Source organism: Pseudomonas sp. NPDC087804, assembly GCF_044742965.1.
In the GTDB taxonomy this organism is placed as follows: domain Bacteria; phylum Pseudomonadota; class Gammaproteobacteria; order Pseudomonadales; family Pseudomonadaceae; genus Aquipseudomonas; species Aquipseudomonas rustica.
The window spans coordinates 3712-47474 of record NZ_JBIUVN010000024.1 but is presented as its reverse complement, the minus strand read 5'-3'; the positions used below and the strand labels follow the sequence as shown (position 1 = coordinate 47474).

At 57.9% G+C, this 43763-nt stretch carries 33 protein-coding genes, 1 tRNA gene and 1 pseudogene; 16 read left to right on the top strand and 19 right to left on the bottom strand.

The annotated features are described in order from the left end of the window. Nucleotides 1-47 precede the first annotated feature (47 nt). Nucleotides 48-1016 (top strand): ABC transporter ATP-binding protein, encoded by a 969-nt coding sequence (locus ACIOMO_RS22345; protein ID WP_129389065.1) that lies wholly within the window; start codon nucleotides 48-50, stop codon nucleotides 1014-1016. Next, nucleotides 1016-1996, top strand: coding sequence for a peptide ABC transporter ATP-binding protein (locus tag ACIOMO_RS22340; protein ID WP_053117064.1), 981 nt, complete (start codon nucleotides 1016-1018; stop codon nucleotides 1994-1996). The genes ACIOMO_RS22345 and ACIOMO_RS22340 overlap by 1 nt, the downstream gene beginning before the upstream one ends. Before the next feature lie 92 nt (nucleotides 1997-2088). Here ACIOMO_RS22340 and ACIOMO_RS22335 read toward each other — a convergent pair whose 3' ends face one another. Continuing rightward, on the bottom strand, nucleotides 2089-2535 hold the full coding sequence (locus ACIOMO_RS22335; RefSeq protein WP_401243626.1) for a hypothetical protein: 447 nt from the start codon (nucleotides 2533-2535) through the stop codon (nucleotides 2089-2091). A gap of 169 nt (nucleotides 2536-2704) precedes the next feature. On the opposite strand from ACIOMO_RS22335, the pseudogene ACIOMO_RS22330 reads away from it, so the two are divergent. Next, nucleotides 2705-2821: pseudogene (locus tag ACIOMO_RS22330) on the top strand (dipeptide ABC transporter ATP-binding protein); the annotation flags it as partial. A gap of 137 nt (nucleotides 2822-2958) precedes the next feature. Here ACIOMO_RS22330 and ACIOMO_RS22325 read toward each other — a convergent pair. From ACIOMO_RS22325 to ACIOMO_RS22315, 3 genes are all read right to left on the bottom strand, one after another. Beyond that, on the bottom strand, nucleotides 2959-3423 hold the full coding sequence (locus ACIOMO_RS22325; RefSeq protein WP_401243624.1) for a hypothetical protein: 465 nt from the start codon (nucleotides 3421-3423) through the stop codon (nucleotides 2959-2961). 298 nt (nucleotides 3424-3721) lie between these two features. After that, nucleotides 3722-3982, bottom strand: coding sequence for a hypothetical protein (locus ACIOMO_RS22320; RefSeq protein WP_159815350.1), 261 nt, complete (start codon nucleotides 3980-3982; stop codon nucleotides 3722-3724). 908 nt (nucleotides 3983-4890) lie between these two features. Further along, on the bottom strand, nucleotides 4891-6474 hold the full coding sequence (locus tag ACIOMO_RS22315) for a peptide chain release factor 3 (protein ID WP_053117061.1): 1584 nt from the start codon (nucleotides 6472-6474) through the stop codon (nucleotides 4891-4893). A gap of 420 nt (nucleotides 6475-6894) precedes the next feature. On the opposite strand from ACIOMO_RS22315, the gene ACIOMO_RS22310 reads away from it, so the two are divergent. The 7 genes from ACIOMO_RS22310 to ACIOMO_RS22280 all read left to right on the top strand — a co-directional run bounded on the left by ACIOMO_RS22310 (nucleotide 6895) and on the right by ACIOMO_RS22280 (nucleotide 14427). Then, the gene (locus tag ACIOMO_RS22310) at nucleotides 6895-7611 is read left to right on the top strand and encodes an ABC transporter permease (RefSeq protein ID WP_053117060.1); all 717 of its coding nucleotides are present in this window, start codon (nucleotides 6895-6897) and stop codon (nucleotides 7609-7611) included. 21 nt (nucleotides 7612-7632) lie between these two features. Then, nucleotides 7633-8538, top strand: a complete 906-nt coding sequence (locus ACIOMO_RS22305; protein WP_053117059.1) for a glycine betaine ABC transporter substrate-binding protein — start codon at nucleotides 7633-7635, stop codon at nucleotides 8536-8538. A gap of 13 nt (nucleotides 8539-8551) precedes the next feature. Next, nucleotides 8552-9205 (top strand): ABC transporter permease, encoded by a 654-nt coding sequence (locus tag ACIOMO_RS22300; RefSeq protein ID WP_053117058.1) that lies wholly within the window; start codon nucleotides 8552-8554, stop codon nucleotides 9203-9205. After that, the gene (locus tag ACIOMO_RS22295) at nucleotides 9202-10359 is read left to right on the top strand and encodes a betaine/proline/choline family ABC transporter ATP-binding protein (RefSeq protein ID WP_053117057.1); all 1158 of its coding nucleotides are present in this window, start codon (nucleotides 9202-9204) and stop codon (nucleotides 10357-10359) included. The genes ACIOMO_RS22300 and ACIOMO_RS22295 overlap by 4 nt, the downstream gene beginning before the upstream one ends. A gap of 647 nt (nucleotides 10360-11006) precedes the next feature. Beyond that, complete coding sequence (locus ACIOMO_RS22290) at nucleotides 11007-12170, top strand: type III PLP-dependent enzyme (protein ID WP_053117055.1); 1164 nt, start codon at nucleotides 11007-11009, stop codon at nucleotides 12168-12170. A 170-nt stretch (nucleotides 12171-12340) separates the two neighbouring features. Then, nucleotides 12341-13396 carry an alpha-xenorhabdolysin family binary toxin subunit A gene (locus tag ACIOMO_RS22285; protein ID WP_053117054.1) on the top strand — a complete coding sequence of 352 codons (1056 nt, stop codon included), beginning with the start codon at nucleotides 12341-12343 and terminating at the stop codon, nucleotides 13394-13396. 32 nt (nucleotides 13397-13428) lie between these two features. Further along, nucleotides 13429-14427: an alpha-xenorhabdolysin family binary toxin subunit B gene (locus tag ACIOMO_RS22280; protein ID WP_401243620.1), complete on the top strand. Its 999-nt coding sequence runs from the start codon at nucleotides 13429-13431 to the stop codon at nucleotides 14425-14427. A gap of 9 nt (nucleotides 14428-14436) precedes the next feature. Here the strand turns inward: ACIOMO_RS22280 and ACIOMO_RS22275 are convergent, their stop codons facing one another. Beyond that, the gene (locus ACIOMO_RS22275; RefSeq protein ID WP_401243618.1) at nucleotides 14437-15207 is read right to left on the bottom strand and encodes a tetratricopeptide repeat protein; all 771 of its coding nucleotides are present in this window, start codon (nucleotides 15205-15207) and stop codon (nucleotides 14437-14439) included. Then, complete coding sequence (locus ACIOMO_RS22270; RefSeq protein WP_212549732.1) at nucleotides 15204-15884, bottom strand: Fe2+-dependent dioxygenase; 681 nt, start codon at nucleotides 15882-15884, stop codon at nucleotides 15204-15206. The genes ACIOMO_RS22275 and ACIOMO_RS22270 overlap by 4 nt, the downstream gene beginning before the upstream one ends. 207 nt (nucleotides 15885-16091) lie before the next feature. On the opposite strand from ACIOMO_RS22270, the gene ACIOMO_RS22265 reads away from it, so the two are divergent. Next, a complete protein-coding gene (locus tag ACIOMO_RS22265; protein ID WP_212544091.1) occupies nucleotides 16092-18407 on the top strand; it encodes a TonB-dependent siderophore receptor in 2316 nt (771 codons plus the stop codon). A 209-nt stretch (nucleotides 18408-18616) separates the two neighbouring features. Then, the gene (locus tag ACIOMO_RS22260; RefSeq protein ID WP_401243649.1) at nucleotides 18617-21145 is read left to right on the top strand and encodes a PepSY domain-containing protein; all 2529 of its coding nucleotides are present in this window, start codon (nucleotides 18617-18619) and stop codon (nucleotides 21143-21145) included. A gap of 108 nt (nucleotides 21146-21253) precedes the next feature. On the opposite strand, the gene ACIOMO_RS22255 is transcribed toward ACIOMO_RS22260, so the two are convergent. From ACIOMO_RS22255 to ptsP, 4 genes are all read right to left on the bottom strand, one after another. Then, nucleotides 21254-22795 carry an alkaline phosphatase D family protein gene (locus tag ACIOMO_RS22255; RefSeq protein WP_401243616.1) on the bottom strand — a complete coding sequence of 514 codons (1542 nt, stop codon included), beginning with the start codon at nucleotides 22793-22795 and terminating at the stop codon, nucleotides 21254-21256. A gap of 186 nt (nucleotides 22796-22981) precedes the next feature. Further along, nucleotides 22982-24715, bottom strand: coding sequence for a PTS fructose-like transporter subunit IIB (locus ACIOMO_RS22250; RefSeq protein ID WP_401243614.1), 1734 nt, complete (start codon nucleotides 24713-24715; stop codon nucleotides 22982-22984). 11 nt (nucleotides 24716-24726) lie between these two features. Then, nucleotides 24727-25668 carry a 1-phosphofructokinase gene (gene pfkB / locus ACIOMO_RS22245; RefSeq protein ID WP_401243612.1) on the bottom strand — a complete coding sequence of 314 codons (942 nt, stop codon included), beginning with the start codon at nucleotides 25666-25668 and terminating at the stop codon, nucleotides 24727-24729. After that, nucleotides 25668-28529 (bottom strand): phosphoenolpyruvate--protein phosphotransferase, encoded by a 2862-nt coding sequence (gene ptsP, locus ACIOMO_RS22240; protein WP_401243610.1) that lies wholly within the window; start codon nucleotides 28527-28529, stop codon nucleotides 25668-25670. Before ptsP ends, pfkB begins: the two co-directional genes overlap by 1 nt. A gap of 305 nt (nucleotides 28530-28834) precedes the next feature. Between ptsP and cra the strand changes: the two genes are divergently transcribed. Next, entirely contained in the window at nucleotides 28835-29830 is a 996-nt protein-coding gene (gene cra, locus ACIOMO_RS22235; RefSeq protein ID WP_212544096.1) for a catabolite repressor/activator, read from the top strand. Nucleotides 29831-29833: 3 nt separating this feature from the next. Further along, nucleotides 29834-30610: a TatD family hydrolase gene (locus ACIOMO_RS22230; RefSeq protein ID WP_401243608.1), complete on the top strand. Its 777-nt coding sequence runs from the start codon at nucleotides 29834-29836 to the stop codon at nucleotides 30608-30610. Nucleotides 30611-30796: 186 nt separating this feature from the next. Here ACIOMO_RS22230 and ACIOMO_RS22225 read toward each other — a convergent pair whose 3' ends face one another. The 4 genes from ACIOMO_RS22225 to ACIOMO_RS22210 form a co-directional block, all read right to left on the bottom strand. Continuing rightward, entirely contained in the window at nucleotides 30797-31501 is a 705-nt protein-coding gene (locus ACIOMO_RS22225) for a methyl-accepting chemotaxis protein (RefSeq protein ID WP_371262360.1), read from the bottom strand. A 1542-nt stretch (nucleotides 31502-33043) separates the two neighbouring features. Then, the gene (ampE, locus tag ACIOMO_RS22220) at nucleotides 33044-33883 is read right to left on the bottom strand and encodes a regulatory signaling modulator protein AmpE (RefSeq protein ID WP_401243606.1); all 840 of its coding nucleotides are present in this window, start codon (nucleotides 33881-33883) and stop codon (nucleotides 33044-33046) included. Next, complete coding sequence (gene ampD / locus ACIOMO_RS22215) at nucleotides 33880-34440, bottom strand: 1,6-anhydro-N-acetylmuramyl-L-alanine amidase AmpD (RefSeq protein WP_053117041.1); 561 nt, start codon at nucleotides 34438-34440, stop codon at nucleotides 33880-33882. Before ampD ends, ampE begins: the two co-directional genes overlap by 4 nt. Nucleotides 34441-34504: 64 nt before the next feature. After that, on the bottom strand, nucleotides 34505-36676 hold the full coding sequence (locus tag ACIOMO_RS22210) for a DUF1631 domain-containing protein (protein WP_401243603.1): 2172 nt from the start codon (nucleotides 36674-36676) through the stop codon (nucleotides 34505-34507). A gap of 375 nt (nucleotides 36677-37051) precedes the next feature. Here ACIOMO_RS22210 and nadC point away from each other — a divergent pair, with 375 nt between their 5' ends. After that, nucleotides 37052-37900 carry a carboxylating nicotinate-nucleotide diphosphorylase gene (gene nadC / locus ACIOMO_RS22205; RefSeq protein WP_401243601.1) on the top strand — a complete coding sequence of 283 codons (849 nt, stop codon included), beginning with the start codon at nucleotides 37052-37054 and terminating at the stop codon, nucleotides 37898-37900. Nucleotides 37901-37988: 88 nt separating this feature from the next. Here nadC and ACIOMO_RS22200 read toward each other — a convergent pair whose 3' ends face one another. Then, complete coding sequence (locus ACIOMO_RS22200) at nucleotides 37989-38288, bottom strand: DUF6388 family protein (RefSeq protein WP_159812909.1); 300 nt, start codon at nucleotides 38286-38288, stop codon at nucleotides 37989-37991. Between the two features lie 408 nt (nucleotides 38289-38696). Here ACIOMO_RS22200 and ACIOMO_RS22195 point away from each other — a divergent pair, with 408 nt between their 5' ends. Next, nucleotides 38697-40643 (top strand): acyltransferase family protein, encoded by a 1947-nt coding sequence (locus tag ACIOMO_RS22195; RefSeq protein WP_401243599.1) that lies wholly within the window; start codon nucleotides 38697-38699, stop codon nucleotides 40641-40643. Between the two features lie 37 nt (nucleotides 40644-40680). Here ACIOMO_RS22195 and ACIOMO_RS22190 read toward each other — a convergent pair. From ACIOMO_RS22190 to ACIOMO_RS22175, 4 genes are all read right to left on the bottom strand, one after another. Then, nucleotides 40681-40756: transfer RNA gene (locus ACIOMO_RS22190), tRNA-Thr, on the bottom strand. Between the two features lie 157 nt (nucleotides 40757-40913). Further along, on the bottom strand, nucleotides 40914-43019 hold the full coding sequence (pnp, locus tag ACIOMO_RS22185; RefSeq protein ID WP_401243597.1) for a polyribonucleotide nucleotidyltransferase: 2106 nt from the start codon (nucleotides 43017-43019) through the stop codon (nucleotides 40914-40916). 193 nt (nucleotides 43020-43212) lie between these two features. Further along, nucleotides 43213-43482: a 30S ribosomal protein S15 gene (gene rpsO, locus ACIOMO_RS22180; protein WP_401243595.1), complete on the bottom strand. Its 270-nt coding sequence runs from the start codon at nucleotides 43480-43482 to the stop codon at nucleotides 43213-43215. Nucleotides 43483-43624: 142 nt separating this feature from the next. After that, nucleotides 43625-43763: tRNA pseudouridine(55) synthase TruB (locus ACIOMO_RS22175; protein WP_401243647.1), on the bottom strand; the 139-nt coding region annotated here is incomplete at its 5' end.

The following is a 43763-nucleotide window of genomic DNA, read 5'->3' as shown; positions in this document are numbered from 1 at the left end:
CGATGCGCTCGACCCGAAACTCAAGAACGCCGCCTGAGGAGATTCCCATGTCACTGCTAGAAATCAAGAATCTCAACGTTCGCTTCGGCGACAAGACCGCGACCCCGGTGGTCGACGGCCTCGACCTGAAAGTCGACAAAGGCGAAGTACTGGCCATCGTCGGCGAATCGGGTTCGGGTAAATCCGTGACCATGATGGCGCTGATGGGCCTGATCGAGCATCCCGGCATCGTCACCGCCGACTCGCTCAACTTTGACGGCAAAGACATGCTCAAGCTGAGCAACCGTCAGCGTCGGCAGATCGTCGGCAAAGACCTGTCGATGGTCTTCCAGGATCCGATGACCGCGCTGAACCCGAGCTACACCGTCGGTTTCCAGATCGAAGAAGTGCTGCGTCTGCACCTGAAAATGTCCGGCAAGCAAGCGCGCAAACGTGCGATCGAACTGCTGGAAAAAGTCGAAATCCCGGGCGCCGCCAGCCGTATGGATGCCTACCCGCATCAACTGTCCGGCGGTATGAGCCAGCGCGTCGCGATCGCCATGGCGATTGCCGGCGAGCCGAAACTGCTGATCGCCGACGAACCGACCACGGCTCTGGACGTGACGATTCAAGCGCAGATCATGGATCTGCTGCTGGCGTTGCAGAAAGAACAGAACATGGGCCTGGTGCTGATCACTCACGACCTCGCGGTCGTAGCAGAAACCGCCCAGCGCGTCTGCGTGATGTACGCCGGCCAAGCCGTTGAAGTCGGCCAAGTGCCGCAACTGTTCGACATCCCGGCGCACCCGTACAGCGAAGCGCTGCTCAAGGCGATTCCCGAGCACAGCCTCGGCGCCTCACGTCTGTCGACCCTGCCGGGCATCGTTCCGGGCCGTTACGACCGTCCGCAGGGTTGCCTGCTGTCGCCGCGTTGCCCGTACGTGCAGGACAGCTGCCGCGCGCAGCGTCCAGGCCTTGATCCGAAAGCCCACAGCCTCGCCCGCTGCTTCTACCCGCTGAACCAGGAGGTGGCGTAATGGCCGTCGTACTTACCGCCCGCGACCTCACCCGTCACTACGAAGTCTCCCGTGGCCTGTTCAAGGGTCACGCGACCGTGCGCGCCCTGAACGGCGTGTCGTTCGAACTGGAAGCCGGCAAGACCCTCGCTGTTGTAGGCGAGTCGGGTTGCGGCAAATCCACCCTCGCCCGTGCGTTGACGCTGATTGAAGAGCCTTCGTCCGGCTCGTTGAAAATCGCCGGACAGGAAGTCGCCGGCGCCGACAAGGCTCAGCGCAAGCAACTGCGCAAAGACGTGCAGATGGTGTTCCAGAGCCCGTACGCCTCGTTGAATCCACGGCAGAAAGTTGGTGACCAGCTCGGCGAACCGCTGCTGATCAACACAAACCTCTCCGCCGCCGAACGTCGCGAGAAAGTCCAGGCGATGATGAAGCAGGTCGGCTTGCGTCCTGAGCACTATCAGCGTTATCCGCACATGTTCTCCGGCGGCCAGCGTCAGCGTATTGCCCTGGCGCGCGCGATGATGCTGCAACCGAAAGTGCTGGTGGCGGACGAACCGACCTCGGCACTTGACGTATCGATTCAGGCGCAGGTGCTCAACCTGTTCATGGATCTGCAGCAGGAGTTCAACACCGCCTACGTGTTCATCTCGCACAACCTCGCGGTGGTGCAACACGTCGCCGATGACGTGATGGTGATGTACCTCGGCCGCCCGGTGGAAATGGGCCCGAAGAACGACATCTACGAACGCCCGCTGCACCCGTACACCCAGGCGCTGCTGTCGGCGACCCCGACCATTCACCCGGATCCAAACAAGCCGAAGATCAAAATCGTCGGCGAACTGCCTAACCCGCTGAACCCGCCACCAGGCTGCGCTTTCCACAAGCGCTGCCCGTACGCGACCGAGCGTTGCAGCACCGAAGAACCGGCACTGCGTCCGCTGGATAACCGGCAGGTGGCTTGCCACTACGCCGAGCAATTTCTCGACGGCGCTGCTTAAAAAAAAGCACGCCCACTTAAAGGTGGGCGTGCTTTTTCAACTTGTTGCTCAATTGGATTTCTGTAACGTCAGTGAGAGAAGAGTTCTGACAATTACGGCTTACAAAAATCCAAACCTTGCAACATCGAAACTTCGAAACCTTCGAAACTGCCTTTCGCCTCGATCTTCTTTTTCTTATCCGCGTCATTGACAACAGAGACATTAGCCTCAACGACAGCTGTCTGCGAAAGCTGATCGAATTTAGTTACTTTGACTTCGCCTAAAATGCCATTATACGAACTTTCATAGGAAGCATAGTAGACAGCATTCGCTGTCCCCTCACCGCCAAACCGATCTATCTTATAAGATTTTCCCACTTCCACATTTAGGGTGCGGACGACCAAAGCCAGCCATTCGCCATCACCTTTATCAGCATCAAACTGATAACTTCCATCCTCCAGTCGTTGCAACACCCGAACCTTCTCACTATAAAAAACCTCTTCACCAGTAATGGTGGCCTTCAGGTGCCCACTGGTATTTTTTCCTTCTTTATTCGTCATCATCCAAGTCCTTTAGTTATCCAAAAAACATCCAACCTGCCAATTCATTTATATTTCGCGCACGGCAACCTGTCTACTGTCACTTCTGACAGGTAACTGTCATTAACTGGGGGAAGCCGACAAACGGTACGCGCTAAAATATAAATTTTCGTATTCTTCTAGCGCTATCCGAAACTGCCCATACGCGACCGAGCGTTGCAGCACCGAAGAACCGGCACTGCGTCCGCTGGATAACCGGCAGGTGGCTTGCCACTACGCCGAGCAATTCCTCGACGGCGCGGCGTAACAAAAGAACGCCCACGTAACCGTGGGCGTTTTATCCATGCTGTGGATTATTTTTTCTCACCTAAAAAATGAACAAAAAGTTTTATCTAGGGAAACTTCATAAATGCTATCAAAGGAAGCCTGCACCTAATGGGAACATTAGGAAATCTTTCCCTTATCAATTAAAGCCAGACCTTCGGGCGAGTTTTTTTCATATATTTTAAAACCAACAAACTCACCTTCGATTCTGACAGACTTAGTATCTTCCGAGTCATAGCTCCCCATCGATATATCAACGTAGACGTTGGCCTTCTGCAACTCACTATCGAAATCTGTAATTGTAATTATTCCGGAGACTCCGTGATAATTCAGCCCCTTGCCTTGATAATAAACTTTGGCCAAGCCGTCACCTTCTGGGTGATGCACATTGTAAACATCGTCTTTTTTAATCAGTGAATAAATACCCAATCTCATATTTTCGTCATCCCCCCAAGAACCTTCGAAAGAATAATATGGATAGGATGGAATTAGGGCAGCGTGAACATTCCGGGTAGTAATGCCTGACACATCAAGCCCCGATATTTTCATTTCCCCAACTGTATGCTCGCTTTTTTCATTACTCATGCTGTCATTCCTTTTAGTCATAAAAAAATCCAAGACTGCAAGGACATTCTTAAAGACTCAACGACGTACCGTCTACTGTCATATCTGACAGGTATCTCTACATAATCCTGATAATCTGACAAACGGCTCCAGACGAAAAGTCGATCTTGCTCGACCCGCACAACACGTTGTTAAAACTGTAGGAGCTGCGGCACGCTGCGATCTTTAGATTCTGATTGATAAAATCCAGATCAAAAGATCGCAGCGTGCCGCAGCTCCTACAGGGATATCGCAACCAGGGGTTTATTTGATCTTTGATCTACGTCTGGCTATCGCCCTCATCCGGATCATCAGTGTCCGGCTCGTCAGTGGTCGAGTCGTCATCGTCGGCGGCACCGCCCTGCCCCTGATCGCCCGGCTCGGACTCGGATTTGGCGAGCATCAAGCCGCTGTGCCCCACCTGCCCGTTGAAGGCCTGAGAATCATGATCCTCGCACTCGGCCCAAGCCGTCGCCGTGCCGAGGGACAGCATCACCATTACTTTCAATAGCAATAAAACGCGTAGCAATCTGCTCTTCATAGCCGACTCCATCCTTTTCCAGGTGAGACATACGTGCCTGACTGGCGCTGTGTGAAATCTAGTTCCGATCAGCCGTGTTCACCAGATAGGACGCTAAAGGCCGAGTGGAAATGCCCTCGAAGGACAGATTGCTTTTGAATAACACTGATAGCGGAATCACCTAAGTGACGGGTTGTGCGGGGTGGACGAACGAGTGGCTTGGCGGGTCAACGGAATTTAAAACAGCACAAGCACCGTACTGGCCAGCCAAACGTTGTGGCCAAGTACATCGAGAGATTACAAAAAACCGACTTGAGATCAAAAGCCCCTCACCCTAACCCTCTCCCGGAGGGAGAGGGGACTGATCGAGGTGATTGGGAGAGGTAGGCCGACGTGGGATATCGAGTCGAGCCCAGATTCTGAAAGGCTCACAAATCGGCTCCCACTCCCTCTGGAGAGGGCTGGGCGGGCGGCGTTCCGATGAGGGGCAAAAACACCACAAATCCAAAGCCGAAACCGTGCTCCTCACCACTCAATAGGCCGAGTGTCAGCTCGCCTGCTCTTGATCTTGATCTTGATCCACAGGCGACATCGGAAGGCTGAGTGGAGGGATTGATCCGGGCGTGGGAGCGCAGCGACCGTTTGGCGAAGCCAAACACAGCGAGAGGAGGTGCAGCGCAGCAAACCGTAGGCGCTGCGCCCGGATCGATCCCGCAGCGAAGGAACCCCGAGCCCCAGCGAGCGGGCCGCACGTAGGAGCAAGCGTTTTTTTGCTTACTTTTTTTAGGCGTTTGTAAAAAAAGTGAGTCGCCGTAAGGGCGAAACCGTAATCAGAAACTCCCGCAGAAACGGATATACCCCCAAACCCAAGGCAATAAAAAACCCCCAAGGCATACACCTAGGGGGCTTCGGACAAACCAACTCAGAGCTTAGTGATGCTCACGCGTCGCACGGAATTTCACATCCGGCCAGCGCTCTTCCATCAACGCCAGGTTAACCCGTGTCGGCGCGAGGTAGGTCAAATGACCGCCTCCATCAACCGCCAGGTTCTCCACAGCCTTGTTGGAAAATTCTTCAAGCTTCTTCTTGTCGCTGCATTCAATCCAGCGCGCGGAGTACACGGTGATCGGCTCGTAGGAGCACTCAACCTTGTATTCCTCCTTCAAACGGCTGGCGACCACATCAAACTGCAGCACACCCACGGCGCCAAGAATGATGTCGTTGCTGCGCTCCGGGAAGAACACCTGCGTTGCACCCTCTTCGGCCAACTGCTGCAGACCCTGACGCAACTGCTTGGACTTCAGCGGATCACGCAGACGCACACGACGGAACAGCTCCGGCGCAAAGTGCGGAATGCCGGTGAACCCGAGAACTTCACCTTCGCTGAAGGTGTCGCCGATCTGGATGGTGCCGTGGTTGTGCAGGCCGATGATGTCGCCCGCAAAAGCCTCTTCCAGTTGCTCACGCTCGGAGGAGAAGAACGTCAGGGCGTCGCCGATGCGCACGTCCTTGCCGGTGCGCACGTGGCGCATCTTCATGCCTTTTTCGTACTTGCCTGAGCAAATGCGCATGAAGGCGATGCGGTCACGGTGCTTGGGATCCATGTTTGCCTGGATCTTGAAGATGAAGCCCGAGAACTTCTCTTCGACCGGCTCAACGGTACGTTCGTTGGCGACACGGGCCAATGGACGCGGGGCCCAATCGACAACGGCGTCGAGGACGTGGTCAACACCGAAGTTGCCCAAAGCTGTACCGAAGAACACCGGGGTCAGTTGACCGTCGAGGAATTCCTGCTGGTTGAATTCATGGCAGGCGCCCTGAACCAGCTCCAGTTGATCGATGAAACGGTCGTACTCGTCACCCAGGTGTGCGCGGGCTTCGTCGGAGTCGAGTTTCTCGATGATCTTGGTTTCGGTGCGTTCGTGACCATGACCGGCGGTGTAAACGATGATGTAGTCGTCGGCCAGGTGATAAACGCCTTTGAAGTCGCGGTAGCAACCGATCGGCCAGGTGATCGGCGCGGCTTTGATCTTCAGAACGGCTTCGATTTCGTCGAGCAGTTCGATCGGGTCGCGGATGTCACGGTCGAGTTTGTTGATGAAGCTGACGATCGGCGTGTCACGCAGACGGCAGACGTCCATCAGCGCAATGGTACGCGGCTCAACACCTTTACCGCCGTCGAGCACCATCAGCGCCGAGTCGACCGCCGTCAAGGTGCGATAAGTATCTTCAGAGAAGTCTTCGTGGCCCGGGGTGTCGAGCAGGTTGATCATGTGTTCGCGATACGGGAACTGCATGACCGACGTGGTAATGGAAATACCCCGCTGCTTTTCCATCTCCATCCAGTCGGATGTCGCATGGCGATCGGATTTACGGGATTTCACCGTACCGGCCACTGCAATCGCCTTGCCCATCAACAGGAGCTTTTCGGTGATCGTGGTTTTACCGGCATCGGGGTGGGAAATAATGGCGAAAGTGCGGCGTTTCGCGACTTCGGCGGCCTGGTTGGTCATGGGAAATCGCCTGGCGGTGATTCAAAAAAGGGCGGCGAGTATAGCTTAAAAAGTAACCGCCGAACCACCGTCCCTCGGGCCCGCAAAACCCTGTAGGAGCTGCCGCAGGCTGCGATCTTTTGCTCTGTTGCGCTAGAACAAAGTCAAAGGATCGCAGCCTTCGGCAGCTCCTGCAGGTGGCCAGATGGCATCTTATGTGGGAACCTTTCAGCGCTCGGAGACGTCCATCCCCTGTTACGAATTGTCGTCAGGGGCTGAAAAATCAGCAAGTTAGCCTGACGAGGCTGCGCTCATGGCTCGCTTTCAGACCGCTTTTCCGGTGCTGAAGGAGCTGCTTCTCGCGAACGTTTATTCCCGGCAGCCATGTATGGCATGCCACACGGGAGAGCGTTTGCCGACTACAAAAAAAGGAGTCCGCCTGTGGCTATCCGCTATGGCAAAGGGCTGATTGGAGGTGCGGTGGTGATCGCGCTCCTGGCCCTGCTGGTCCACTGGATCGGCATCAACACGATCGAACACTACCGCGACGATTTGTTGTTTTACCTGCAAGCTCATCTGATTCTCGTCCTCGCTTCAATGCTGGCCGCCCTTGTCGTGGGCATCCCCGCCGGCATCTTCCTCAGTCGCCCGACCATGGTCGGACGCGCCGAACGCTTCATGCAAATCTTCAATATCGGTAACACCGTGCCGCCGCTGGCCGTACTTGCGATTGCCCTGGGCGTCCTCGGCATCGGCAGTGGCCCGGCGATCTTCGCTTTATTCCTCGCCTCCTTGTTGCCGATTGTGCGCAACACCTACGAAGGCCTGAAAAACGTTCAGGGATCGCTTAAAGAAGCGGCCGTCGGCATCGGCATGACGCCGCGCCAGGTGCTGTGGAAAGTCGAATTGCCCAACGCCGTGCCGATCATTGTCGGCGGTGTGCGTGTGGCCCTGGCGATCAACGTCGGCACCGCGCCGCTGGCATTCCTGATCGGCGCCAACAGCCTCGGCAGTCTGATCTTCCCCGGCATCGCCCTGAACAATCAGCCGCAACTGGTACTCGGCGCTGCGTGCACCGCACTGCTCGCGTTGCTGCTCGATGGCGTCGTCACACTCGCCAGCCGTCTCTGGCTGGAACGCGGTTTGCGCACGTCTTAAGGCTTTTGCGAAGGAATACCTATGAAACGATTTAGCTTGATTCTAAGCCTGATGCTGAGCAGCGCCCTGCTGTTCGCCGGCATCGCGCAAGCCGCTGACAAACCGGTAATCCGCCTCGGCGCGCGGGTCTTCACCGAGCAAACCCTGCTCGCGGAAATCACCGCGCAATACCTGCGCAGCAAAGGCTACGACGCGCAGATCACTGGCGGTCTGGGCAGCAACCTCGCCCGCAGCGCTCACGAAAGCGGGCAACTGGACTTGCTCTGGGAGTACACCGGCGTGTCGCTGGTGGCTTACAACCATGTCACCGAGAAACTCGACAGCGCTCAGTCCTACGCCCGGGTGAAAGAACTCGACGCCAAAAAAGGCCTGATCTGGCTGACGCCGTCGAAATTCAGCAACACCTACGCCCTCGCGCTGCCGAAAAAAGTGGCTGAGGAATATCCGCAGATCACCAACATCAGTCAGTTGAACGAGGTGCTGCGCGCTGAAGCCAAGACCAATCACCTGGTGGCGCTGGACACCGAGTTCGCCAACCGCTCCGACGGCCTGATCGGCATGGTCGACCTCTACGGCATGAACCTGACCCGCAAGAACATCCGCCAAATGGATGCCGGGCTGGTTTACACGGCGTTGCGCAACGGTCAGGTGTTCGCCGGTCTGGTCTACACCACCGACGGTCGTCTCAGCGCCTTTGGCCTAAAGCTGTTGGAAGACGACAAACACTACTTCCCCGATTACACCGCTGCGCCCGTGGTGCGCCAGGCAACGCTGGACGCCAACCCGAAACTGGCCGAGCAACTCAAGCCGCTGGCCGAACTGTTCGACGACGAAACCATGCGCCAGCTCAATGCGCGGGTCGATGTCGATCATGAAAGCCCATCGTCCGTTGCCGCCGATTTCCTGCGCCAACATCCGCTGAATTAAAGGAGGAAAAGTCATGGAATTCTTCAACGCCTTTTCCCATCTCGACTGGCAACAGGTGATGCACCTGACCTGGCAGCACATCACCCTGGTCGGCATCGCTGTAACGTTGGCGATTGTCGTCGGCGTGCCGCTGGGCATTTTGATGACGCGCTTCCCGAGTCTCGCCGGCCCGCTACAGGCCAGCGCCACCGTGCTGCTGACCGTGCCGTCGATTGCGCTGTTCGGTTTGCTGCTGCCGTTCTACTCGAAGTTCGGTCAGGGCCTCGGCCCGATGCCGGCGATCACCGCCGTGTTCCTCTATTCACTGCTGCCGATCATGCGCAACACCTACCTCGCCCTCACCGGCGTCGAACCCGGCATTCGTGAAGCCGCACGCGGCATCGGCATGACCTTCGGCCAGCGCCTGCGCATGGTCGAACTGCCAATCGCCGTACCGGTCATCCTCGCCGGCGTGCGCACCGCCGTGGTGATGAACATCGGCGTAATGACCATTGCCGCGACCATCGGCGCCGGCGGCCTCGGTGTGTTGATCCTCGCTTCCATCAGCCGCAGTGACATGTCGATGCTGATCGTCGGCGCGCTGCTGGTCAGTCTTCTGGCCATTTTCGCTGACCTGTTTCTCCAATGGCTGCAACGCTCGTTGACTCCAAAAGGACTCCTCAAATGATCGAACTTCAAAACCTCAGCAAAACTTTCCAAAGCAACGGCAAAGACGTCAAAGCCGTGGATTCGGTGAGCCTGACCGTCAATGAAGGCGAGATCTGTGTGTTCCTCGGGCCATCGGGTTGCGGCAAAAGCACCACGCTGAAGATGATCAACCGCCTGATCAAACCGACCTCGGGCAAGATCCTCATCAACGGCGAAGACACCACCGATCTCGACGAAGTGACCCTGCGTCGCAACATCGGCTACGTGATCCAGCAGATCGGTCTGTTCCCGAACATGACCATCGAAGAGAACATCGTTGTCGTGCCGAAACTGCTCGGCTGGGACAAACAGAAATGCCACGACCGCGCCCGCGAGTTGATGAGCATGATCAAGCTTGAGCCCAAGCAGTATCTGCATCGTTATCCGCGTGAATTGTCCGGTGGCCAGCAACAGCGCATCGGCGTGATCCGCGCACTGGCGGCGGATGCGCCGCTGCTGCTGATGGACGAGCCGTTCGGTGCGGTCGACCCGATCAACCGCGAGATGATCCAGAACGAATTCTTCGAGATGCAGCGGGCGCTGAACAAGACCGTGATCATGGTCAGCCACGACATCGACGAAGCCATCAAACTCGGCGACAAAATCGCAATCTTCCGCGCCGGCAAACTGCTGCAGATCGATCACCCGGACACGCTGCTCGCGCACCCGGCGGACGACTTTGTCAGCAACTTCGTCGGCCAGGACAGCACACTCAAGCGTCTGCTGTTGGTCAAAGCGGAAGATGCGGCGGACAACGCGCCATCGGTGAGCCCGGAAACGCCAGTGGCCGATGCGCTGGAATTGATGGACGAACATGACCGTCGCTACGTGGTGGTTACCTGCGCCGACAACAAGGCGCTGGGCTATGTGCGTCGTCGTGATCTGCACCGTCAGACCGGCACTTGCGCGCAGTTCCTGCGTGAATTCAACGCCACCGCCGCGTACGACGAGCATCTGCGCATTCTGTTGTCGCGCATGTACGAGTTCAACCGTTCGTGGTTGCCGGTGATGGACGCCGAGCGGGTGTTCCTCGGTGAGGTGACGCAGGAGTCGATTGCCGAGTATCTGAGCTCCGGCAAATCCCGCGGCGGCAAGACCAGCATCGTCTCGCCAGCTGAGGCCGTAGTCGCCTGATTTTCGGGCAAGAAACACAAATCCATATAGGAGTGAGCCTGCTCGCGATTGGCAATCTCAGTCGATGAAGATGTCGACTGAAAAAAAGTCATCGCGAGCAGGCTCACTCCTACAGGATCGGGGGTGTGACCAAGGCATTCACAAGGCGGAAAAGAATCTCAACACCCGCCACTCTGAATTGTTCTCGAACCTCCTGCTCAAACTAGCCAAATCCCCCCTCACACCCTCCCCTCGCCGCCAACGTCGCCGATGTTGCCGCCATCACACTTATCCACGACTTCGCCGACATAATCCGTGAACGTGCAGGTATTTTTAACACTTCGAAATTCTCGGGGAACATCTGTCCGTCATCTCGGTCGGCTACAAAGAGTGATCAAAGCGACGCACGTCAGAAGCGTGCAAAAACGCGACATTTTTAGTTGATCTCAGGCCCCTCACGCCCTAAAGTTCGCGCCGAACGTCCATGCTGGAAACGATCCATCCGGCTCAAGTACTGACGACGAGACAGCAAGGCCAAGGGCAAATCCGCCCGTGGCCTTTTTGCTTTCGGCGACATGCCTTGGGAAGTAGGCGAACCAAAGTGGGGATACGGAGGGCGTTCATTTGCACCCATTGTTTTTACGAGTTTGCCCATAGGAGCTCCCAGCATGTCGATCAATGTCGAAGACTATTTCGCGCGCGCCACTTTTGACAAAATGAAGGCGTTTGCCGACAAACAGGAAACCCCGTTCGTGGTGATCGACACCGCGATGATCAGCCAGGCCTACGATGACCTGCGCGCCGGTTTCGAATTCGCCAAGGTCTACTACGCGGTCAAGGCCAACCCGGCCGTCGAGATCATCGACCTGCTCAAAGAGAAGGGTTCGAGCTTCGACATCGCCTCGATCTACGAGCTGGATAAGGTGATGGATCGCGGCGTCAGCGCCGACCGTATCAGCTACGGCAACACCATCAAGAAATCCAAGGACATCCGCTACTTCTACGAGAAGGGAGTGCGTCTGTTCTCCACCGACTCCGAAGCTGACCTGCGCAACATCGCCAAGGCTGCACCGGGTTCGAAAGTTTATGTACGCATCCTCACCGAAGGCTCGACCACCGCTGACTGGCCACTGTCGCGCAAATTCGGCTGCCAGACCGACATGGCCATGGATCTACTGATCCTCGCTCGCGACCTCGGCCTGGTGCCTTACGGCATCTCCTTCCACGTTGGTTCGCAGCAGCGCGACATCAGCGTCTGGGACGCAGCGATCGCCAAGGTCAAAGTGATCTTCGAGCGTCTGAAAGAAGAAGACGGCATCCACCTCAAGCTGATCAACATGGGCGGTGGCTTCCCGGCCAACTACATCACCCGCACCAACAGCCTGGAAACCTACGCCGAAGAAATCATCCGCTTCCTCAAGGAAGACTTCGGTGATGACCTGCCGGAAATCATTCTCGAGCCAGGCCGTTCGTTGATCGCCAACGCCGGTATTTTGGTCAGCGAAGTGGTACTGGTCGCACGCAAGTCGCGCACGGCTGTTGAACGCTGGGTGTACACCGATGTGGGCAAGTTCTCCGGCCTGATCGAAACCATGGACGAAGCGATCAAGTTCCCGATCTGGACCGAGAAGAAGGGCGAGATGGAAGAAGTGGTCATCGCCGGCCCGACTTGCGACAGCGCCGACATCATGTATGAAAACTACAAGTACGGTTTGCCGCTGAACCTGGCGATTGGTGACCGGTTGTACTGGTTGTCGACCGGTGCTTACACCACCAGTTACAGCGCGGTTGAGTTCAATGGCTTTCCACCGCTGAAGTCGTATTACGTATAACGTAAAACGCAGCATAAAAAACCCGTGCCCACGCACGGGTTTTTTTATTCAAAAAAACCAAACCATCACAAATAGTAAACAACAACGCGACACACACAACTTATATACCAACCTGTAAAACCGGACTTAAGCTAGCGACTTGAACATGCCCCCCCATAAGGAATTGAAAAGTGCAGACAAGTCCAGTAAAGCTAATCACCAAAAACGACATTAAAAAAATCAGCAACTACATTTCAACGGCCAAGCTTCTGCCGCGCACCCTTGAAGCGGTAGAGCATCAACTACAAACCAAACACACAGGCATTGTTGGTCTTGAACCGTTCGATATTGTTGAGCTGAACCACACGATCATCAACAATGCCAATTCGTGGAACGACATTGAATCCTCGATGAAAAGAGTCGGCGGCAGTTTGGCAACCTTTTCCGAGGATCTCGAAAACTTTGGCGAAGAAATCATCAATGCAATTATATCGATGCCGGGCTATATCGATTATATCGGCACCCTAGAAACCCTGACCGAGGAGGAGATAAACAGTCTGCCACCTCTGCAAATCGGCACAAAAGAAAAAAACCGCTTCGGTTCCATCCAGGAATCGCTGGTGTTTATTGCCAGCTCCATCGATGAGAAAAAACTCAATAGCGACGAGCTGATCTTGCGTTTGAAAAACTTCAAGACCGAGCTCAACAACGATGTGGCGGTGGGCCTCGGCAGCAAACTGAAACTGGCTAACAACAGCGAAATCAATCGACAAATTACCGAGTTGAACGCAGCCATCGACGAAGCCCAGGCAAGGCTTGATGAGAAAATCCGAGAAACCGAGCCGGGATTTTTCACCTACGTCTTTGCGTTCATCAGCCCCTTGCCTGCGACTGTTTTTTTCATGGCGCAGAAGTACCAGGAGGTAAAAATTGCACCATTGCAACGGCAAAAAAACCTGCTGATTGAGCAAACCAAACAGAAAGACATTCTCGCGGGCACTCTTCTACAACTTCACACGGATCTGGAAAGTCTTTTGATCTACGTCGATGGAGCGATTCAAGGTACTTCGCAGATTGAAACGTTATGGGTATCCATCTCTGAATACATCAGCGCCTCCAAAAACAAAGTGATGGGCATGCACGAATACCTGACCCTCAGGAGTTTCGTTTCTAGTTTGCGGGTAGTTTTAAAGAACTGGAAAACCATTCAGACGAATGCCAACGCACTGATTTCGGCGTTCGACTGAATTCTCACAAACTTTAAAAAAAGGATTTTTTCATGACACTTCCTGTTTACCTGTCTCCTGATTTGGCCAATGTCCGGGAAAGCCGCGAGGCCATCCGCTATCAAGCCATTGTCGGCTCCGCCGATCTGTACATAAAAGCGTTAAGCGATGAACTGATTGAACTCAATAGTGCCGTCGGGCGCACTGACCAACAAATCGCCAACAGCATAGCTGGGGCATTAACGGCACTTCAAACGGACGAATTGCGCGAGAATCTGCAAGCGCTAAACGCTTTGAAAGAGCGCGAAACAAGTCCTCAAATCGAGCAGGCAATCAAGTCTTACTCGACAATCGCCGAACAATTGTTAGAACTGTGTGTCGGTCGCATTGCTCAGTTGTACTCAGAAGTAGACGCCAGCATATTCGAGGTGCAGAGCGTAACCATCAGCAACAACCGTTTCCGCCTCTCCGAACTGAAGGATGCCTCGGCCAAGGTGCAAGAGCAATTGGCCGCAGAGCAGGTTCCACTCGATGAATTGAATAAAGATCTGGCTTTACTCAATGACGCCATCAAGGAATTCGAGAAGCTGACTGTCATTGACCGATTCAAACCATTGCTGGAGCAATTGAAATCACTGATCGGCAATAAGCCAAAAACACCTGAAATCGCTGCCATGGAAGCCGGTTTTCTCGTGGCAACCAAGTTTCTGGAAGAAGCTAACGAATTGATCAAATACGATGGTCTGACCAAGGCCCGGGATACCATCAACATCCGCCGGGGCCAACGCGAAGAACGCGTGTCGTCTTTGGCAAAACAGCTGCGCGACAACGCTGACAAAACCCGTCAGTTGAATGACACACAAAAAGTGCTGCCCCACCGGCAGACGTATGTCAGTGAAACCACCAGGCTGACCGATTCGTTGAATGCCTTCCTTGATGCCGTCCCTGCACCCGAAGCGGATCTTCAAATCCGCGGCGAATTCGTTGTGCTGAACAGTCAGGCATTGCGCAGTTACTTGGGCAAACTCCAGGAAGGCTGGCTGCGCGGCTGACCTGCGGATTCAGATGCCAGGCGAATTCTGGGCGTCGAGCTGACTGACGCGGCGGCAATAGGCTTGCGCCATGCTGCGGATGTCCGGATGTCGGGAAACCAGCAGCGACTGACTGCTGACACGAAGAAATGCCAAGTTTCCGTTGGCTAACGCTTCAGCCAGCCATTTGAGCGCCTCATCAATGCGGCCCTCATCCGCCAGGACGGCGGCATAACTGAATTGCCCACGAAAATCGCCACCCTCAGCGGCGCGTCGATACCAGTCACGCGCCGCTACCGGATCCGCCGCACACACCTGCCCTTCCTCCAGATAGCGCCCGAGCAAATTCATCGACTTCGCATGGCCGACTTCCGCAGCACGCCGATACAACGCCAGCGCCTGCAGATGATCCACCGCGACACCGCGCCCGGTCGCCAGCAGATTGGCGAGGTTGTACATCGCCCAGTCCAGCCCGGCCTCCGCGGCGATCCGATAATGCTGCGCTGCAACCGACGCATCCGCTGCAACGCCCCAGCCATGCTCATGACAACGCCCGAGCATGTTGCGCGCCATCAGGTGCCCGCGTCCGGCGGCGATGCCGAACCAGCGCAACGCCAGTGGCTGATCCTTAGCGATGCCCTGGCCGTCCAGAAGAATCTGCCCGAGCAACGCCTGCGCCTCCACTTCGCCCTCACCCGCCGCCAGCAGAATCGCCTGCGCGGCACGGGCCGGGCTTTCTTCGAGCATAGCGCTGAGTTGTTCGCCGCTGAGGATTTCCTCGCGGCGCAGTTGGAAACTCATACCTCGACCCAGCGACGCAGCAGGTTGTGATACGTGCCGGTAAGGCGGATCAGCGAAGGATGATCCGGCATGTCCTGCGTCAGCTGCTGGATCGCGCCGTCCATCTCGAACAGCAGCGCGCGCTGGCTGTCTTCGCGCACCAGGCTTTGCGTCCAGAAGAACGACGCATAGCGCGCGCCGCGAGTGACCGCGTTGACCTTGTGCAGGCTGGTGCCGGGGTACAACACCATGTCGCCGGCGGGCAGTTTCACTTGTTGCGTGCCGAAGGTGTCCTGAATCTCCAGTTCGCCGCCGTCGTAATCCTCAGGCTCGCTGAAGAACAGCGTTGCCGACAAATCGGTGCGCACGCGCTCGATGCTGCCCTTCGGTTGGCGCACGGCGTTGTCGATGTGGAAATCGAAGCTGCCACCGGCCGTGTAACAGTTCACCAACGGCGGGAAGACTTTGTGCGGCAATGCGGCGGACATGAACAGTGGATTTTTCCACAGCCGCTCGAGCATCGCCGCGCCGATTTCCTTGGCCAGCGGATGGCCTTCGGGCAGTTGCAGATTGTGCTTGGCCTTGGCCGACTGGAAGCCAGCGGTGATCTTGCCATCGGCCCAGTCAGCCTGCTGCAAAGCCTCGCGAATGCGCTGCACCTCGTCTTTCGCGAACAGTGCGGGGATGTGCAGCAGCATGGCGATGTCACCTGATGGCAAAGAGGCGGCAATGGTATTGATTCTTATTGTCTGTGTAAAACCCGGGAGACGAATGAACTGGCAGAAACCGTAAGGTTAAATTGTAAAGAATGTAAATTCAGTGCGAATAACAATGTTTCGCAATTGATACGAATACCTGTTTACCCTATATTCCGCCGCCTCAAATCCTTGGGGAGGGGAATAAAAATGGCACGTCAACACGCACAATTACCGGTCAGTTCACCACGTCTGCTCGCCTCTGCTATCGGCGTCGCAATTACCGCCGGCTCCGCTGGCCAGATGGTGTTCGCTGCCGAAAAAACCGACAGCAAAGCGTCCGGCAATGCCATCGCTCTGGACGCCACCGCCATCACCGGCGAAGCGCAGGACTCGACGTCCTACCAGGTCGAAAAAGCCTCCTCGCCCAAGTACACCGCGCCGCTGGTCGACACGCCGCGCTCGGTCACCGTGATCCCGCAACAAGTGCTCAAAGACACCGGCGCCCTGAACATGCAGGACGCGCTGCGCACCGTGCCGGGCATCACTTTCGGCGCCGGTGAAGGCGGCAACCCGCAGGGCGACCGTCCGTTCATTCGTGGTTTCGACGCCCAGGGCGACACCTACCTCGACGGCGTCCGTGACACCGGTTCGCAGAGCCGCGAAATCTTCGCCGTGGAAAACATTGAAGTCAGCAAGGGCCCGAACTCCGCCATCGGTGGTCGTGGCGCAGCGGGCGGCAGCATCAACCTGGTGAGCAAGAAAGCCCACTTGGGCAACTCGTTCGACGGCGGTTTCACTTGGGGTTCCGACCAGACCCAGCGTTACACCCTCGACGGCAACTACCAGTTCAGCGACACCGCCGCTGGCCGTCTGAATCTGATGAGCCACGAGAGCAACGTCGCCGGCCGTGACAAGGTCGATTACGACCGTTGGGGTATCGCCCCGTCCCTGGCGTTTGGTCTGGGCACCGACACCCGCGTCAACCTCGATTACTACCATCTGGAAAGCAACGACACTCCGGACTCCGGCGTGCCGTACACCATTCCGCTCGGCGGCTCGGCGGCACGCAGCAAATCCAATCCGGACAAGCCGTACTCGGGTGGCGACCACAGCAACTTCTACGGTCTGGATCGCGATTTCCGCAAGGGCCGCACCGACACCGCGACCTTCGCCATCGAACACGATTTGAGCGACTCGCTGACGATCAAGAACACCCTACGCCACGGCACCAGCATGCAGGATTACATCCTGACCCAACCGGACGACAGCAAGGGCAACGTCAACAACGGTACGGTCTGGCGTCGTGCGAACACTCGAGTGAGCAACACCGAGACCACCACCAACCAGACTGACCTGTTCGGTAACTTCTACGTTGCTGGCTTCAAGAACAGCTTCTCCACCGGTGTGGAATACACCCGTGAGGAGAGCCAGAAGTCCTCGTACAACGTCAACACTGACACCACGCCGCGCACCACCGCCGCGACCACCAACTGCAACCCGGGGCTGATCGGCGCAGCCAGCGGCTACAACTGCACCTCGCTGTCCAACCCGAACCCGAACGATCCGTGGAACGGCGCGATCTCGCGCAACTACGCCGGCACCGACACCCAGTCCGATACGTACGCGCTGTATGCGTTCGACACGCTGGAGTTGTCCGAGCAGTGGCTGGTGAATATGGGCCTGCGTTACGACCACTTCGAAACCGGCTACAAGACTTACACCAACGCCGGCACCACCACTTCGAAGGGTGCTGACACCAGCGAGTTCGTCACCGGTCAGTTCGGCGTGGTTTATAAGCCAGCGGAAAACGGCAGCATCTATGCGTCTTACGCGACCTCGGCCACGCCACCGGGCAACACCCTGGGCGAAGGTCAGGAAGGCAACCCGTTGGGCGGCAGCACTGACCGTGCCGGTAACCTGCTGAGCAGCGACATGGAGCCGGAAACCACCAAAAACTACGAAATCGGTACCAAGTGGGATCTGCTCAACGATCGTCTGTCGCTGACCGCTGACATCTTCCGCACCGAGAAAGAAAACGCTCGGGTACAAGTCGACACCACTTCGTACGAAAACGCCGGCAAGACCCGCGTGCAAGGTTTCGAACTGTCGGCCAGCGGCAAGATCACCGAGAAATGGCAAGTGTTCGCCGGTTACGCGTTCATGGACAGCGAGCAAGTTGATGGCGGCCCGCTGAACCGCGCCACCGACGGCAACGAACTGCCAAACACGCCGAAAAACAGCGCCAGCCTGTGGACCACTTATCAGGTCACACCGAAGCTGACCCTCGGTGGCGGCGCGTTCTACGTCGACGACGTTTACGGCAGCGTGGCCAACACCACCATGGTCGATTCGTATGTGCGTTACGACGCGATGGCGGCGTACAAGCTGACCAAGAACGTCGACCTGCAACTCAACGTGCAGAACCTGACAAACGAAACCTACTACGACAAAGCCTTCTCGACCCATTTCGCCAACCAGGCGGCGGGCCGTACGGCATTGTTGAGCACCAACTTCCACTTCTGACCCTGTAGGAGCTGCGGCACGCTGCGATCTGTTGATCCTGATCTTTAAAAGTAAAATCAAAAGATCGCAGCGTGCCGCAGCTCCTACAAAAACAGTGGGCCCCGTTCATTCAATTGAACGGGGCTTTTCTGCGTAATAAAGAACGCTTCTCGATAACCCACGGCATAATGCGCGCCGTGATGACAATTTCCGAACGGACGGCGAGTGACGTGTTGAAGAAAACCCTGTTCCAGTTGCACTGGTTTTTTGGCATCACCGCAGGCCTGGTGCTGGCGTTGATGGGCATCACCGGCGCGACTTATTCGTTTCAGGACGAAATCCTGCGGGCGCTGAATCCCTCCGTCCTGCAAGTGGAAAAACAAGTCGCCGGCGTCTTGCCACCGGTCGAACTGGTCGAGCGCATCGAAGCCGCGTCCGGCAAAAAAGTCTCGATGCTCTCGGTCGAGACCGACAGCGGCAACGCGGCGAAAGTGTTTTTCACACCGCCCAAGGGCGAACGTCGCGGCGAGATGCGCTACTTCGATCCGTACACCGGCGAGTTCATGGGCGATGCCGTCGGCCAGGATTTCTTCGGCCTGATGCTGCAGTTGCACCGCTTCCTCGCGATGGGCGATACCGGCCGCAACATCACCGGCGCCTGCACGCTGATCCTGCTGTTTTTCTGCCTCTCCGGTCTGTACCTGCGCTGGCCGCGGCAGTGGAACAGCTGGCGTGTTTGGCTGACGCTGGACTGGAAGAAAAAGGGCCGCGCCTTCAATTGGGATCTGCACTCGGTGGCCGGCACATGGTGCCTGTTGGTCTATCTGCTGCTGGCGCTGACCGGGTTGTCGTGGTCGTACGAGTGGTACAACAAAGGCCTGACCAAACTGCTTTCCGATGCGCCGCAAAACGAACGCGTGCGCGGTGGTCGTGGCCCGGCACCGCAAGGCCCGGCGCCGACTGCCGATTACGCGGCGATGTGGAGCAGCATCTACAGCGCCGCCGGCCCCGGCTTGTCTGCCTACAACATTCGTATGCCGCCCGTGGCTGGCCAACCGGCGACCGTGTTCTATCTGCTGGAAAACTCGCCGCATGAGCGCGCGCTCAACCAGATCACTCTCGACCCGGCCACCGGCATCGTCAAACGCGTCGACCGCTACGCTGACAAGAGCTTCAAGGCGCAACTGCTGACCAGCATCTATGCGCTGCACGTCGGCAGCTATTTCGGTCTGATCGGGCGGATCATCGTCACCCTCGCGGCGGTGTGCATGCCGCTGTTTTTCATCACTGGGTGGCTGCTGTACCTCGATCGCCGACGCAAGAAAAAGCAGATCAAGGACGCACGTAAAGGCCTCGAACAACCGGCGGGCGATGCACCGGCGTGGCTGATCGGTTTCGCCAGCCAGAGCGGTTTCGCCGAGCAACTGGCGTGGCAAACCGCCGGGCAATTGCAAGCCGCCGGATTGCCGGTGAAGGTGCAGCCGCTGGCGAATGTCAGCGAGCAGGATTTGCGTGAATCGAACAACGCGCTGTTCGTCGTCAGCACCTTCGGCGACGGCGAAGCACCGGACAGCGCCCGTGGTTTCGAGCGCAAAGTGCTGGGCAAAGCTTCGACACTGGACAGCTTGAACTACGCGGTGCTTGGACTCGGCGATCGTCAGTACCAGCACTTCTGCGGCTTTGCCAAACGTCTGCATCAGTGGCTCGGCGAGCACGGTGGCAAGACACTGTTTGCGCCGGTGGAAGTCGACAGCGGCGATCCCTATGCGCTGCGTCACTGGCAGACGCAACTTGGTCTGCTCACCGGACAAGCGCCGGTCGATACCTGGCAAGCACCGAGCTACGACAACTGGACGCTGACCCGCCGCGAATTGATGAACCCGGACAGCAGCGGTTCGCCGGTTTATCTGCTGGGCCTGAGCGCACCGAACACCAGCAGTTGGCTGGCTGGTGATCTGGTCGAAGTGCTACCGCGCAACTGCCCGTGGGTCATCGAACATTTCCTCGACGGCCTCGGCATTCGTGGCGAGACCATGGTGAAAATCAACGGCCTCGACGAGCCGCTGGAAGTGGCACTGGCTTCGCGTCAATTGCCGGAGCATCGCGCGCATCTGGTCGGTTTGCATGCGCAGTCGCTGGTCGATGCGATGGTGCCGCTGGCCATGCGCGAATACTCGATCGCCTCGATTGCCGCCGACGGTGTGCTGGAGCTGATCGTGCGTCAGGAACAACACGCCGATGGCACGCTGGGCATTGGTTCCGGCTGGTTGACCGAGCATGCGCCGGTCGGTGGCAGCATCAACCTGCGCGTGCGTCGCAACAGCGGGTTCCACCTGCCGAACGAGCCGGTGCCGATGATTTTACTGGGCAACGGCACCGGTCTGGCCGGGCTGCGCAGCTTGCTCAAGGCGCGGATTGCCGACGGTCAGCAGCGTCAATGGTTGCTGTTTGGCGAGCGTAACCGTGAACACGATTTCCTCTGCCGTGCGGAGCTGGAAGAGTGGTTGATCAATGGCGATCTGGAACGGCTGGATCTGGCGTTTTCGCGGGATCAGGCGGAGAAGGTTTATGTGCAGGATCGCTTGCGTGAATCGGCGGGTGAGTTGAAGAAGTGGCTGGCGGATGGGGCTGTCATCTACATCTGCGGCAGCCTTCAGGGCATGGCCACAGGCGTGGATCAGGTACTCAAGGACATTCTCGGCAGCGCTGAAGTCGAGCGCCTGATCGAACAGGGCCGCTATCGCCGCGACGTCTACTGACACACCGCTTTCCCTGTAGGAGCTGCCGCAGGCTGCGATCTTTTGATCTTGATCTTTTCAAAAGCAAAATCAAAAGATCGCAGCCTGCGGCAGCTCCTACAGTGGTGGTCATACCGGTTGTAGTTTTTGCTCGAAAACCGCCACCCCATCCAGATCCCGCAACACTACACTCATCTCCCCGCTCTGCCCTTCAATATTCACCTCACCAAAAAACTGAAACCCGGCAAACGGCGAGGTGTTCTGTTCCGCCGGGGCCTTCTCGAACACCACCTGCGGCCCAAAGGTTTTATCCAGCGGATTCGGCCCGAAACTCCCGGCATTCAACGGCCCAGCAACAAACTCCCAGAACGGCTCGAAATCCTGAAACGCCGCCCGATCCGGGTGATAGTGATGCGCCGCGCAGTAATGCACGTCCGCCGTCAAAAAGACGAAGTTGCGCACCTGCTGCGCGCGCAGGAATCCGAGCAATTCGGCGATTTCCAGTTCACGCCCCTGAGCCGGGCCGGGGTCGCCATTGGCCACCGCTTCCCATCGCGCCACACCCGGACTGACTTCACCGTCCGGCACGCCAAGCCCGATCGGCATGTCCGCAGCAATGACTTTCCACTGTGCCTTCGACTCCTTCAATTCACGCTTGAGCCAATCCAGTTGTTCACGCCCGAGAAACGGTTTCTCCGCGCCCAGATTGTCGTCATTCGCCTCGCGATAACTGCGCATATCCAGCACAAACACATCAAGCATCGGCCCGTAACTGAGTTTGCGATAAATCCGTCCGCCACCGTCGGCGGCCTGCAAACGCATCGGCGCATTTTCCAGCCACGCCTGCCGCGCGCGTCCCACCAAGGTGTGGATATCTTTTTCCTGATAACGCTCATCCAGTTGCTTGCCCGGCGACCAGTTGTTGACCACTTCATGGTCGTCCCACTGCCAGATCTGCGGCACTTCGGCGTTGAAGCGGCGGATGTTTTCGTCCATCAAGTTGTAGCGATAGTTACCGCGATAATCGTCGAGGGTTTGCGCGACTTTGCTCTTGGCTTCTGTGGTGAGATTGCGCCAGATACGCCCGCCTTCGGTGGTGAGCTGCACGGGCACCGGGCCGTCGGCGTAGATGGTGTCGCCGCTGTGGATAAAGAAGTCCGGCAGGCGCAGGCGCATGGCTTCGTAGATGCGCATGCCGCCGATGTCCGGGTTGATGCCGAAGCCTTGGCCGACAGTGTCGCCGCCCCAGACAAAACGGATATCGCGTCTGGCCGCCGGCACACTGCGCAAATGGCCGAACCACGGCTCGCTGGCGACGCCGGTCTGGGCGTCTTCGAAATACACGCGATAGAAAATCGCCTGATTGGCGGGAAGTCCGGTGAGCTCGACGCGGGCGGTGAAATCAGTACGCGCGTCGGCCAGTGCCGAGACGAATTTACGCGGGTTACCGAACAGGCTGCGGGTGTCCCACTCGACCACCATGCGTGCGGGGCGATCGCTGCGACTCCAGATCATCGCGCGATCGCCGAGCAGGTCACCGGACTGCACGCCATCGGTCAATTGCGGACGATCCTTGACCGAAGCAATCACCGCCGGCGCCAGCCCCGGCAGCAACAGCCCGGCGCCGATCCCTTGCACGACACGCCGGCGACCGAGATTGAAATCGCTCATGGTGTTCTCCCTGGAAAAAGGAAAACTTAAGCACGACATGATGAAACACACATGACACCAGACACACCGCAGAACCCATTGTAGGAGTGAGCCTGCTCGCGATATCGGTATATCTGCCAACATTCATGTCACTGACAGACCGCTATCGCGAGCAGGCTCACTCCTACAGGAGATTTGCGGTGTCGGTTAAGCCTTGGCAGGTTCGAGGGCCAGTTCGACGGCTTCGGGGCGTTTGACTGTGGCATAGACCACGGCGGTCAAGAGGCTCCCCGCGACAATCGCCAGCAGATACAACAGCGCATGATTGATCGCATTCGGGATCGCCAACACAAACAAGCCACCGTGCGGCGCCATCAGTTTGCAGCCGAAATACATCGACAACGCACCGGTCAACGCACCACCGGCAATGCTCGCCGGAATCACCCGCAACGGGTCTTTCGCGGCAAACGGAATCGCCCCTTCAGAGATAAAGCACAGCCCCAATACCAACGCGGCTTTACCCGCCTCGCGTTCGGTCTGCGCGAACTTGCGCCGCGCAATAAACGTGGCAATGCCCAGACCAATCGGCGGCACCATCCCCGCTGCCATCGTCGCCGCCATCGGTGCATAACTCTGCGACGCCAGCAGCCCCACCGAGAACGCGTACGCGGCTTTGTTGATCGGCCCGCCGAGGTCGACGCACATCATGCCGCCAAGCACCACGCCGAGCAGGATCGCGTTGGTGGTGCCCATGCTGTCGAGAAAACTCGTCAGCGCCAACAGCATCCCGGCGACCGGTTTGCCGACCACGTAAATCATCACGAGCCCGGTAAACAGACTGGCAAACAACGGGATGATCAGAATCGGTTTCAGCGCTTCCAGACTCTGCGGCAACGCGACATAACGGCTGATCGCCTTCGCCGCATAACCGGCGATAAAACCGGCGACGATGCCACCGATAAACCCGGCGCCCAACGTACTCGCCAGCAACCCACCGATCATCCCCGGCGCCAGGCCCGGACGGTCAGCAATCGAATAAGCGATGTAACCCGCCAGCAGCGGCACCATCAGTTTGAACGCAGTCTCGCCACCGATCTGCATCAGCGCAGCCGCCAGCGTGCCCTCTTCCTTGAACGCGGTGATGCCGAAGACGAACGACAACGCAATCATCAAACCGCCGGCCACGACCATCGGCAGCATGAACGACACGCCGGTCAGCAGGTGTTTATAGACGCCGGTTTTCTCCTGCCTGGCCGGTGCTTTGCCGTCACTCGCCGCGCTTTCCACAGCCCCTTCGGCCAAGGCTTTTTTCAGCGTCGCTTCGGACTGCTTCAATGCGATGCCAGTGCCGCAACGATAGATTTTCTTACCGGCGAAACGCTCGGTGGCGACTTCGATATCCGCCGCCAGCAACACCACGTCTGCCTCGGCAATCGCCGTTGCGCTCAACGGGGTTTTTGCGCCCACTGAGCCTTGGGTTTCGACTTGCAGCTCATAGCCCAAACGCTTGGCAGTTTGCTGCAACGCTTCGGCGGCCATGAAGGTATGGGCGACACCAGTCGGGCACGCGGTGATGGCGACGATGCGTGGCACACGCGACGCATCAGCAACCGGTTCAGCCTCGCTGGCAACGTAAACCTCAGCCTCTTCCGCGCCACGCCGCAGCACCGCTTCAACGTCCTGCAACGCCTGCGCCGGGGCAATCTGGAAAACTCGCTTGCCGACAAAACGCGTCATGTCGACCGCCCCCGTGGCGACCAACAAAACCCACTCCGCCGCTGCAATCGTCGCCGCCGACAATTCGCGTTCCGGGTGCGCCGCATCGACCACTTCAACGCTGGTGCTCCAGCCCTGACGCTGCGCCGCCGCATCAAGCAAACGCGCACACAGCACACTGGTGACCATGCCGTTCGGGCAAGCCGTAACAATGGCTAATTTCATGACAAACCCTCTTATTGTTCTGTCAGGGGGCGCACGCGCACGCCCTGTTCGAGCTGCGCCAGTTGCGCGCGGTCGTGGATGCCGAAACCGATCTGGGTCACCGCCATCGCCGCAATCGCAGTGGCTGTGCGCAAGGTTTGTTCAGGCGTGTCGGCGCTGAGCAAACCGTGGAGCATGCCGGCCAGCAATGAATCACCGGCACCGACCGTGCTGGCGACGCTGACTTTCGGCGGCGTGGCGTGCAGTGCCGAACCGACGCTGAACCAGTTCACGCCGTCAGCACCGTGGGAGATCACCACGTGCTCGATGCCTTGCGCATGCAAACGCGCCGCTGCCTGCGCTTCCGCCGTGTGCGAAACCACCTCGCAACCGAGCGCATCGGCGAGTTCTTCAGTGTTCGGCTTGATCAGCCATGGACTGGCTTTCAACGCTTCGCGCAACGCTTCGCCGCTGGAGTCGAGGGCGACTTTCAAGCCGAGCTGATTGAGCCGTTCGATCAGTTCACGCAACCACTGCGCCGTCACGCCACGCGGCAAACTGCCGGCGACCACCACCGCGTCATGACCTGGTGCAATCTGCACCAAACGATCAAGCAACGCCTGCTGCGCGACAGCATCGACCACCGGCCCCGGGCCGTTGATGTCGGTGATGCGTCCATCCTGTTCAGCCACTTTGATATTGCTGCGCGTCTCGCCCGGCACGCGGATGAATGCGTCGACAAAACCGCGCTTGGCGAACAGGGTTTCGAACGCTTGCAGGTTGTCTTCGCCGAGGAAGCCACTGACCGTCAGTTGATGACCGAGGTCGGCGAGCACCTGCGCGACGTTCACGCCTTTGCCGGCGGCATGGGTGTGCATCTCGTCGCTGCGGTTGACCTGACCGGCGTCCAGCCGTGGCAGTTCGACGGTGAGGTCGAGCGCCGGGTTGAGGGTCAGGGTAAGAATCTTGGCCATTACAGGGCCTCCACTAATGCGCGCACTTCGTTGGCGCTGCCCACGGCCAGGGCGTGTTGAGCAAGGGATTGCGCCTGGGTCAGGCTGAGTTCGCGGATGCGTGCTTTCACTTCGGCAATGCTGCGCCCGGACACGCTGAGTTCATCGACACCGAGACCAACCAGCACCGGCACCGCCAGCGGATCCGCCGCCAACTCACCGCAAACACCGACCCACTTGCCATGGGCATGGGCCGCGCGCACGGTGATGTCGATCAGTTGCAGCACTGCCGGGTGCAGGCCGTCCGCCTGCGCCGACAAGGTCGGATGACCACGGTCGATGGCCAGGGTGTATTGCGTGAGGTCGTTGGTGCCGACGCTGAAGAAGTCGACTTCCTTGGCCAGCACCGGCGCGAGCAACGCGGCGGAAGGCACTTCGATCATGATCCCCAGTTGCAGATCGGCGACCGGGATTTCCTGACGCAGACGCTCAGTCATGTCGCGGGCCTGACGCCACTCTTCAACGCTGCCGACCATCGGGAACATGATCCGCAACGGACGGTTGTCCGCCGACCGCAGCAAGGCGCGCAATTGCGCTTCCATGATCTGCGGACGCTGCAAGGTCAGGCGAATGCCGCGCACGCCGAGGAACGGGTTTTCTTCTTTGGCGATCGGCCAATACGGCAGCGGTTTGTCGCCGCCGACATCCAGCGTGCGAACGACCAGCGGACGCCCGGCGAGGCCGTCGAGCACACGGCGGTATTCGGCTTCTTGCGTGGCCTCGTCCGGCGCTTGCGAATGGGCCATGAAAATCAGTTCGGTGCGCAGTAGACCGATGCCTTCGGCGCCCTGCTCTACCGCGCTGATTACGCCCGCGCTTTCACCGATGTTGGCGAAGACTTCGACGGCGTGACCGTCAGTGGTGTGCGCCGGTTGATGGCGTTGTTCGGCAGCGATTTTCAAGCGTTGTTCGCGGGTGTCGCGTTCTTCAGTGGCTCGTTGCAGGGTCGCCGCATCGGCATCGACGTGCAGGCGACCGCGCAGGCCATCGAGCAGCAACGGCGTGCCCGGCGCCAGCAACAACACTGCGGCGCCAGCACCGACCAGCGCCGGAATCCCGAGCGCTCGCGCAACGATTGCACTGTGCGCCGTAGCGCCGCCGCGCGCGGTGAGAATCCCCGCCACACGCGCCGGATCCAGCCGCGCGACGTCGGACGGGCCGACCTCGTCCATCACCAGAATGTACGGTTGCTCAGGCTCGCTCGGGGTTTGCACACCACACAGTTGCGCCAGCACGCGGCGGCCGATGTCACGCAGATCCGCCGCGCGCTCGGCGAGCAAGGCGTCTTGCAGCGATTCCTGTTGTTTCGCCGCTGCTTCGATCACCGCCATCCACCCCGCTTCGGCGCTTTCGCCTTGCTTGAGGCGGGTGTCGACTTCGTCGGTGAGTTCCGGGTCGTCGAGCATCTCCTGATGGGTGATGAAGATCTCGCGGATGGCTTTGGCCTTGCTGCGTTCGATCAGGCCTTGAATGTCGTTGCGCACATCGCTAAGCGCTTGCTTGAGACGCTCGCGTTCGATCGCGGCGGACTCGCCACGCATCGGGTAATCGATGGTTTGCTGCACTTGAATGTGCGCCGGGCCGATGGCGATGCCGGGCGCGGCGGGGATGGCTTGCAACTGAGTGCCGGACGCCGGGGCAATCACCACTTCGGCGATGTCGGCAAAGACTTCGCGTTGTTCGCTGATGGCGGGCAGCGGCTCGACTTCTTCGCCAAGGCCTTCTTCGATAGCAGCGAGCAACGCCGGCAAGGCGTCGGCAGCGATGCTCGGCTCGGCAATCAGCTCCAGCACCTGACCACGACGGGCGCCGAGGCTGAGCAGTTTGCTCAAACTCTTCACCGACACGGCGCTGTCCTGGCCGTCGACAATGCGCACACGAATCTCGCCATCAAAACTTTTCGCCAGTTGTGCGAGGATCTTCGCCGGACGCGCGTGCAAGCCGTGGGCGTTGGCCAGCGCAATGCGCGCGCTCGGCCAGTCGGCAGGCAGTTCACCGCCGAGCACTTCGAGGACTTTACGGCTGCTGGTGGCGCGACCCAATTCATGACCGCGACCTTCGATCAGCAACGCACACAGACGTTCGAGCAGCGCTTGGTGCGCTTCGCCAAGGCTGGCCAGACAGAACAAACCACTGAGCGGCTGGCCGAGGTAGCGCATCGGTTTGTCCGGCGTGACGAACGCCAGGCCCGGACGCTTCACCGTTTGCTCGCTGTGCAACCACCACAAGCCATCGCCCAGCGGCAGCGCTTCGACCTGTTGCAGCACCGCCGAGAAACCGTTGCTCACACAATCAGCCTGACGCAGCAGACGCGCGCCGCGCCAGACCAGTTCTTCGAAATCGTCAGCCGACACGCCGAGGCCGATCATCTGTGCATCCAGCGCCAGTTCCTGCGGCGCGCCTTGCAGCAGTTTCAGCAGCGCTTCAGGCGAACTGGCGCGACGCAGGGCCTGGCCCAGATCGGTCTCGCCGAGGGCGCGGGTCAGCAGTTGCAGCAGACGTAAATGTTCGTCGGATTTGGCCGCGATGCCGATCGCCAGATAAACGATCTGGCCATCGCCCCAATCCACACCCTCAGGGAACTGCATCAGGCGCACGCCAGTGGCGAACACCTGATCGCGGGTTTCCGGGGTGCCGTGGGGAATGGCAATACCTTGACCGAGAAAGGTCGAGCCCTGCGCTTCCCGGGCCTGCAAACCGGCGAGATAGCCATCGGCGACCAGACCATCCGCCACCAGATGATCGGCCAGCAGTTGCAAGGCAGCGGGTTTATCCACAGCCGATTGGCCCATGGATATCTGCTCTATAGTGAGCTCGAGCATGCAATCTCCTTTTTGACGCTGGATGCGCCAGGTATTGTTTTGAATGGTCACAGCTTAGGCGCTGGATTGCTTCGCTTTTCAGCGGCAGTTTTGGCGGTTTCACGGCAGAACCGGCCAAAGGCGTCTAAAACTTAGAAAATACGCTTGCTGAAACGTTTAATCTAGATTGATCGGCACGTTACTCGATAATGTCCCATCCTTGAAGTCCAACTTGTCGGATGCGTTGCGACAATAGTCGTCTGCCCTAATCGGGTAGGATTGGCGAAAATGTTGCGGCAAGCTCGAAAAAACAAGGAAATCCCGGGTTGAAACTCAGTGATATCGCGCGGTTGGCCGGAGTGTCCGTGACCACCGCCAGCTACGTCATCAACGGCAAGGCCGAACAGCAGCGCATCAGCACCGCCACCGTCGAACGTGTGCGCGCGGTGGTCGATCTGCATGGCTTTACACCCAATCCTCAAGCGGCCGGGCTGCGCAGTCGGCATACGCGCACGCTGGGTTTTATCCTGCCGGATCTGGAAAACCCCAGTTACGCACGGATCGCCAAGCTGCTGGAGCAAGGTGCGCGGGCGCGCGGTTATCAGTTGCTGATCGCCAGCTCCGACGATGCGCCGGACAGCGAGCGCCAGTTGCTGCAACTGTTCCGCGCGCGTCGTTGCGATGCGCTGATTGTCGCCAGTTGCCTGCCGGCCGGTGATGACAGTTATCGGCAGTTGCAGGCCAAGGGCACGCCGATCATCGCCATCGACCGGGTCATGGAGCCGGAGCATTTTTGCTCGGTGATCAGTGACGACCGCGAGGCCAGTCAGCACCTGACGCAAAGCCTGCTCGAACCGCAGCTCAAGCAAATCGTGCTGCTCGGTGCGCGCCCTGAGCTGAGTATCAGCCAGGAACGTGCCGCCGGTTTCAAACAAGCCTTGGCCGACTTCAAAGGCGAAGTGCTGGTCGAGCACGCCGAAGCCTTCAGCCGCGAATGTGGCAAGCAATTGATGGAAGAACTCCTGCAACGTCTGGGGCATTTGCCCGACGCCTTGGTAACGACTTCCTACGTGCTGTTGCAGGGCGTGTTCGATGCGCTGCATGACTTCCCGTTGAAATCGCGGCCGCTGCGCCTCGGCACCTTTGGCGACACGCAGTTGCTGGATTTCCTGCCGTTGCCGGTCAATGCCATGGCCCAGCAGCACCAATTGATCGCCGACAAGGCGCTGGAACTGGCGCTCGCTGCCGTCGAGCAATCGGAATACAAGCCCGGCGTGCAGGCCATTGCGCGAACCTTCAAGCAGCGTATTCACCGGGACTGAGCCGTGGAGCTGATCGACAGCCACACCCACCTCGACTTCCCCGACTTCGACGCCGATCGACCGGCGTTGCTCGCCGAGAGCCGCGCCCTCGGGGTGCGGCGGATGGTGGTGTTGGGCGTGTACGAGGGCAACTGGCAACGGGTGTGGGATCTGGTGCAGAGCGATGCTGATTTGCACGCGGCGTTCGGCTTGCACCCGGTGTATCTCGATCAGCATCGTCCTGAAGATTTGACGGCACTCGGTGATTGGCTGACTCGATTAAAGGGTCATCGACAGTTGTGCGCGGTCGGCGAGATCGGTCTGGATTACTTCATCGAAATGCTGGATCGCGAGCGGCAACAGTCGCTGTTCGAAGCACAACTGCAACTGGCGGCGGATTTTCAATTGCCGGCGTTGATCCATGTGCGCCGCAGCCACGCGGCGGTGATCGCTACGCTCAAGCGCTTCAAGCTCAAACGCGCGGGGATCATCCACGCCTTTGCCGGCAGCCGGGAAGAGGCGCGGGAGTACATCAAACTCGGTTTCAAACTGGGTCTGGGCGGCGCGCCGACGTGGCCGCAGGCGTTGCGTATGCATCGGGTATTGGCGGACTTGCCGCTGGACTCGATAGTGCTGGAAACCGATTCACCGGACATGGCGCCGGCGATGTTCCCAGGTGTCCGCAATACACCGGCGCACTTGCCGGCGATTTGCGCGGCATTGGCTGAATTGATGAAGATCACCCCACAACAACTCGCCGCCGCCAGCACCGCCAACAGCTGCGAAGTGTTTGGCTGGTAACACGGTTACTGTGGGGACGGGCTTTTGTGGTGAGGGGAGTTATCCCCGTTCGGCTGCGCAGCAGTCGCAAATCCTTTCACCCGGTGTATCAGATAGATACTCGATCACAGGTTTTGGGGCTGCTTCGCAGCCCAGCGGGGATAAATCCCCTCGCCACAAAGGTTCGCACAAGTTTTAAGAAACGGCTCAGACGCGGAAGGCGCTGATAAGTTGTTTTAGCTCGACGACCTGGGCAGACAACGCGCGACTGGCGTCTTCGGTCTGGTGCGCGCCTTGCGCCGTGCGTTCGCCGGCACGATTGATTTCGACGATGTTCTGGTCAATGTCATGGGCCACCGCCGTTTGCTGCTCCACCGCCGCCGCAATCTGCTGGTTCTGATCGACGATCATGCCCACAGCGCCGAGTATGTTTTCCAAGGCCTGCTGTACTTTTTCCGACTGCCCGACCGTGCCATTGGCCATCTGATGGCTGACGCCCATGGCCTTCACCGCCGCGCCGACACCGCCATGCAACTTGGCGATCATCTGCTCGATTTCTTCGGTCGATTGCTGTGTGCGTTTAGCCAAGGTGCGTACTTCGTCCGCCACTACCGCAAAACCGCGGCCCTGCTCGCCAGCCCGCGCGGCTTCGATTGCGGCGTTGAGCGCCAGCAAATTGGTCTGTTCAGCGATGCTTTTGATCACTTCCAATACGCGGCTGATCGACTGACTGTCGCTCGCCAACTGATTGATCACCAGCACCGACTGATCGATCTCGCTGGCCAGCGCAGCAATGCTGCCCTGCTGCGACTCGACCAATCCACGCCCGCTGAGGGTCTCGTTGTTGACACTGTGGGCGCTGTTCACGGCCGCTGCGGCACTGCGCGCGACTTCCAGCGAGGTAGCCGACATCTGGTTCATCGCCGTCGCCACTTGCTCGATCTGCGTGCGTTGCCCCGCCACTGCCTGATTGCTCTGCGCGGAAACATTTTCAACCTGCCCGGCTTGGCGCTCGACCTCACCGACGGTCTGGCCAACGCGCTCAATCAAGTCGTGAATCTTCTTCACCGTGCCGTTAAACACTTCGCCCAATTCACCCAACTCATCGCGGCTATTGGCTTTGAAGTTGACCGTCATGTCACCCGCCGCAACCTTGTCCATCATCGCGCCGAGGCGTTTGAGCGTGGTGCGGGTCGAAGCGTAGAAACCGCCATAGAGATAAAAAATCAGCACAAACACCACCGACAGCGCCACCGCCTGCAAGATCATGTGCGTGCGGTTATGCGCCAGACGTTGCTGCAGTTGGCTGTCGAGAAATTTCAGCGAAGCTTCGTTGAGCGCGTAGGTTTTATCCATCAACGCGGTGACCTGGTCGTAAAACGCCTGCCACGGCGCATCGAGGGTGTCCGCCATCACCACCTGTTCTTCGAACAGTTCGCTGGCTTGCTTCAGCGATGCCTTACTGTTGTCGGCCTCGACGCTGAGGTCGTCCCGCGCGGCTTTGCTGGAAGCGAGGGCGTCCTGCAGTTTCAAACCGTACTCGCCCTGGAGTTTTTCGATCTTCACCAACAGTTCGTCGAAACGCGTGCTGGAGGCACTGTTGAGAAAGCCCTGCGCCAGCGAGTACGAGCCAATTGCCCGGCCTTCGCCGAGGGTCTGGGTGACGCCGGGGGTGATCAGGGTGACCAGTTCGCTGAGCTGACGAATATCGCCCTGATTGTCGCGGCTCAAACCAGCCTGACTGGTGATGATCTGACTGAAAATCTGTGCACTGGCGAGTAATTTGCCGATCAGCGCACTTTTGCTTTGCAGGGAGCTTTCCACTTGCTGGGCTTTGAACGCGGCAATCATTTCATCGCGCTTGCCATCGAAAGCCTTGATCTGCTCGGGATCGTCGGTCATCGCCGTCAGACCTTGCAAGCGCGTCAGTACGGCTTGTTCAAGGGCGGTGATTTTCGATTCGATGTTGCCCGCCTTGCCGGACTGGCCAAGGGTGACGTTGATCTGCACCAGATTGTTGAGGGTTTCCAGATCCCGGCGCAGGGTCAGGCTGCTGCCCAGCAGATCGAGGCTTTGCAGCTCGACGCGGGTGCCCTGGAATTCGCGATAGGAATCGCGCACCAGATAGAAATTGGTCACCAGCATCGGCACCAGAAACAGCACGCTGATCAAGCTGAACTTCATGCCGAAGCTCAGACGGTTCATCAGCGAGACGGCGGGATAGAGCAAGCTCTTCACTGGAAGTCTCCCTTGGTTTTTCTTGTTTTTATTGGCAGGCGCGGGACGACAGCAGATAGCCACTATCCGGCGCCATCACTGTATAGCTCAAATCGGCGGGAGGTTTTGTAACTTAAGGTTAACGAAAAAAAAGATCGCAGCCTGCGGCAGCTCCTACAGAAAACCCAATCCCTGTAGGAGCTGCCGCAGGCTGCGATCTTTTGATCTTTGTTTAAATCAGTGGATCAAAACTGTCCACAAAGCAAACCCGGCATACCACAACACCGCCGCGCGCAGCAGCAGTTCCCACAGACTGTCGAGGGTAGTAATGCCTTCCGGCCCGACCGCAGCAGGCGGGATCTCCCCCGCTGCCAAGCCGACCTTGTTGATCAGTTGCGCAGCGCTGATGTTCCAGTTCAGCAACTCATGCAACATCACCCGGCCAACTGCAACGAAATTGCCAACCAAGGCAAAACTCGCCGCCAGCAGACGCACCGGTACCCAATCAAAGGCATGGCGCAATTGCGCGGCGCGTTCGACCAGCGCCGGGTTCGTGCCGTGTTCTTCAGCCAGCGCCAGCAAGCGATACGCCAACGCCGCCACCGGGCCGAGCACGAAGTACCAGAAGATCACCGCGAAGAAGCTCTGATAGGCCTCCCACAGCAAATGCCCTTGCACGCGATCGAGCAGCTCTTCGCCACTGTCGGCGCAGATATCCAGATCACGTTTGGCGACATGCGCCGCCGCTTGCAGATCTTCACGGCGCCAGGCATCGCGGAACGGCCCGAGACCGCCGAGCAAATCGCCGCGTCCCAGACTGTAAATCACCACCAGCAAATGCACCGGCAACGCCAGCAGACCGTAAGCCACCGGTTCCAGCACCTCCAGCAACAGCGCCAGCAGCGCCACCGGAAACAGCACCAGAATGGTCAGCACCAGCCATGGTTTACCCGCCAGTCGCTCGCTGCTTTCGAGTTTGTTCAGTTCGCGGATCCATCCGCCATCGCGTTGAACCCGATGGCGCAGAGCCGAGAATTTCTCGATCCAGACGGCCAGCAGTAACACCAGAAAACTCATTGTCCTTCCTCTTGTGCTAGGGCTGCGCGGTAACGCGCCCAGTCGAATGCCGGGCCAGGATCGGTCTTACGCCCGGGTGCGATGTCGCTGTGCCCGCAAATACGGGCGCCGGTGATGGCCGGAAATGCTCTTTGCAACTGACGGGTCAGCACGGTCAGCGCTTGATACTGCGCATCGGTGAAGGGCAGATCATCGGTGCCTTCGAGCTCGATGCCCACGGAAAAATCGTTACAGGTTTCGCGACCGTCAAAAATCGACACGCCCGCATGCCACGCCCGTTCCAGACAGGAGACAAACTGGGTGACCTTGCCGTCACGTTCAATCAGAAAATGCGCCGAGACGCGTAGGTCGGCGATCCCTGCAAAGTAGGGATGTTCGGTGACATCCAGACGGTTCTGGAAAAATTCCTGCACCTTGCCGGTGGCGAATTGCGCCGGTGGCAGGCTGATGTTGTGGATGACCAACAGGGAAACTTCGCCCGCCGGGCGTTCATTGAAATTGGGCGATGGGCACACCTGCACCCCGTGACACCACCCGCTAGCGGGATCCAGCTGCATAACGATTCCTTCAGCGCCGACTGTGTTGGCGTCCAGTATGCCGTGATCGGCACCCGGCGCGCGATCACTTGGAACGATTGAGTCGCCGCAGGTTGCCCAGCACCGACTCCAGTGCCCGGTCGAACAGCAAGGTGTCGTCCAGTGTTCGCGCGGCGCCACGCTGGAATTCCACCGCCAGCGCGGCACGACTGCGCTCGAGGACTTTCATGCCAGTGCGGTCGACGAAAACGTATTTGTCGGTGGCGTCGATGATTGCCGCGAGTTTGCAGCGCAAGCTGTGTTCTTCGTCTTCCTGAAACGCCACCCAACTGCCCAGACGCAATTGATCGACCTGACGCAAACCAGCGGCATCGTCAGGCAGATGCGTAGAGTTTTTCGCCATTGCGCCCTCATCGGCGGAAGGCAAAACAATCTGCTGCGAAACTTCGATCATCTGATCGGCCTCGCTGGCGGGTTCGAGCACCCTCACGTGCAGGGTTTCGAGCTCGCTGAAAAATTCGCTGGTGGCAAAAGGATCGAATGCCGCACGAGTCAGGCCATCTCGCAGCGATTTGAGCAGACCGGGCACCAAAGCCAACAGACGCAGACCGGATTCCGCGTCGTTGTGACGCTGCACGCTCCAGACCAGTTGCTCCATGGTCTGCACGTCGTCACGCCACTGGGCGGAAGCCTCGCCATGTTTGAGGCAGGTCAGCAGCAGCACTTTGCTCCAGGCATCCTCAACAAACGTCACCACTGCCGGCGGCAACACCTTGCCCAATAGCGCTTGATTCAACGCCCGTTCGACCCGACGCCGGGCCAGCTCGGTTTTCGCCCGGCCCTCTTCGGCATCGCGCAAACGCTGTTCAAGCAGTTCGCTGCGGCGGCGTTCGTCGCTGGTGAACGCGAGGAAGTCCGCCAACAGTTCGGAGAAGATCGCTGGATCATCGACAAAATCCGTGAGCAGGCGCTGCACCACTTGTTCGATACGCAGATACAGGTTGTCGCGCGCTTCGTTGTCACTATCGCCCCAACCCATTGCGGCAGCGGCGATTTCATTGAGCAGGCGCCGCGCCGGGTGGCTGCTGCGGCTGAAGAAACTCTTGTCGAGCACCGCCACTTTGAGCATCGGAATCTGCAATCGCGCGATCAGCGCTTTGAGCGAATCCGGCACATTACGGTCATCCAGAATGCACTCGAAGACCATGGCGATCAGGTTGATCACGTCTTCGTCCGCGCCCTCGACAATCCGCGATTTGCCACTTCTGAGGCTGACCCGCGTCAACAACTGTTCAAGCTGATTGCGCAGATCGAAATCGTCCTGCGCCGCGAGTGCCGGCACGTATTGTTGCAAGTGCGAGAGCAGACGCAGCAGGTCGCGGGTGCTGATCGGCTGCGTAGCAGCGCTGGGTTCGAGTGTCGGCGCGACGCTGCCGCGCACTTGCAGTAACAGCTCCTGCAACGCGGCGAAGACTTCTTGCACACCCTCGTCGGCCGGCAGCGGTTCGTCGCTGTCTTCGCTGTGCACGTTGGCCATCGCGCGATCAAGCGCCCGTCGCGCCGGCGCCGATTTCAGCTCGGGCAGTACGCCGGTGACGCTGAGCAGTTGGTTGGCTTCGGCATACAACTGCTCGGTGTCGGCGAGGACATAGCGCTCGAACAGTTTGAGCAGGATCAGCTTGACCTTGATCTCCACGCCGAGGTTGCGCCCGGCCTGCAAGAAGTACTCACAGAGCATCGCCGGGGCGAGCGGGTTGTGCTGCGCGTCGAGAGGTTTGCCGAGCAAAACGCTGAGCCGTGCACTGAGTTGATCCAGCGCAAAGCCATCGCGCTTGAGCACCCGGCCAACCATGGTCTCAATCGCCACGCTGCGCTCCATGTCATCGGTGCGTGGCGCCGACTCGTCGAACATCAGTGCGGGTGGCAAGGCATTGGGTGAGGCGTCGTATTGAGTGAGGCCGACGAAAGCCTCGAAAAAAAGTTCGAGAAAACCACGCTCGATGTTTTTGCGCTTCAGGCGCAGGTCGCGCATGGCTTCGAAAAAGATGTTCTGTTCGACGTCATTGCGTGCGCGATCCGCCATTTCGAACAGGGTGTCGTCGGCGTTATCGAACAACTCCTGCAAGCCGTGGCGCAGTTGCTGCGCAGCCTTGTCGCGAACCTGAAGCAGAATCACAGGCAGGCGGGCGAGCGGCGAATGGTTCGCCTGATCCGTAGCGGCCTTGTGCAAAGGCACTACTTTCCCGTCGTTGTGCATCCAAGCCTCCTGAAACGGTGATTCAATCGGTCAAGCCAACCCGGATCCCCTGTGGGAGCGAGCCTGCTCGCGAAGGCGGTATGTCAGCCGCAGCAATGTCACTGAAAGAATGCATTCGCGAGCAGGCTCGCTCCCACAATTTCAATCAGGACGTCAAAGCCATGACGTCAAATGCAAGGCGGATTATCTTGCAAAAGGTGTCACCGCCGCTATAGCCGTCAGGGTTTCCCCTATACCTCGCCCTTTGCATTGACCACGTCCGCCGGCCTTTGCTCAAAGAAATTCGACCGGATGCAGTCAACCACGCACGTTCACGCCTTGGGTTGGCTCGCGCCATGCCCCTATAATCGAATCACTTTGTTTGTGGAGCCCGTTATGCCGAATCTACGTCTCGCCGATTTGACCGCCGAAATCGAAGCCAACGTGCGCCGTGCGTTGCTCGAAGACGTCGGCAGCGGCGACATCACCGCGCAACTGATCCCGGCCGAACGTCTGGCCAAAGCCACCATCATCACCCGTGACGAAGCGGTCATCTGCGGCACAGCGTGGGTTGATACGGTTTTTCGTCAGCTCGACCCGCGCGTCGCGGTGCATTGGCAAGTGGTCGATGGCCAGCGGGTAAAGCCCAACCAGCCACTGTTTCACCTGGAAGGCCCGGCCCGTTCACTGCTGACCGGCGAGCGCAGTGCGCTGAACTTCCTGCAACTGCTGTCCGGCGTGGCGACGCGGGCGCAGTACCTGGCGGATTTTGTCGGCGAGACTCAGGTCAAGCTGCTCGACACCCGCAAGACCCTGCCGGGCCTGCGTCTGGCGCAGAAATACGCAGTGACCTGCGGCGGTTGCCACAACCATCGCATCGGCCTTTACGACGCGTTCCTGATCAAGGAAAACCACATCGCTGCCAGCGGCGGAATCCCGCAGGCCATCGCGGCCGCGCACAAGATTGCGCCGGGCAAACCGGTGGAAATCGAAGTGGAGAGTTTGCAAGAGCTGAAAGAAGCGCTGGAAGCCGGCGCCGACATCATCATGCTCGATGAGCTGAGCCTGGACGACATGCGCGAAGCCGTGCGCCTGAACGGCGGCAAGGCGAAACTGGAAGCCAGCGGTGGCATCAACGAAAGCACGCTGCTGCCAATCGCCGAAACCGGGGTGGATTACATCTCGATCGGCGCGATGACCAAGGATGTCAAAGCGGTCGACCTGTCGATGCGCTTGAGTCTTTAACAGCAGCGGCAAGCTGCGAGCTACAAGCTACGAGCCACAGCGCTTTTGCTCCGACTTGTAGCTTGCCGCTTGAGACTCGCTGCTGCTCTTATACGACGAGATTATTCATCTCGCAGTACTCTTCCCAATCGACACCCAGCACTTCAGCCGCCTCTTTGTGCAGCACGAGGCGCTGCGCCTCGAACTCCTCCGGCGTGCTCGTGTACTTGAGCGTCAGCTCCCACGGCTGCAGGCCCTGGGCCTCGGCTTCGTCTTCGAATGCCCACTGAATCTGGTCTTTCTGATCGTCAGGACTCAAGTCCTTGATCTCTTCCAACAGCTGGGGCGCGTCGAGTTTGTATTTCTCCAGCGCTTGTTCGTGACGTTGCTCTTGAGTTAATTCGGTCATGGCGTTCTCGCTGATCGTAAGAATGGAGGATGGATCTGGATCATCAAGGATCTCTCTGACGCGGTTTTTTCCGGCCTTCGGAACCATTCGGGATCATCTGAAAACTGCTAAGCGATGCTCATGCAGGCACCGAATATAGGACGTTTGCATGACGAATTACACGGGTCTTTACATCTCTCTCACAAAAAGTTGACCTGCGGAACATAAAGGCGGATTTCGAGCCGTAAAATTCAATAGCGTCTGAGGCAGGGGAGCAATGTCCACAACCTCAAGCCACGCTTGGCCAGCCCTCCATCCGATACCATTTTGCCTTCACGTCTGTATAGTGTGCCGTTTTTCAAAAGGGGCTCGCCAAAGCCCTCTCGACAATCTTGCCGGAATGGAAACTTCTTCAGGAAGGAAAGCTGCATGGCCATTCATGTCAAACTCAAACTTTTACACTTCAGCGAAACAGCAATGACATTGATGAGGCAGGACATTCAAGCGCTTAGAGGATTAGCCGTTGCTTTGGTTGTCCTCGACCATATCGGCATTCAATTCCTGAAAAATGGTTACCTTGGTGTCGACATCTTTTTCGTGATTTCCGGATTTCTGATCACCGGGATTATCGCCAGGAAAATAAAAAACAATGACTTTTCATTCTCTGATTTCTACCTGAGGAGGGCTCGTCGATTACTCCCCTCTGCCTTGGCAACCATCGTACTGACCTCGATTGGCTCAGTTTTCTTTCTAAACTCAATTGAGCTCGCGGATCTTCAATCTCAAGTCATCGGCGCGCTGACCTTCAGCATAAACTTCGTGCTTTGGGGGCAGACCGGTTACTTCGATGTCGCGGCGAGCTTCAAGCCGCTACTGCATCTTTGGTCGCTTGCCGTAGAAGAACAGTTCTACCTGATTCTGCCCTTCTTCCTGATTTTTACTCCGCGCCGTTACTGGCCGGCGATGTTGGGTACGCTTATCGTTATCAGCCTGGCAGTCTGTATTTACCTTCTGGGGAACGATCGCAGCGCGGCTTTCTACTTACTGCCTTCACGTGCCTGGGAACTTCTTTTGGGTTCGGCAGGTGCATTGATCATCCACAGCGAGAGAGTCAGGTCGCTCTCAAAGACGGCGCTCATTCCATCAATAGTGGCGTTGATCGCAATTCAATTCGTCAGCACGGGGTTCCCACATCCAGGGCTTGATGCGCTAATCGTCTGCACCGCAACACTTATCATCATCCTGTCCTCAAGTACGAAGCTTAACGAGTTCGTAGCACTCAAACCGCTTGCCCGGTTAGGTGATATTTCTTATCCGCTCTATCTGGTTCACTGGCCCATCATTGTGTTCCTCAACAGCTCTTACATAGGCCCAATACCGATCGTTATCAAAGTCGGAGTTGTTGCGTTATCTGTCGTACTGGCCATCGTCATCCATCATTGGGTGGAAACACCTCTACGCTCTGCTGGAAGGCGGCCCCTTCCAACATTTGCAGCTTACGCTTGTACAGCGACGGCCGTTCTTGGGCTTCACTTCGCGATCATTTTCATTTCGAAACCAGAAATTGATTTTGTAGAAAATCGTATTCCTAACACCGGCCTCGACAGGTCTTGCGACAGTCCTGTCCTGAATGACAACGCCAAGTGCAAAACCAGCGCCTCACCAAAAACACTTGTTTGGGGTGATTCTTATGCTATGCATTTGGTTCCGGGCCTGGCGACAGCTCAACACATCGACTTGCGTCAGGCTACGTTCAGCGCGTGCCCGCCATTCCTGGGGGTATCGCCCTATAACGCGAAAAACCCAAACCCCAAGAAAACCGAGAACTGCATCAATTTCAATGATTCGGTTCTGCAATTCGTGAAAGATCACAAGGAAATAGACACGGTCATAATTGCCGCGTCATTTGCACAACACGCAAACCCTGGTTCTAAAAATTCGATCAGACAGGCCGATGGAAAAATCGAACTTGTCGACACCGGACTCGACTCTTTGAAAAGCAATATGCGAGTCACTGTAGAGGCCGTTAGATCCACAGGGAAAAACGTCGTGGTCATTTCCTCGACTCCGGGAATCACCACGCAAAATCTACTCTGCATGGAAAGAACCCTGAGCAAGAAAATTGTCTTTGGTGAAAACACTGACTGCAACAAATCTCGCGAGACTTACGACAAACAAACTAAAAACATTAGAGCGTTCTACGAGTTCGTCGAGAAAGATCTGAACACTAAAGTCGTCAAACTCTCCGACACCCTCTGCGACGAAAAATCCTGCGTCAGCATCATAGATCGCGTTCCTATCTATCGTGACGAAGGACATCTGAGCAAGGTAGGTTCGATCAAGATTTTCGAGATGGCTGACGCCGTAATCAATTGAAGTCAGACGCGAAAACCGTTGAGGCCTTGAAGGAAAATGGTGCCCGAGACAGGAATCGAACCTGCGACCTTCGCGTTACGAGTGCGCTGCTCTACCGGCTGAGCTACACGGGCGGTGGGCTAAACCTAGCACCGGTTTTCACAAAAGCAAAGATCGCAGCCTGTGTAGGAGCTGCCGCAGGCTGCGATCTTTTGATCTTTATGCCAGACAAAAAAATGCCCCGCCGTTTTCACGGCGGGGCATTTTTATTGCGCTAACGCTTTGGGCTGATTAAACGCCCGAAGCCTTGGCTGCTGCCACGTCTTTGATGGACAGCTTGATACGGCCGCGGTTGTCCACGTCCAGTACCAGCACTTCCACTTCCTGGCCTTCTTTCAGGATGTCGGTCACTTTCTCTACGCGAGCGTCGCTCAGCATCGAGATGTGCACCAGACCATCCTTGCCCGGCAGGATGTTGACGAATGCGCCGAAGTCGACGATGCGCTCAACCTTGCCCACGTAGATCTTGCCGATCTCGGCTTCAGCGGTGATGCCCAGAACGCGCTGACGTGCAGCTTCAGCAGCTTCCTTGGTTTCGCCGAAGATCTTGATCGAACCGTCGTCTTCGATGTCGATCGAAGCCTTGGTTTCTTCGCAGATCGCACGGATGGTCGCGCCACCTTTACCGATAACGTCACGGATTTTGTCGGTGTCGATTTTCATCGCGATCATGGTCGGAGCGTTGGCCGACAGTTCGGTACGCGACTGGCCAATGATCTGGTTCATCTGACCGAGGATATTCAGGCGCGCTTCCAGGGCTTGGCCCAGAGCGATTTCCATGATTTCTTCGGTGATGCCTTTGATCTTGATGTCCATCTGCAGCGCGGTAACACCTTTGGCGGTACCCGCTACTTTGAAGTCCATGTCGCCCAGGTGGTCTTCGTCACCGAGGATGTCGGTCAGAACGGCGAATTTCTCGCCTTCTTTAACCAGACCCATGGCGATACCGGCAACCGGCGCCTTCATCGGAACACCAGCGTCCATCAGAGCCAGGGAAGCGCCGCAAACGGAAGCCATCGAGCTCGAACCGTTGGATTCGGTGATTTCCGAAACCACGCGGATGGTGTACGGGAACACGTCAGCGGCTGGCAGCATGGCCGAAACCGAACGACGGGCCAGACGGCCGTGACCGATTTCACGACGACCAGCACCACCCATGCGACCACACTCGCCCACCGAGAACGGAGGGAAGTTGTAGTGCAGCATGAACGGGTCTTTTTTCTCGCCTTCCAGGGTGTCCAGCAGCTGTGCGTCACGGGCAGTACCCAGAGTCGCGACTACCAGAGCCTGAGTTTCACCACGGGTGAACAGCGCCGAACCGTGAGTCTTCGGCAGAACGCCGACTTCGATGTTCAGCGGACGTACGGTTTTGGTGTCGCGACCGTCGATACGTGGCTTGCCGTTGACGATGTTTTCGCGAACGGTGCGGTATTCGATTTCGCCGAAAGCGGCTTTGACTTCGCTGGACGAAGGCTGGCCTTCTTCACCGGACAGCTTGGCAACAACCTGATCCTTCAACTCACCCAGGCGAGCGTAACGGTCGGCCTTGATGGTGATGGTGTAAGCCTGGGAGATCGCTTCGCCGAACTCGGCACGGATAGCGCCCAGCAGTTCGGTGGCTTCTGGCGCAGGAGCCCAGTTCCAGGTTGGCTTGGCAGTTTCAGCGGCCAGTTCTTTAACCGCGTTGATCACCACCTGGAATTCGTCGTGAGCAAACAGTACCGCGCCCAGCATCTGGTCTTCGGTCAGCTCTTTGGCTTCCGATTCAACCATCAGCACGGCGTCCGAAGTACCGGCAACGACCATGTCCAGGCTCGAAGCAGCTTGCTGCTCGTAAGTCGGGTTCAGCAGGTAGCCGGTGCTTTCGTGGAAAGCTACACGAGCGGCGCCGATCGGGCCGTCGAACGGAATACCCGAGATGGCCAGGGCAGCCGAGGTACCGATCATCGCAGCGATGTCCGGATCGGTCTTCTTGCTGGTGGAAACGACGGTGCAGACAACCTGCACTTCGTTCATGAAGCCTTCTGGGAACAGCGGACGGATCGGACGGTCGATCAGTCGGGAAGTCAGGGTTTCTTTTTCGGAAGGACGGCCTTCACGCTTGAAGAAACCGCCAGGGATCTTACCGGCAGCGTAAGTCTTTTCCTGGTAGTGAACCGACAGAGGGAAGAAGCCCTTGCCTGGATCGGCTTGTTTTGCACCGACTACAGTCACCAATACGCTGACGTCGTCGTCAACGGTGACCAATACTGCGCCGGAGGCCTGACGGGCGATACGGCCAGTCTCGAGGGTAACGGTCGATTGACCGAACTGGAATTTTTTGATTACCGGGTTCACGGTGTCCTACCTTCTTTGTGGCTCTTGGGGGAACTGGTTTCTTGCGAATTCTTGGGCAATGTCGGGAATCGGCCCAACGCCTGTCCAGGGTAAAACGTGTATCCAGATAAAACTTGAGGCTGGGAGCCTGCAAGCCGCCGGCGGTAAACCGCAGACGTCCGACAGACAACCAACCTCATAGCGCAATCGCTGATTAGCGACGCAGACCCAGGCGACCGATCAGAGTCTGATAACGACCCAGATCCTTGCCTTTCAGGTAGTCCAGCAGCTTGCGACGCTGGTTTACCATGCGGATCAGACCACGACGGGAGTGGTGATCTTTACCGTTGTCCTTTATGTTTTCTTTCTGTTTGTTGTTGTTTTGGGTCTGATTTGCAACTTGCACTTCTGGCGAACCAGTGTCACCAACAGCTTGCTGGTAGTCAGCAACGATTTGAGCTTTTTCTTGAACGTCGAGAGCCATGAGGCAATCCTTTTATCAGGAAACTGTTTCAAAGAAACAGCTTCAACAGGCCAGGGACAAATCCCTGTATCTATAAATGAGTAGTGACCGTGCCTGTTAACAGCCACCCTCGCCAGCCTGCTTTGACACAGACCGGTTTCGGTCATTCCGACCGAATCAGTCGACGTGGCGCAATGCGCCCGTCTTCGCTCACTTCACCGATACCGATGAAGCGACCATTGTGATCCTGTACCCGCACCATGCCGAACTTCGGAGCATCCGGGGCACGTACCGGCTGGCCG

Excerpts from the sequence above, each read along its gene's own strand:
- ACIOMO_RS22345 (WP_129389065.1), top strand. The coding sequence starts at position 48 with ATGTCACTGCTAGAAATCAAGAATCTCAACGTTCGCTTCGGCGACAAG.
- ACIOMO_RS22340 (WP_053117064.1), top strand. The coding sequence starts at position 1,016 with ATGGCCGTCGTACTTACCGCCCGCGACCTCACCCGTCACTACGAAGTC.
- ACIOMO_RS22335 (WP_401243626.1), bottom strand. The coding sequence starts at position 2,535 with ATGACGAATAAAGAAGGAAAAAATACCAGTGGGCACCTGAAGGCCACC.
- ACIOMO_RS22325 (WP_401243624.1), bottom strand. The coding sequence starts at position 3,423 with ATGAGTAATGAAAAAAGCGAGCATACAGTTGGGGAAATGAAAATATCG.
- ACIOMO_RS22320 (WP_159815350.1), bottom strand. The coding sequence starts at position 3,982 with ATGAAGAGCAGATTGCTACGCGTTTTATTGCTATTGAAAGTAATGGTG.
- ACIOMO_RS22315 (WP_053117061.1), bottom strand. The coding sequence starts at position 6,474 with ATGACCAACCAGGCCGCCGAAGTCGCGAAACGCCGCACTTTCGCCATT.
- ACIOMO_RS22305 (WP_053117059.1), top strand. The coding sequence starts at position 7,633 with ATGAAACGATTTAGCTTGATTCTAAGCCTGATGCTGAGCAGCGCCCTG.
- ACIOMO_RS22300 (WP_053117058.1), top strand. The coding sequence starts at position 8,552 with ATGGAATTCTTCAACGCCTTTTCCCATCTCGACTGGCAACAGGTGATG.
- ACIOMO_RS22295 (WP_053117057.1), top strand. The coding sequence starts at position 9,202 with ATGATCGAACTTCAAAACCTCAGCAAAACTTTCCAAAGCAACGGCAAA.
- ACIOMO_RS22290 (WP_053117055.1), top strand. The coding sequence starts at position 11,007 with ATGTCGATCAATGTCGAAGACTATTTCGCGCGCGCCACTTTTGACAAA.
- ACIOMO_RS22280 (WP_401243620.1), top strand. The coding sequence starts at position 13,429 with ATGACACTTCCTGTTTACCTGTCTCCTGATTTGGCCAATGTCCGGGAA.
- ACIOMO_RS22275 (WP_401243618.1), bottom strand. The coding sequence starts at position 15,207 with ATGAGTTTCCAACTGCGCCGCGAGGAAATCCTCAGCGGCGAACAACTC.
- ACIOMO_RS22270 (WP_212549732.1), bottom strand. The coding sequence starts at position 15,884 with ATGCTGCTGCACATCCCCGCACTGTTCGCGAAAGACGAGGTGCAGCGC.
- ACIOMO_RS22265 (WP_212544091.1), top strand. The coding sequence starts at position 16,092 with ATGGCACGTCAACACGCACAATTACCGGTCAGTTCACCACGTCTGCTC.
- ACIOMO_RS22255 (WP_401243616.1), bottom strand. The coding sequence starts at position 22,795 with ATGAGCGATTTCAATCTCGGTCGCCGGCGTGTCGTGCAAGGGATCGGC.
- ACIOMO_RS22250 (WP_401243614.1), bottom strand. The coding sequence starts at position 24,715 with ATGAAATTAGCCATTGTTACGGCTTGCCCGAACGGCATGGTCACCAGT.
- pfkB (WP_401243612.1), bottom strand. The coding sequence starts at position 25,668 with ATGGCCAAGATTCTTACCCTGACCCTCAACCCGGCGCTCGACCTCACC.
- ptsP (WP_401243610.1), bottom strand. The coding sequence starts at position 28,529 with ATGCTCGAGCTCACTATAGAGCAGATATCCATGGGCCAATCGGCTGTG.
- ACIOMO_RS22225 (WP_371262360.1), bottom strand. The coding sequence starts at position 31,501 with ATGTCGGCTACCTCGCTGGAAGTCGCGCGCAGTGCCGCAGCGGCCGTG.
- ampE (WP_401243606.1), bottom strand. The coding sequence starts at position 33,883 with ATGAGTTTTCTGGTGTTACTGCTGGCCGTCTGGATCGAGAAATTCTCG.
- ampD (WP_053117041.1), bottom strand. The coding sequence starts at position 34,440 with ATGCAGCTGGATCCCGCTAGCGGGTGGTGTCACGGGGTGCAGGTGTGC.
- ACIOMO_RS22210 (WP_401243603.1), bottom strand. The coding sequence starts at position 36,676 with ATGCACAACGACGGGAAAGTAGTGCCTTTGCACAAGGCCGCTACGGAT.
- nadC (WP_401243601.1), top strand. The coding sequence starts at position 37,052 with ATGCCGAATCTACGTCTCGCCGATTTGACCGCCGAAATCGAAGCCAAC.
- ACIOMO_RS22200 (WP_159812909.1), bottom strand. The coding sequence starts at position 38,288 with ATGACCGAATTAACTCAAGAGCAACGTCACGAACAAGCGCTGGAGAAA.
- ACIOMO_RS22195 (WP_401243599.1), top strand. The coding sequence starts at position 38,697 with ATGGCCATTCATGTCAAACTCAAACTTTTACACTTCAGCGAAACAGCA.
- rpsO (WP_401243595.1), bottom strand. The coding sequence starts at position 43,482 with ATGGCTCTCGACGTTCAAGAAAAAGCTCAAATCGTTGCTGACTACCAG.